Annotated in this window: 54 protein-coding genes and 2 tRNA genes (1 of these 56 only partly in view); 28 read left to right on the top strand and 28 right to left on the bottom strand. The window is 60.2% G+C overall.

What is annotated here, in order from left to right; translation table 11 throughout:
* Positions 1-13: 13 nt before the first annotated feature.
* Entirely contained in the window at positions 14-385 is a 372-nt protein-coding gene (locus WYH_RS02980) for a tRNA-binding protein (protein ID WP_046902651.1), read from the bottom strand.
* 161 nt (positions 386-546) lie between these two features.
* Between WYH_RS02980 and WYH_RS02975 the strand changes: the two genes are divergently transcribed.
* The gene (locus WYH_RS02975; RefSeq protein ID WP_169780690.1) at positions 547-894 is read left to right on the top strand and encodes a PilZ domain-containing protein; all 348 of its coding nucleotides are present in this window, start codon (positions 547-549) and stop codon (positions 892-894) included.
* Between the two features lie 17 nt (positions 895-911).
* Here WYH_RS02975 and trpC read toward each other — a convergent pair whose 3' ends face one another.
* The 5 genes from trpC to WYH_RS02950 all read right to left on the bottom strand — a co-directional run bounded on the left by trpC (position 912) and on the right by WYH_RS02950 (position 6,929).
* The gene (gene trpC, locus WYH_RS02970; RefSeq protein ID WP_046902649.1) at positions 912-1,700 is read right to left on the bottom strand and encodes an indole-3-glycerol phosphate synthase TrpC; all 789 of its coding nucleotides are present in this window, start codon (positions 1,698-1,700) and stop codon (positions 912-914) included.
* A complete protein-coding gene (trpD, locus tag WYH_RS02965; RefSeq protein ID WP_046902648.1) occupies positions 1,697-2,689 on the bottom strand; it encodes an anthranilate phosphoribosyltransferase in 993 nt (330 codons plus the stop codon). Before trpD ends, trpC begins: the two co-directional genes overlap by 4 nt.
* Positions 2,686-3,285, bottom strand: coding sequence for an anthranilate synthase component II (locus tag WYH_RS02960; RefSeq protein ID WP_046902647.1), 600 nt, complete (start codon positions 3,283-3,285; stop codon positions 2,686-2,688). Before WYH_RS02960 ends, trpD begins: the two co-directional genes overlap by 4 nt.
* Positions 3,286-3,468: 183 nt before the next feature.
* Positions 3,469-4,971, bottom strand: a complete 1,503-nt coding sequence (trpE, locus tag WYH_RS02955) for an anthranilate synthase component I (RefSeq protein WP_046902646.1) — start codon at positions 4,969-4,971, stop codon at positions 3,469-3,471.
* A gap of 20 nt (positions 4,972-4,991) precedes the next feature.
* On the bottom strand, positions 4,992-6,929 hold the full coding sequence (locus tag WYH_RS02950; protein WP_046902645.1) for a SurA N-terminal domain-containing protein: 1,938 nt from the start codon (positions 6,927-6,929) through the stop codon (positions 4,992-4,994).
* A gap of 219 nt (positions 6,930-7,148) precedes the next feature.
* Here WYH_RS02950 and tpiA point away from each other — a divergent pair, with 219 nt between their 5' ends.
* The 3 genes from tpiA to WYH_RS02935 all read left to right on the top strand — a co-directional run bounded on the left by tpiA (position 7,149) and on the right by WYH_RS02935 (position 10,187).
* Positions 7,149-7,907 (top strand): triose-phosphate isomerase, encoded by a 759-nt coding sequence (tpiA, locus tag WYH_RS02945; protein ID WP_046902644.1) that lies wholly within the window; start codon positions 7,149-7,151, stop codon positions 7,905-7,907.
* A gap of 93 nt (positions 7,908-8,000) precedes the next feature.
* Positions 8,001-8,390, top strand: coding sequence for a preprotein translocase subunit SecG (secG, locus tag WYH_RS02940; RefSeq protein WP_046902643.1), 390 nt, complete (start codon positions 8,001-8,003; stop codon positions 8,388-8,390).
* A gap of 162 nt (positions 8,391-8,552) precedes the next feature.
* Positions 8,553-10,187 (top strand): CTP synthase, encoded by a 1,635-nt coding sequence (locus WYH_RS02935; protein WP_046902642.1) that lies wholly within the window; start codon positions 8,553-8,555, stop codon positions 10,185-10,187.
* A 366-nt stretch (positions 10,188-10,553) separates the two neighbouring features.
* Here WYH_RS02935 and WYH_RS02930 read toward each other — a convergent pair whose 3' ends face one another.
* Positions 10,554-11,027, bottom strand: coding sequence for an Hsp20 family protein (locus WYH_RS02930; RefSeq protein ID WP_046902641.1), 474 nt, complete (start codon positions 11,025-11,027; stop codon positions 10,554-10,556).
* A 153-nt stretch (positions 11,028-11,180) separates the two neighbouring features.
* Here WYH_RS02930 and grxC point away from each other — a divergent pair, with 153 nt between their 5' ends.
* The 4 genes from grxC to WYH_RS02910 all read left to right on the top strand — a co-directional run bounded on the left by grxC (position 11,181) and on the right by WYH_RS02910 (position 12,879).
* Positions 11,181-11,444: a glutaredoxin 3 gene (gene grxC / locus WYH_RS02925; RefSeq protein WP_244877949.1), complete on the top strand. Its 264-nt coding sequence runs from the start codon at positions 11,181-11,183 to the stop codon at positions 11,442-11,444.
* 11 nt (positions 11,445-11,455) lie between these two features.
* On the top strand, positions 11,456-12,283 hold the full coding sequence (locus tag WYH_RS02920) for a carbon-nitrogen hydrolase family protein (RefSeq protein ID WP_046902639.1): 828 nt from the start codon (positions 11,456-11,458) through the stop codon (positions 12,281-12,283).
* Complete coding sequence (locus WYH_RS02915; RefSeq protein ID WP_046902638.1) at positions 12,280-12,762, top strand: DUF1178 family protein; 483 nt, start codon at positions 12,280-12,282, stop codon at positions 12,760-12,762. Before WYH_RS02920 ends, WYH_RS02915 begins: the two co-directional genes overlap by 4 nt.
* 40 nt (positions 12,763-12,802) lie before the next feature.
* Positions 12,803-12,879: transfer RNA gene (locus tag WYH_RS02910), tRNA-Arg, on the top strand.
* A 181-nt stretch (positions 12,880-13,060) separates the two neighbouring features.
* On the opposite strand, the gene WYH_RS02905 is transcribed toward WYH_RS02910, so the two are convergent.
* On the bottom strand, positions 13,061-13,354 hold the full coding sequence (locus WYH_RS02905; protein ID WP_046902637.1) for a hypothetical protein: 294 nt from the start codon (positions 13,352-13,354) through the stop codon (positions 13,061-13,063).
* A 221-nt stretch (positions 13,355-13,575) separates the two neighbouring features.
* Here WYH_RS02905 and WYH_RS02900 point away from each other — a divergent pair, with 221 nt between their 5' ends.
* The 6 genes from WYH_RS02900 to WYH_RS02880 all read left to right on the top strand — a co-directional run bounded on the left by WYH_RS02900 (position 13,576) and on the right by WYH_RS02880 (position 19,402).
* Positions 13,576-14,610 carry a hypothetical protein gene (locus WYH_RS02900; RefSeq protein WP_156320054.1) on the top strand — a complete coding sequence of 345 codons (1,035 nt, stop codon included), beginning with the start codon at positions 13,576-13,578 and terminating at the stop codon, positions 14,608-14,610.
* A 400-nt stretch (positions 14,611-15,010) separates the two neighbouring features.
* Entirely contained in the window at positions 15,011-16,303 is a 1,293-nt protein-coding gene (locus tag WYH_RS02895) for a tyrosine-type recombinase/integrase (protein WP_156320053.1), read from the top strand.
* 102 nt (positions 16,304-16,405) lie between these two features.
* Positions 16,406-17,011 (top strand): hypothetical protein, encoded by a 606-nt coding sequence (locus WYH_RS02890; RefSeq protein WP_046902634.1) that lies wholly within the window; start codon positions 16,406-16,408, stop codon positions 17,009-17,011.
* Between the two features lie 86 nt (positions 17,012-17,097).
* Positions 17,098-17,322 (top strand): helix-turn-helix transcriptional regulator, encoded by a 225-nt coding sequence (locus tag WYH_RS17370; RefSeq protein WP_218917153.1) that lies wholly within the window; start codon positions 17,098-17,100, stop codon positions 17,320-17,322.
* Between the two features lie 35 nt (positions 17,323-17,357).
* Positions 17,358-18,263 carry a DUF7146 domain-containing protein gene (locus WYH_RS02885; RefSeq protein WP_235979812.1) on the top strand — a complete coding sequence of 302 codons (906 nt, stop codon included), beginning with the start codon at positions 17,358-17,360 and terminating at the stop codon, positions 18,261-18,263.
* Entirely contained in the window at positions 18,263-19,402 is a 1,140-nt protein-coding gene (locus tag WYH_RS02880; protein ID WP_046902633.1) for a DUF3631 domain-containing protein, read from the top strand. Before WYH_RS02885 ends, WYH_RS02880 begins: the two co-directional genes overlap by 1 nt.
* A gap of 114 nt (positions 19,403-19,516) precedes the next feature.
* Here the strand turns inward: WYH_RS02880 and WYH_RS17090 are convergent, their stop codons facing one another.
* The 8 genes from WYH_RS17090 to WYH_RS16400 all read right to left on the bottom strand — a co-directional run bounded on the left by WYH_RS17090 (position 19,517) and on the right by WYH_RS16400 (position 31,687).
* A complete protein-coding gene (locus WYH_RS17090; RefSeq protein ID WP_235979793.1) occupies positions 19,517-21,685 on the bottom strand; it encodes a 3'-5' exonuclease in 2,169 nt (722 codons plus the stop codon).
* On the bottom strand, positions 21,606-22,514 hold the full coding sequence (locus WYH_RS02870; protein ID WP_046902632.1) for a hypothetical protein: 909 nt from the start codon (positions 22,512-22,514) through the stop codon (positions 21,606-21,608). Before WYH_RS02870 ends, WYH_RS17090 begins: the two co-directional genes overlap by 80 nt.
* Positions 22,514-25,459, bottom strand: a complete 2,946-nt coding sequence (locus WYH_RS02865) for a site-specific DNA-methyltransferase (RefSeq protein ID WP_046904749.1) — start codon at positions 25,457-25,459, stop codon at positions 22,514-22,516. The genes WYH_RS02870 and WYH_RS02865 overlap by 1 nt, the downstream gene beginning before the upstream one ends.
* A 4-nt stretch (positions 25,460-25,463) precedes the next feature.
* Complete coding sequence (locus tag WYH_RS02860) at positions 25,464-26,390, bottom strand: hypothetical protein (RefSeq protein ID WP_053833367.1); 927 nt, start codon at positions 26,388-26,390, stop codon at positions 25,464-25,466.
* The gene (locus WYH_RS02855) at positions 26,383-29,430 is read right to left on the bottom strand and encodes a BPTD_3080 family restriction endonuclease (protein ID WP_046902631.1); all 3,048 of its coding nucleotides are present in this window, start codon (positions 29,428-29,430) and stop codon (positions 26,383-26,385) included. Before WYH_RS02855 ends, WYH_RS02860 begins: the two co-directional genes overlap by 8 nt.
* A gap of 211 nt (positions 29,431-29,641) precedes the next feature.
* On the bottom strand, positions 29,642-30,313 hold the full coding sequence (locus WYH_RS02850) for a DUF6946 family protein (RefSeq protein ID WP_046902630.1): 672 nt from the start codon (positions 30,311-30,313) through the stop codon (positions 29,642-29,644).
* Between the two features lie 7 nt (positions 30,314-30,320).
* On the bottom strand, positions 30,321-31,016 hold the full coding sequence (locus tag WYH_RS16405) for a GIY-YIG domain-containing protein (RefSeq protein WP_218917152.1): 696 nt from the start codon (positions 31,014-31,016) through the stop codon (positions 30,321-30,323).
* On the bottom strand, positions 30,995-31,687 hold the full coding sequence (locus WYH_RS16400; RefSeq protein WP_156320052.1) for a DUF6884 domain-containing protein: 693 nt from the start codon (positions 31,685-31,687) through the stop codon (positions 30,995-30,997). Before WYH_RS16400 ends, WYH_RS16405 begins: the two co-directional genes overlap by 22 nt.
* Before the next feature lie 217 nt (positions 31,688-31,904).
* Here WYH_RS16400 and WYH_RS02840 point away from each other — a divergent pair, with 217 nt between their 5' ends.
* The 3 genes from WYH_RS02840 to WYH_RS16745 are packed head-to-tail and all read left to right on the top strand — an operon-like array spanning position 31,905 to position 33,137.
* The gene (locus WYH_RS02840; RefSeq protein WP_046904746.1) at positions 31,905-32,471 is read left to right on the top strand and encodes a recombinase family protein; all 567 of its coding nucleotides are present in this window, start codon (positions 31,905-31,907) and stop codon (positions 32,469-32,471) included.
* On the top strand, positions 32,468-32,668 hold the full coding sequence (locus WYH_RS02835) for a hypothetical protein (RefSeq protein WP_046902629.1): 201 nt from the start codon (positions 32,468-32,470) through the stop codon (positions 32,666-32,668). Before WYH_RS02840 ends, WYH_RS02835 begins: the two co-directional genes overlap by 4 nt.
* Positions 32,661-33,137 (top strand): hypothetical protein, encoded by a 477-nt coding sequence (locus WYH_RS16745; protein WP_156320051.1) that lies wholly within the window; start codon positions 32,661-32,663, stop codon positions 33,135-33,137. Before WYH_RS02835 ends, WYH_RS16745 begins: the two co-directional genes overlap by 8 nt.
* A 329-nt stretch (positions 33,138-33,466) precedes the next feature.
* On the opposite strand, the gene WYH_RS02820 is transcribed toward WYH_RS16745, so the two are convergent.
* From WYH_RS02820 to WYH_RS02795, 6 genes are all read right to left on the bottom strand, one after another.
* A tRNA-Lys gene (locus WYH_RS02820) sits at positions 33,467-33,542 on the bottom strand.
* 85 nt (positions 33,543-33,627) lie between these two features.
* Positions 33,628-34,746 carry a rod shape-determining protein RodA gene (rodA, locus tag WYH_RS02815; RefSeq protein WP_046902627.1) on the bottom strand — a complete coding sequence of 373 codons (1,119 nt, stop codon included), beginning with the start codon at positions 34,744-34,746 and terminating at the stop codon, positions 33,628-33,630.
* Positions 34,743-36,776, bottom strand: coding sequence for a penicillin-binding protein 2 (gene mrdA / locus WYH_RS02810; protein ID WP_046902626.1), 2,034 nt, complete (start codon positions 36,774-36,776; stop codon positions 34,743-34,745). Before mrdA ends, rodA begins: the two co-directional genes overlap by 4 nt.
* Before the next feature lie 3 nt (positions 36,777-36,779).
* Positions 36,780-37,334, bottom strand: coding sequence for a rod shape-determining protein MreD (gene mreD, locus WYH_RS02805; RefSeq protein WP_046902625.1), 555 nt, complete (start codon positions 37,332-37,334; stop codon positions 36,780-36,782).
* Positions 37,334-38,230: a rod shape-determining protein MreC gene (locus tag WYH_RS02800; protein WP_046902624.1), complete on the bottom strand. Its 897-nt coding sequence runs from the start codon at positions 38,228-38,230 to the stop codon at positions 37,334-37,336. The genes mreD and WYH_RS02800 overlap by 1 nt, the downstream gene beginning before the upstream one ends.
* A gap of 34 nt (positions 38,231-38,264) precedes the next feature.
* Positions 38,265-39,311 carry a rod shape-determining protein gene (locus tag WYH_RS02795; protein ID WP_046902623.1) on the bottom strand — a complete coding sequence of 349 codons (1,047 nt, stop codon included), beginning with the start codon at positions 39,309-39,311 and terminating at the stop codon, positions 38,265-38,267.
* A gap of 180 nt (positions 39,312-39,491) precedes the next feature.
* On the opposite strand from WYH_RS02795, the gene mutL reads away from it, so the two are divergent.
* Positions 39,492-41,294, top strand: coding sequence for a DNA mismatch repair endonuclease MutL (mutL, locus tag WYH_RS02790; protein WP_046902622.1), 1,803 nt, complete (start codon positions 39,492-39,494; stop codon positions 41,292-41,294).
* The gene (locus tag WYH_RS02785; protein WP_053833364.1) at positions 41,294-41,788 is read left to right on the top strand and encodes a hypothetical protein; all 495 of its coding nucleotides are present in this window, start codon (positions 41,294-41,296) and stop codon (positions 41,786-41,788) included. The genes mutL and WYH_RS02785 overlap by 1 nt, the downstream gene beginning before the upstream one ends.
* Before the next feature lie 3 nt (positions 41,789-41,791).
* Here the strand turns inward: WYH_RS02785 and WYH_RS02780 are convergent, their stop codons facing one another.
* The 4 genes from WYH_RS02780 to WYH_RS02765 form a co-directional block, all read right to left on the bottom strand.
* Entirely contained in the window at positions 41,792-42,574 is a 783-nt protein-coding gene (locus WYH_RS02780; protein ID WP_235979781.1) for a MauE/DoxX family redox-associated membrane protein, read from the bottom strand.
* A complete protein-coding gene (locus tag WYH_RS02775) occupies positions 42,571-43,365 on the bottom strand; it encodes a DUF1206 domain-containing protein (protein WP_046902621.1) in 795 nt (264 codons plus the stop codon). The genes WYH_RS02780 and WYH_RS02775 overlap by 4 nt, the downstream gene beginning before the upstream one ends.
* A gap of 63 nt (positions 43,366-43,428) precedes the next feature.
* The gene (locus WYH_RS02770; RefSeq protein ID WP_046902620.1) at positions 43,429-44,142 is read right to left on the bottom strand and encodes an NYN domain-containing protein; all 714 of its coding nucleotides are present in this window, start codon (positions 44,140-44,142) and stop codon (positions 43,429-43,431) included.
* Positions 44,143-44,407: 265 nt separating this feature from the next.
* Complete coding sequence (locus tag WYH_RS02765) at positions 44,408-45,055, bottom strand: carbonic anhydrase (protein WP_046902619.1); 648 nt, start codon at positions 45,053-45,055, stop codon at positions 44,408-44,410.
* A 61-nt stretch (positions 45,056-45,116) separates the two neighbouring features.
* Here WYH_RS02765 and lipA point away from each other — a divergent pair, with 61 nt between their 5' ends.
* Both lipA and WYH_RS02755 read left to right on the top strand, forming a co-directional pair.
* Positions 45,117-46,052, top strand: a complete 936-nt coding sequence (gene lipA / locus WYH_RS02760) for a lipoyl synthase (RefSeq protein ID WP_046902618.1) — start codon at positions 45,117-45,119, stop codon at positions 46,050-46,052.
* The gene (locus WYH_RS02755; RefSeq protein WP_046902617.1) at positions 46,052-46,513 is read left to right on the top strand and encodes a type II toxin-antitoxin system RatA family toxin; all 462 of its coding nucleotides are present in this window, start codon (positions 46,052-46,054) and stop codon (positions 46,511-46,513) included. Before lipA ends, WYH_RS02755 begins: the two co-directional genes overlap by 1 nt.
* On the opposite strand, the gene WYH_RS02750 is transcribed toward WYH_RS02755, so the two are convergent.
* On the bottom strand, positions 46,474-46,971 hold the full coding sequence (locus WYH_RS02750) for a CinA family protein (protein ID WP_179945425.1): 498 nt from the start codon (positions 46,969-46,971) through the stop codon (positions 46,474-46,476). The two genes, WYH_RS02755 and WYH_RS02750, sit on opposite strands and share 40 nt — an antisense overlap.
* A 73-nt stretch (positions 46,972-47,044) precedes the next feature.
* On the bottom strand, positions 47,045-48,211 hold the full coding sequence (locus tag WYH_RS02745) for a bifunctional 2-C-methyl-D-erythritol 4-phosphate cytidylyltransferase/2-C-methyl-D-erythritol 2,4-cyclodiphosphate synthase (protein ID WP_046902615.1): 1,167 nt from the start codon (positions 48,209-48,211) through the stop codon (positions 47,045-47,047).
* Between the two features lie 75 nt (positions 48,212-48,286).
* Here WYH_RS02745 and dusB point away from each other — a divergent pair, with 75 nt between their 5' ends.
* The 7 genes from dusB to hflX all read left to right on the top strand — a co-directional run.
* Entirely contained in the window at positions 48,287-49,309 is a 1,023-nt protein-coding gene (gene dusB / locus WYH_RS02740) for a tRNA dihydrouridine synthase DusB (protein WP_046902614.1), read from the top strand.
* The gene (locus tag WYH_RS02735) at positions 49,306-50,373 is read left to right on the top strand and encodes a two-component system sensor histidine kinase NtrB (RefSeq protein WP_046902613.1); all 1,068 of its coding nucleotides are present in this window, start codon (positions 49,306-49,308) and stop codon (positions 50,371-50,373) included. Before dusB ends, WYH_RS02735 begins: the two co-directional genes overlap by 4 nt.
* 23 nt (positions 50,374-50,396) lie before the next feature.
* Positions 50,397-51,812: a sigma-54-dependent transcriptional regulator gene (locus WYH_RS02730; RefSeq protein ID WP_046902612.1), complete on the top strand. Its 1,416-nt coding sequence runs from the start codon at positions 50,397-50,399 to the stop codon at positions 51,810-51,812.
* Between the two features lie 70 nt (positions 51,813-51,882).
* On the top strand, positions 51,883-54,102 hold the full coding sequence (locus WYH_RS02725) for a sensor histidine kinase (RefSeq protein ID WP_082347770.1): 2,220 nt from the start codon (positions 51,883-51,885) through the stop codon (positions 54,100-54,102).
* 19 nt (positions 54,103-54,121) lie between these two features.
* Entirely contained in the window at positions 54,122-55,507 is a 1,386-nt protein-coding gene (gene ntrX / locus WYH_RS02720) for a nitrogen assimilation response regulator NtrX (protein ID WP_046902611.1), read from the top strand.
* 164 nt (positions 55,508-55,671) lie between these two features.
* The gene (gene hfq / locus WYH_RS02715; protein WP_046902610.1) at positions 55,672-56,232 is read left to right on the top strand and encodes an RNA chaperone Hfq; all 561 of its coding nucleotides are present in this window, start codon (positions 55,672-55,674) and stop codon (positions 56,230-56,232) included.
* Positions 56,232-56,663, top strand: the 5' end (the start) of a protein-coding gene (hflX, locus tag WYH_RS02710; RefSeq protein WP_179945442.1) for a GTPase HflX. Its footprint extends 894 nt past the window's final position; the window shows 432 of its 1,326 coding nt (coding positions 1-432); the start codon lies at positions 56,232-56,234; its stop codon lies beyond the right edge, outside the window. The genes hfq and hflX overlap by 1 nt, the downstream gene beginning before the upstream one ends.

The following is a 56,663-nucleotide window of genomic DNA, read 5'->3' as shown; positions in this document are numbered from 1 at the left end:
AGTAACGCCAAAATCAGAACAATCGCCCGCCATCGGGGATCGGCATGGTCGGGTGGAACAGCATCACATGGCCATGTTCATCCGGAAAGCCCAGCGTCAGCACCTCGCTCATCATCGGGCCGATCTGTCTCGGCGGAAAGTTCACCACGGCGGCAACCTGCATGCCGACAAGATCCGAAATCCGGTAATTCTCCGTGATCTGGGCCGAGCTCTTCTTGCGCCCGATGGCCGGGCCGAAGTCGATCACCAGGCGAAAGGCCGGCTTGCGCGCCTCCGGGAAAGGTTCCGCCTCTACTATCGTGCCGACACGGATATCGGTCTTGAGGAAATCGTCGAAGGCTATTTCAGGCGCGGCAGGCGCTGATGGATCATGACGCATATGCATGGGAACGATCTAGCGTCGGCAAGCTTTCATAGCTAGATCGCTCTACATAGAACAAGGAAAACAACCGGGTAGCCCAGCTTTTCATCGCGGTTCAACCGCCGGCCATGCCTTTGCATGGTTCGGCGCACCTGCGTGATGGCTGCACTAAATCGCGAAATAAAATGTCAAAAAAAATGGATCGCAAGGAACGCAGGCTCACTGCGCTGAAGGCGCAAATGCGCATCGGAGAGAAACTCTTCGAGATTACGGTCTCGAACATTTCCGAAACGGGGCTGATGGCGAAGATGACGGAACCGCCGCCAGCGGGAACGGAGGTTGAGATCCTGCGCCGCAGTGCCCGCGTGCGAGGCAGCATCGTGTGGTCCGAAGGGCGCCGGTTCGGGATGAAGGCCAATGAACCGATCGATCTGAACAGCCTGCTCGCCGATTCCGGCCTCGGGTTGAAACAGTCTGATACCGGCGCGGCAGCGGTCAGGAAAAGCTGGTGGCATTGGAGCAAGCGCCGCTGAGACGCGTATGCCCGCTGTCAGGCCCCCAGCAATTCCCGGGTGGCCTTCGCCACGTCGTCCTGCCGCATCAGGCTTTCCCCGACCAGGAAGCACCGCACACCGGCAGCGGCGAGACGTGTGCAATCGGCATGGCCGTTAATGCCGCTTTCACCCACGAGCAGCGCCCCTTCGGGCGCCAGCGGGGCAAGCCTTTCGGTCGTGCCGAGATCGGTGACGAAGCTCTTGAGGTCACGGTTATTGATGCCGATCAGGCGAGAGCGAAGCCGCGATGCGCGCTCCATCTCTTCCTCGTTATGAACTTCGACCAGCACATCCATTTCGCGTTCAAGCGCGGCGGCTTCGATCTCAGCCATTTGCGCATCTTCCAGCGCCGCGACGATAATCAGGATCGCATCGGCACCGATGGAGCGCGCTTCCGCCACTTGCCAGGGATCGATCATGAAATCCTTGCGCAATACGGGAAGCGAACAGGCCGCCCGCGCATCCATCAGATAATCCTCGTGCCCCTGGAAATAGGGCGCATCGGTCAGCACTGAAAGGCAGGCAGCGCCACCCTGTTCATAGGCGACCGCATGTTCCGCCGGGCGGAAATCCGGGCGGATCAACCCCTTCGAGGGGGAAGCCTTCTTGATCTCGGCAATCAGGCCGAAACCGTTTTCGGCCTTCGCTTCAAGCGCCTTGCGGAACCCGCGCGGCGCGGTCTGGCCAGCGGCACGGGAATCGAGATCGTCGAAAGTGGCTTCGGCCTTGCGGGTGGCAACTTCCTCCCGCTTTGTGGCGCAGATTTCACTCAACTTGTCAGTCATTTCACCACCGAGATCCAGCAATCGAGCAACGCCTTGGCAAGCCCCTTGTCGAGCGCTTCGGCCGCTTCTTCCACGCCCTCGCTCCAGCTATCCACTTCGCCGGCAACCATCAGGGCACCTGCGGCATTGAACAGCACGGCATCGCGATAGGGGCCGTGCTCGCCCATCAGCAGGCGGCGCAAGGCATCCGCATTATGCTGCGGATCGCCGCCACGAATGGCCTCCACCGGCGCATGAGGCAGCCCGGCATCCTTCGGGTCGACGCGCTTCATCAGCACTTCGCTGCCCTTGATATCGGCCAGTTCGTTCCCCCCGGCGAGGCTGAGTTCGTCCAGCCCCTCGTCACCGGAAACCACGAAGCTGCGTTCAGTGCCGAGCCGCGCCAGCGCCTCGGCATAGATCGGGACATAGGCCGGGCGGGCGATGCCGACCAGCTGGCGACATACACCCGCCGGGTTGGCGAGCGGCCCCATCAGGTTGAAGATCGTCCGCCGGCCCAGCTTCTTCCGGATCGGCATGATCCGCCCCATCGACGGATGATGCCGTCCTGCGAAAAGGAAGCAGATTCCGATTTCGGAAAGCGTCTGTTCCGCGGTTTCCGCGGCACGATCGAGATCGAGACCCAGAGCCTCCAGCGTATCCGCCGCACCGGCCTTGGAAGAGGCGGCGCGATTGCCGTGCTTGGCGACTGGCACACCGCAGGCCGCAACCACCAGGCTGACGGCGGTCGAGACATTGAGCGTATGGTGCCCATCACCTCCGGTCCCGCATACATCAATGGCATTGGCCGGCGCATTTATCGGGATGAGCCGGGCCCGCATGGCACGGGCGGCGCCGGCAATTTCGCTGGCGACCTCACCGCGATCGGACAAGGCTACCAGAAAATCGGCGATCTCCTGCTCCGACGGCTTTCCGTCCAGCATGGCGCCGAATGCTTCCTCGGCCTCCGCTTCCTCGAGCGGATGCTCGACAGGAGGAAGGCTGGTCACGCGATTTCCTTCGTTTCGATTCCGCAGATCTGCAGGAAATTGGCCAGCAGCGCGTGGCCATGTTCGGTGGCGATGCTTTCGGGGTGGAACTGCACGCCGTGAATGGGCAGTTCGATATGGCGATAGCCCATCACGGCGGTGCCATCGATGCCCGGCGTTTCGCTTTCCGCATTCACCTGCAGGGAATCGGGAATATTTTCCACTATCAGCGAATGATAGCGCGTGGCGGTGAAGGGGGAGGGCAGTCCGGCAAACACGCCGCTGCTGTCATGAGTCACGGCACTGGTCTTGCCGTGCATCAGCCCGCCGCGCACGACCTTGCCGCCGAAATACTGGCCAATCGCCTGATGGCCAAGGCATACGCCAAGCAAGGGTTTCCGCGCCGCAGCGCAGGCCGCCACGAGATCGAGGCTGACACCCGCTTCGTTCGGTGTGCACGGGCCGGGAGAAATCAGGAAGCCTTTGGCGCCGCTGCTCAACGCTTCGCGGGCGCTCACGGCATCGTTGCGCACAACCTGCACCTCTGCCCCCAGTTCCATCAGATAATGGACGAGGTTGAAGGTGAAGCTGTCGTAATTGTCGACGACGAGGATCATGGCAGCAGCGCTTAGGGCGCGGACAGCGAATTGGCAATTGGCGACTCGCGCCCTGCCGCTCGTCAGCCAACAATCACCAGCGGGCGGGGCGCTGCACCCGGGCGCCATTGTCGGGCCAGGGCTTCCCGGACCCGCCTCTGGCGCATGACAGCAGTGAAGTTGATGCCGCGATTGCGGCACCTGTCACTGGCCGAAACCCGGTTCTTCCGCCACCCGTACGGCTTCGCGCGCGGCGGCAACCAGCGCGCTTGCCTTGTGCCGGCATTCGGCAGCTTCATAAGCGGGATCGCTATCGGCAACGATACCGGCACCTGCCTGCACATGCATGGTCCCGTCCTTCACGACGGCAGTACGCAATACGATGCAGCTATCCACCGAACCATCCGGTGCGAAATAGCCGACACCGCCGGCATAGGGGCCCCGGGTTTCCGGCTCCAGCTCCGCAATGATCTGGCAGGCGCGCACTTTTGGCGCACCCGAAACCGTGCCCGCAGGGAAACCGGCGAACATGGCATCCAGCGCATCCTTGTCCGGAGCCAGCTTGCCCACGACATTGCTGACAATATGCATGACATGGCTGTAGCGTTCGATGGTGAAGCTGTCGGTCACTTCCACGCTGTTCGCGGCGGCCACGCGGCCCACATCATTGCGGCCCAGATCCAGCAGCATCAGATGCTCCGCGCATTCCTTGGGATCGGCCAGCAGGCTTTCCTCATTCGCGCGGTCTTCGGCCGCATCCTTGCCGCGCGGGCGTGTGCCGGCGATCGGGCGGATCGTGACTTCGCCCCGGCGAACACGCACCAATATTTCAGGGCTGGACCCGACAACGGCAAAGCCCGGCAGGTCGAGGAAATAGAGGAAGGGCGAGGGGTTTACCCGCCGCAGGGCGCGGTAAAGCGCAATCGGCGGCAGGGGGAAGGGGCAGGTGAAACGCTGCGCCAGCACGACCTGAAAGATATCCCCGGCCGTGATATATTCCTTCGCCCGCAGAACCATGTCTGCATAATCGCTCTCCTCCATTACGGGATTGAGCGCCATTTCGGGCAAATCAGTCGCGGGGGCAGGTGCGGGCACGCGCTGGTCGATCCGGCGCAATGCCTCATCGATGCGTTCCCCGGCCCGTTCCAGCGCATGTTCGGTGTGCAGATCCCCGGGCCAGAGGGGGGCGATGCAGAAAAGTTCATCCGACAGGCTGTCAAAGATGAAGATCAGCGTCGGGCGCACGAACAGCATGTCCGGCAGTGCCAGCTCGTTCTGCGGCGCACGCGGCAGCTTTTCCACCAGACCGATGGTTTCATAGCCGAAATAGCCGACGAGGCAGGCCAGCGCTTCCGGCAAGGCGTCAGGCACGTCGATCCGGCAGGAATCGACCAGGGCCCGCAATTCGGACAGGCTATCCCCGCGAAGTGGCTGGAAATCGTCCCGGTCCCGGCGCCAGTTGCGGTTCACTTCGCAGCTGGATCCGGTCGCGCGGAAAACAAGATCGGGATCGATCCCGAGCAGCGAATAGCGCCCGCGGACTTCGCCACCCTCCACCGATTCCAGCAGAAAGTCGCCGCGGCCCGGTTCGATGAGTTTCAGCGCGGCACCGATGGGAGTTTCGGTGTCGGCAACGACTTTGCGCCATACAAGCGCTGGCCTGCCCGATTCGAGCAGTTCGCGCGCCTTGGGGACGTTCTCTAACATTTTATCGGACAGCTTCAGTCTCAGTCCGCCTGGGGGGCGAGCGATGCCACGACGGCGTCGATTGCGACCTGGTTGCGTTCAATCTTCACCTGGCGCTCGATCGCGCCGACGAATTGCTGCGCATATTCATCGCCGGCCACCTGGCTCAGCTGACGCACGGTCGCCGCGATGATCGGATCGCCATCGGCAACGGTGCCAGCTTCTACATCGTCCAGTTGCACGACATACCAGCCAGCTTCTTCCGGGCCTTCAAGCTTTTTCACAGTGCCTTCCGCCATGCTGAACATCAGGGCCAGGGGCGGGGGCACCTGTCCTTGGCGGGCCAGTTCGCGACGGTCAAGATCGACCGGGGCAGGCGGCGGCAGGTCCAGTTTCTCTTCGGAAATTGCCTGGGCCAGCGTCTTGCCTTCCCCGATGCGTTTCAGGACGCGGTCGGCGGCGGCGCGCGCCTTCTGCTGGCCCTGATCGCGGCGCCAGTCGGCAATCGCGCGGTCGCGGATATCTTTCAGCGGAGCGGTGGCAGAAGGCGTGATGTCGGACACTTCATAGATCACGAAAGTCTCACCCGGGACGACTTCAGCCAGTTGCGGTTCGCCTTCTTCCATGTCGAACGCCACCTGCAACACGCGGGTCAGAACCTCCGGAATCGTCTCGCCAGTCGGCGATTGATAGACGCGGCCATCGGCGGTCACCGGCTTGGTGGTCTTCAGTTCGGCGCCGATTTCGCTGGCGACTTCCGTCATGTTGCCGCCGCCATCGAACTCGTCCTCGATAGAGACGGAAAGATCGGCGATGGCCTGCCGGCGCTGTTCCGCCGCAAGCCTTTCAGCAATTTCTCCGCGCACCTGGCCCAGCGTCCGTGCAGGCTGGCGGTCGATATTGTCCACGCGCAGCACGTACCAGCCAAGACCACCACGCTTCGGTTCGGCAATCTCGCCCTTATCGGCGGCAAAGCCGGCCTGGGCCACGGCGGAAGAGGAAGCAGTTGCCAGCGCATTCCTCGTCATCGGGCCGATATCGGCGGTCGCAAGGCCCTTGTTCCGCGCAACGGCGGCCAGTGCGGTTCCGCTTTTAACAGCGTCCACGATTTCGCGGGCGGCGGCTTCTGTCGCGGTTACGACCTGTGTGAAACTGCGCCGTTCGACCGCCGCATATTGCGCCTTTTCGCTTTCGAAACGGGCCTTGATCTGGGCTTCCGTCGGTTCAGGCAGATTACCGAGAGCCTCCGCCCCGAAAGAGGCGAAGCGGATCACGCGCCGTTCGGGGCGAATATATTTGTCGCTATTGTCGCGGTAATAGGCCTGCAATTGCTCATCCGTGGGATCGCCTTCAGGAGCGAAAACCTCGCTCGGCAGCAGACCGATCGAACCCTTGCGCGATTCCTGAAGCAGCGAGGCATAGCGACGGGCAACGCTTTGCGGCACCTGCGGCGCCAGCGTGACAGGAGTGACGACCTGTCGCGCGATCAGCCCCTGGGCCAGATCGTCCCGCACGGTGGATTCAGTCAGCCCGCGCTGGCTCAGCACTGCAAGGAATGCGTTCCTGTCGAACTTGCCGTCCGCGCCGCGAAAGCTGGGGATCTGGAGAATTTCGCTATCCACAAGCCTGTCGCCCGCCCGAATACCGCTTTCTCTCCCGAATTCGGCAATGGCGGTGCGGCTCAGCATCTGCGCCAGCACTTCTTCCACACCGCCCTGCGAAATGAATGCCTGCATGGTCATGCGGGGATCTTCCTGCCGCACCTGATCCATCGCATTGGTGACATTCATGGCAAGTTCGGCCGTGCCGATCTTGGTGTCACCCACGACAGCTACCCGATCCCCGCCGGATACACCCCCGAATGTGCCTGTATTGGCAATATCGGAACTGGCGAAGGCGAGTGCGATCAGCGCGAGAAAAGCCAGCGTCACGACGATGCCGACCTTCGACTTGAAGAAGTTGCGGAAGAACTGGAGCATTGAGGTGTGTTTCTGTAACCTGCAGGAGCTGCGCGCCGGACGGCCGCATATTTGGTCAGGGGCTTTATCTCCCATGCGTCCTTGCCGCAACAGTGCACTAGGAGGTTGCCTTCTGTGTGGAAAAGCGCTTTTGACAACGCCCGCTCGCCAGATTAGCGGGCTCCCACTTTCTGCCCTTGCGGGCGTTTGAACTATCACGAAATCAAGGACACCATATAGATGGCCCAGCGCCCCTATATCGTAGGCAACTGGAAAATGCATGGAACGCGTGCCATGCTTTCCGAAGCGCGCGCGATCGACCGCGCGGCAGAGCGTCTGCTTAAAGCGGAAGTCGCGCTCGCGCCGCCTTTCACACTGATCCATGCAACCCGGAAGGAAGCATCGCTGATCGGCGTGGGTGCTCAGGATTGCCATCCGGCGGAAGGCGGCGCGCATACGGGCGATATTTCCGCCCCGATGCTCAAGGATGCCGGCGCCGGTTTCGTGATCGTCGGCCATAGCGAACGCCGCGCCGACCATGGCGAGACGGATGCTGTGGTCAAGGCGAAGGCGGATGCCGCGCTCGCTGCCAGCCTCGGCGTGATCGTCTGCGTGGGCGAGACTGAGGAACAGCGCGACGCCGGAAAGGCGGAGGAAGTTGTCGGCAATCAGCTCAAGGGCTCGTTGCCGGAAGCTGCGGGCATGATCGAAAAGGTCACAGTGGCTTACGAACCTGTCTGGGCCATCGGCACGGGCCGGACGCCCACCGTGGAAGATGTCGGCGCCATGCACCGTTCGATCCGGGAACAGCTGAACGCGATTTATGGCGATGACGGTGCCGAAATCCGCATTCTCTATGGCGGGTCGGTCAAGCCCTCGAACGCGGCTGAACTGCTTGCCGCGGACGAAGTGGGCGGCGCGCTGGTCGGCGGGGCAAGCCTGACTGCCGAACAATTCCTCGGCATCATCGTTGCGGCCGCCGAACGCGAAGACAATTGAGCCGGGCCGCGGCCTCCAACCGGGGGCCGCGCCTTGCCGATCGGGCCGGACATGCCTACATGCCCGACCATTAGCTGATACAGAGCATCTTTTATGTCGCTTTTCATATTCCTGACCGTCGTCCAGGCGATCGTCGCCGCCGCACTTGTCGGTGTCGTGCTCATGCAGCGCTCGGAAGGGGGAGGTCTTGGAATGGGCGGGGGCGGTAGTCCCGGCGGCCTGATGTCGGCGCGCAGTGCGGGCGATTTCCTCACCCGCACGACGAAATGGCTGGCGATTCTGTTTGTCGGCCTGTCGATCCTGATGGCCGCAGTGGCCGTGGATACCACGACCGGTCGCGAACTGGATGATTCGCTCCAGCGTTCTGTGGGCCCTGCAGTGCCCGATCAGCTTATCCCGGATGAGGGTGCCGCTCCTGCTGCCCCCGCAGGGCAGGCTGCTCCGGCGGAAAATGATGATCCGCTGGCGGACGTCGCCCAGTAATCCCCGGAGTTTTCTGAATTACCCGGTTGTGTCCCGGTCGGCTTCGCGCCGGCCACCCCTTCCTGCGTGCGTTTTTGGGCGCAGGATCTCGCCCAGGCTGTGAAAAATAGATTGTTTCGCAGCTTGCCTCGAATCCGATTCCAAGCCTAAGGCCCGACTCCCATGGCGCGGTACATATTTATCACCGGCGGCGTGGTCTCATCGCTCGGTAAGGGACTCATGGCTGCAAGCCTCGGGGCGTTGCTCCAGGCGCGCGGCTACAAGGTCCGCATTCGCAAATTCGATCCCTATCTGAATGTCGATCCGGGCACGATGAGCCCGTATCAGCATGGCGAAGTCTATGTGACCGATGACGGGGCCGAAACCGACCTCGATCTCGGCCATTATGAACGCTTCACCGGCGTTTCCGCCCGGCAGAGCGACAATGTGACTTCCGGCCGGATCTACCAGCAGATCATCGCAAGAGAGAGGCGCGGGGACTATCTCGGCGCCACGGTGCAGGTGATCCCGCACGTGACCGATGCGATCAAGGAATTCGCGCTGGCCGATGCTGACGATCTCGATTTCGTATTGTGCGAAATCGGCGGGACGGTGGGCGATATCGAAAGCCTGCCTTTCATCGAAGCGATCCGGCAGCTCCGCAATGAACTGGGGCCGGACAATACCGCCGTGGTTCATGTCACGCTGGTCCCCTATATTTCCGCCGCTGGCGAATTGAAGACCAAGCCGACCCAGCATTCGGTACGGGAACTTACCAGCCTGGGCGTGCAGCCCGACCTCCTCCTCTGCCGCTGCGAACATGAACTGCCGGCAAGCGAGCGTGCCAAGATCGCCCTGTTCTGCAATGTGCGGCCGGAAGCGGTTATTCAGGCGCTGGATGCCAGCAGCATCTATGCCGTACCTCTGCAGTATCATGGCGAAGGGCTGGACGAACAGGTTCTGCGCCATTTCCACCTGGAAGGACCGAGCCCGGACCTGACCCGCTGGGACGATATTCTCGACCGGCATCAGAATCCCGAAGGCGAAGTGACAATCGGCGTGGTTGGCAAATATGTCGGCCTGCCGGACGCCTACAAATCGCTGAACGAAGCGCTGGTTCATGGCGGCATGGCAAATCGGGTGAAGGTCAATATCCGTTGGCTGGACGCCGAATTGTTCGAACAGGACGATGCCGAAATCGCCGCCCAGCTGGAACCGATGCACGGCATTCTGGTGCCCGGCGGCTTCGGCGAACGCGGTTCCGAGGGCAAGATCGCCAGCGTACGATTCGCGCGTGAACGCAAGGTTCCCTTCTTCGGCATTTGCCTTGGAATGCAGATGGCGTGCATCGAAGGCGCCCGGAACACCGCAGGAATTGCCGCTGCTTCTTCGACCGAATTCGGTGAAACAACGGAACCCGTCGTCGGGATCATCACCGAATGGATGAGCAAGGAAGGCTTGCAGCAACGATCGGCCGAGGGTGATCTTGGCGGTACGATGCGTGTTGGCGCCTATGAGGCGAAGCTTTCCGGCAACAGCCACATCTCCCGTATCTATGGCGGGGCGACGGAAATCTCCGAACGCCACCGGCACCGTTACGAGGTGAATTCCGCCTATCGCGATGCGCTGGAAAATGGCGGGCTGGTTTTTTCCGGCATGTCGCCCGATGGCCTTCTGCCCGAAATCGTGGAACGTCCGGACCATCCCTGGTTCATCGGTGTGCAATTCCATCCGGAATTGAAGAGCAAGCCGTTCGATCCGCACCCCTTGTTCAGGGATTTCATTGCTGCTGCATTGCAGCAAGCACGGCTCGTTTGACCGTCAGCGCAAAACTGTCGGATTTTGGGAACCATTCCCAGAAAGCTCTTGCACTGCAAGCCTCGCAGGCCCTAGCCGTGTGTCGGAAATTGCGCGGGAGGAGAGGCGTACGCAGTGTTTGCAAAGCGCAGCACATGCGACACTTATTTAGTATTTCGCGCTGAAGGGGCTGAGTTCACGGCTTGCCCGTGTGAAGACCAACGGCCCAGTTGACCAGGTAGTGGCCTTGTCAAAGCAATTGGCCGTCTTTTGCGACCCGGACGGCCATAATGCGGAAGACAAGTCGGCGCCTTGCGCGCCGAGGGGGCGGAGCCTTGCGGCTTCGCCCCCAAAATCAATCAAATTCTTGAATTTACGACGGGATCGTCAGGCAGCATTCGCCTGATCGTCATCCTCGTCCTTCACGACTTCCAGCCTTTGCTGGCCGCCAATGGCAACCTTCTTCGGCTTCATCGCTTCCGGCACTTCACGCACCAGATCGATCAGCAACAGGCCATCGGCCAGATCGGCTTTTTCGACCCGCACGAAATCGGCCAGTTCGAAGCGGCGTTCGAAGCCGCGATTGGCAATGCCGACATGCAGCAATTCACCATCGGGTTCTTCCTCGTGCTTGCGGCCCTGGATCACGAGCAGGTTCTGCTGGGCGGTGATATCCAGATCTTCGGAACGGAACCCCGCCACGGCCAGCGTGATGCGGTAGCTGTCTTCGCTCCGTCGTTCGATATTGAAAGGGGGGTAATTATCGCCAGAATTGTTGCGCACCTGGTTTTCCAGAAGATCGAACAGGCGATCGAAACCTACGGTGGAACGGCGATAGGGGGTAAAATCCAGACGGTTCATCGAAACAAATCCTCCATTGAGCAATTTGATGTTCCGGAGCCCGATTAGCCGGCGCTCCTGCCACTCTGCCCTTTTGGCGCAGAGAGACAATCCCTAGATATGTCCCGGATGGTGCCGTTCAAGTGCCCGGATAATTGCTGGAAAGGAAATCGCGTGTCCGATCCCAAGGTCGAAATCTATACCAAGTTCCATTGCGGATATTGCCACAGCGCCAAGCGTCTGTTGCAGTCGAAGGGGGTGGACTTCACCGAATATGACATCACCATGGGCGGGCCGAAACGCGCCGAAATGCTGGAACGCAAGCCCGATGCCCGCACCGTGCCCCAGATCTTCATAGATGGGGAAGCAATCGGCGGATCGGACGATCTGGCCGCGCTCGACCGTGAGGGCAAGCTTGACGGCATGCTGGGGCTCTGACGCGCCACGCCATGACCCGTATCGCACTGCTGCAAATGACCTCCGGAATCGATCCGGAAGATAATGAAGGCGCAATAATCGCCGGCATTGCCGAGGCGGCGGAGGGCGGGGCGGCGATGATCTTCACGCCCGAGATGTGCGCCATGCTGGACCGGAACCGGAAACGGGCCACACCGCATGTCGTCCCCGAAGGAGAGAATCGCGTCCTGGCCGCCGCGCGGGATGCCTCGGCTAAACACGGCATATGGACCGCGCTTGGATCGCTGGCAGTCCGGCGGGAGGATGGCCGCTGGGCCAATCGTTCACTCATTATCGATGAACGGGGCGAAATCGCAGCCCGATACGACAAGATCCATATGTTCGATGTGCAGCTTTCCGATGGCGAAAGCTGGCGTGAATCGGCGACCTATGCGCCCGGCGAAGAGGTGGTGATCGTGGACACGCCGATCGGCCGTCTGGGACTTGCTGTTTGTTATGACATTCGATTCCCCGCCCTGTTCGATGCGCTGGGCCGCAGGAAATGCGATGCCATAGCCATTCCGGCGGCTTTCACGGTCCCCACCGGCAAGGCCCACTGGCATTTGCTGCAACGCGCCCGCGCAGTTGAAGCCAGCGCCTATGTGATCGCAGCCGCGCAGGTGGGCGAACATGCGGATGGCCGCCGGACATTTGGCCACTCTCTTGTGGTCGATCCCTGGGGCGATATGGCGCTGGATATGGGCGAAGCCGGGCCCGGCCTCGGATACGCCGAAATCGATCCGGCGCGTATCGCCGATATTCGCGCGCAATTACCCAGCCTTGCCAATCGGCGCGAGATTCTTACAGCGCAGGGACAATGATCGTTTACGACCTCAATTGCGATTCCGGCCACCGCTTCGAAGGGTGGTTCGGTTCATCCGAAGATTATGACCGGCAATACCAGGCGGGATTGCTGACCTGTCCGCATTGCGGCTCTGCCGTGGTGAACAAGGCGCCAATGGCCGCCGCCGTTCCGCGCAAGGGAAATCAGCAGGGCGCAATTCGCCAGTCGGCCGAATCCGCCGGGGCGGAGCAGCGGGACGTATCCAATGTGCCGCTGACCCCCGAAGTGGCGCAGGCGCTGGAGAAACTGGCCCAGGCACAGGCCAAGGCCCTCGAAAAGTCGACCTGGGTCGGCAATGCCTTTGCCGAACAATCCCGGGCGATGCATTATGGCGAACAGGACGCGAAGGCCATTCATGGTCAGGCCAGCCTGGAAGAAGCCAAGGCGCTGATTGATGAAGGCATCGAAATCGCCCCGCTGCCATTCCCGATTGCCCCGCCGGACGAACTCAATTGATTGCCACAACGAAAAGCCTTCCCTAAACGCATCCCCGCGTGCGCCCGTAGCTCAGCAGGATAGAGCACCAGATTCCTAATCTGGGGGCCACAGGTTCGAATCCTGTCGGGCGCACCACTTCCTTTTCATTCCCGCAAATCTCGCTGCCCCAAGCGCCTGTGATCAGGAGGCATTGCGCAATGGACGCAGGGCAGGCGTGGGCGTGGCGGCAGCCGGTGGATCTGCCTGAGCAGGATTAGCAACCGACGGACGTGACGCCACGGTTTGGTATTCCGATGAGGCTCTGACCGGCTTTCAATTAGCCGTAGGGCAGCAGTCTCGATCCTTCTACGTCATCAAATCCATCAACGGCCGCAACGTGCGCATCCGCCGCGAGGCTCTTTGCGGTCTGCGATCGTCGCAGGTCGATCTTGACGAAGGCACGGTCCACTTCGAGAAGATGAAGAACGGGTTGAAGCAGACACTGCCGCTGTCCAAGCAGTCCATCGCGCTGCAGCGCGAGATGGAGGGACCGAATAGGGAGTTCGTCTTTCCACGCCGCGACGGGCAAGGGGTTTTTCAGAGCCGCGCGACGAGGGGGTGGGGTGGCCATTCCACAACACCCGCAAGGTCTGTTCTCTTGCCTCCTACCCGAACCTGTCGTGGGTTTCCTGTGCGGCGACAAGCTAACCAAGACTGTCGCGTAGGGCTACGTGTTGCGTCTCGACATGGACGTACTGCGGGAGACCGCGAACAAGGTTGATGACTTCATCGAATCTCGGATGCTCCGAAGCGGCGCTGGCTAACGCGGAATGGCGGCGCTAATCTGGTACGATGAACAACTCAGACGAAAGTCGACGGGGCACCCGACCAATTGATCGCGCTCGTGACAGTGCGGGTAGCGCAACAATACCACCGGAAAGCGGCAATATTGTAACTGTGAAGGTCATCGCGGACAGAATGTATTTTCTTGCTGAGAATGGTCTGACATCAGCCGTGATGGCGGATCAGATCGACCCAAAACGGACAAATCCAAATATTCCGCATGTCGTCCACCATATTGAGCTCGGTTACGGGGCTAAACAGCGTTTTATGCGAAAGACCGTGGGGGTTGCCTTCGAGCTGGCAGATGAGACCTATTTGCCCGAACATGTCGATGCCGAGGCATTGCTTGTGTTGGCCATCGAGATAGCAGCCTCTCTAGCATCCGTGATGGAAGTCGTTGATGAACTAAGCAGTCATCAAGCCGAGACCCGAGTCAAGGGTGAAGCAGGGCAGCTTTCCGCGGCTTATGTGCCTCGGACACCCAACCTTAAAGGTAAGGTTCGGCAGAGTCTTGCTGCACTTCGTGATGTAGAGGTCGCAATCAAGAAGACGACAGCTCAGTTTTATCCAAAAGATGCAGCGAAAGATCCTTGGGACAAGAAGCTAAAGCCTGCGATGTTGGAGAAGTATGGGAACGACGAAGGCTTTGAAGAATTCGTCGGATGCGCGTGGAGCGTAATGGAATGCATCGCAGATCACCGCCACGCGATGATTCACCAAGACGGCGAAAAGTCGGTCACGATCTATGACTACGAACTAGATGCATCAGGAGCGTTCGTAGCGCCGACCATCGAAATCGCGCACCCTCGTAATCCGTTTCCCAGGCACGATATCGGTCAATTTCTCAAAACACAGTTGGAGCACATAGCAGAGGTTTATGAGGCACTGCTGGGCTACATGTGTGACCTCAATGTCCGAAGTCTCAATGAAGCTTTCGAGTCGTTTGTTACTGCGCTTCCAGACGGAGAACAACGCAGTGGATCACATTTGGTCTGGTCGACGAAAATCGTTGGAGCTTTTCCGGACAAGCCTGCCAATGCATGACTGATCGTCGGTTCCAAAGCGCTCTCAAATCCAACCCTCCAGCTGGCCGACGCCAATCACGCCCGGCCTAAGGTATTCTGACGCGAACGCTGCGCCTACGAGCGCAATGGCAATGTCGCCATGGTAAGCGCGTCTGACTTGCCTTGCTCGATCACCTGATTGCCTGCCGCAGTCGTCTCAAGTTGGAAGGTTTCGAGTTCGGCAACGATGTCCTAGCGCACGCCTGATGGTGCTGACGCAGTTATGGTGGCCAACAAGTCCACCCCGCTGCCTCACAAATGACGCATAAAAATAAAAGCCGCCCTTGCGGACGGCTTTGCTAACTTACTTGAAAGTATGGTGGACGCACTAGGGCTCGAACCTAGGACCCGCTGATTAAGAGTGCGGGCGGGCAAGGTATTTGAAAAGCTCGGTATTCTGCCATTTCTGGCGAAAAATGACGCAAATCCGCCAGTTATCGTCATGTGATCGCGGGACACACCACGTCATTCAAGCACGGCTTTTGACACTCAATCCGTCATTCGGACGGACATGGGACGGACATGAGATGCCGCGCATAACTGACAAACTGATCCGGGAAATGCTTACGCCTAAGGAGGGGCAGAAGATCGAGCGTGATAATCTGGTCACTGGCTTTGGTGTGAGAAAGACCGCAACGGGGCACACGGCTTTCATCTTCAGCTACACCTCACGTGGCCGGGATCGACGAATGACCATTGGGCAATATCCGGCGTGGTCGGTTGTCGCAGCACGCCAAATGGCAGCTAAATTACGGTTGCGTGTCGATGCAGGGGATGATCCGCTGGATGAGCAACAGGTTGCTCGCGCCGAGTATACCTTGGAGCAGCTTTGGGAGCGGTATGAGAAGCTAGTCTTGCCGCGAAAGGCCGAGAGCACGCAGAAGGACGAGCGATCCTTGTGGAGGCGTCTCATACTGCCGAAACTCGGGCGGCGACGGCTTTCGCACATTAGGCCGGGAGATGTGGATGCTTTCCACCTCGGTATCAGCGCGACTACACCTGTGCAGGCCAATCGCTGCATTGCCAGCATCCGTCACGCTTTCAATATGGCCATCAGGTGGGAACTCGTCTCATCTAACCCGGTCACCGGTATCAAGAAAAACTCCGAGCGCCCCCGTCAGCGTTACTTAGACGATCTTGAGCGTGCGCGGTTCGTCGCCGCACTGGATGCCCGTGAGGACACGCCGTCAGTTCTCGCCCTCCACTTCCTGTTGTTAACCGGAGCCCGTCGGGGTGAAGTGTTGAAGGCGCGCTGGGAGCAGATCGACTTCGTTCAAGAAGCGTGGATCAAGCCGAGCGCACACACCAAGCAGCGAAGGCTTCATCGCGTTCCCCTTTCAAATGCTGCGATGGCCGTTCTCCGGCGTGCGCGTGCGCTTTCTGACTGCGAGTATATTTTCCCCGGAAAAAACGGCGAGGCGCTGACCGAGATCAGGAAGACGTTCAGTGCCGTTTGCCGTGAGGCAAACATCAGTGGTCTTCGCATCCATGATCTTCGCCATTCCTATGCATCGGCACTCGTATCTAGAGGGGCCTCGCTGCCAATAATCGGCGGATTGCTAGGTCACACACAGGTATCGACTACTGCGAGATATAGCCACCTAGCTGATGAAGCCATGCGTCGAGCAACAAACCTGCTTGGCGAGGAAGCTGATGGCAGCGAGGACGACTGACCCATAGTAATCGCCCACGTTAACTCGATGTTTTCCAGTGTCATCTTAGCTTGAACGCACTCTCTTGGCTCACTTGAGCGAAGGCCAGTGGAGACACCGAGCATGGGCCGGAAGAAGCAATATGGACCCGGATATGACATCCATCATGCCGAGGAGTTGTTTGAGCAATCCGTCGAAAGGAAGAAGCCAGACTACAGATATGTCGCGCTTGCCATTGGCAAATCGCCCGCCGCTCCGCCGGATTGGGCGATACTAGCTTGCATACAAGCACGGCAAGAAGAGGAGCGAAAGGCAGCCAGCTTGACCCCGGATTTGGTGTCTCCTGTTTTGGACGATCTGGCGAAGTTCTTCGCCCAAGAGCAATGGGCTTTCGAAGATCGTTTGAAAGGAAGCAAGGGGCCTCTCCCAGCATTTTCTCCTACTCCATTTCGTAAGGCACTTCGACTTGTCCTGTCGGGCAAGGAGAGATGGAAAGATCATATCAATGGTGCGAACGATGACTGGCAAGCGCCATTTCGAGAGGCTTGGCGGCGAGAACAGGAAGGCGATGTTCTCCAATCGCATTTCTTCCAGTTAGATGGCTTCAAGACAACATCGCGGATTGAACGGGTTCTTTGCCAGCTATTGGGCCAAGAATATGATGGCCCCGAAGATTTGGAACATACCGCATGGATCGCCAAAAGGCTTATCGAGATAAATAGAGTTTGATCTTTATCGTCGTATTACAATCATAGGATCAGTTCACTGCGGCCTCCAAAACGTCACCGTGAGTCATTCGATACACGGAGGCGACATTGACGAAAGCTATTGATCTCGAAAATGAATACCTGACCAGCGACGAGGTGTCGGATTGGTTGAAGGTGTCCCGGCGCACGTTGCATCGGTGGGCGCGGCTTCGGAAAGGCCCACCGAGCGTCAAGGTTGGACGTTCGGTTTATTATCGCCGAACATCGGTTGAACAGTGGCTACTCGCGTTAGAGCAGTCTCACACCGGCGCTTGTTCCGACGGAGGGCAATAATGGCTCTCATTCATCGACGCGGGCAAGCTCGGCGCTTGATCGACATTGAGGCGATCCGAAAGAGCAATCCGTTGCCGGAAGTCGCCGCTGCGGTCGTGTCATTGAGGCAAGTGGGCAAGGAGTGGTTGGGATGCTGCCCATTCCACGCAGACCGTTCGCCGTCATTCACGATCTACGATGACGGACGACGCTTCCAATGCTTCGGATGCGGTGCGCATGGGGATGTCCTCGACTTTGTGCAGCGCCTCAATCAAGTCAGCCTCCCTGAAGCCGCCAAAATGCTCCGGGCTGGTGGCGAACTCGCCCCCAAGACAGCAATCGCAAAGCCAACGGCTGAAAAGCTCGACCGATCAGCCAACGCTCGGGCAATCTGGGAGCGAACTGTCGCTGCGACAGGAACTCTTGTCGAAGACTACCTCCGCCACCGTGGTCTATATTTGCCGATCCCGCCCGATATTCGCTTCGCCTGTCTTCCTTGCGAAGCCCTCGGTTCCCTGCCTTGTCTGGTGGCGGCAATCCGCGATTTTTCCGGGGAGATTTCAGGCATCCAACGGATATGGCTGGCAAATGACGGTCGAGGCAAGGCCGATGTTTCCAAGCCTAAGCGCAGCTTAGGCCGGGTGAAGGGAGGAGCCATACGGCTCGGGGGGTTAGACCGGTCCGGCACCATCATTGTCTGCGAAGGCCCTGAAGATGGTCTTTCTCTACTACAGATGTTCGACACCCCAGTCTGGGTTGCCGCTGGCGCGACATTTCTTTCGGCCATGCAATTTCCGCGTGACATTCGCAGCATAGTAATCGCCGCCGACAATGATGCCACTGGTAAGGAGGAGACGCAGAAAGCTGCACGCGCTTTTGCCTCACGCGGACTGAATGTCAGCATCATCATGCCGCAGGAAGGCTTCAAGGATTTCAACGATGAATTGAGGGGGCTCTGCTGATGTCCGTAAATCCCCGAGCGCGCTGGCGCATTGTCGAAGCCCCTGTCATTCGGTCTGTTGGCGCTGAACTGCTTGATGAAGTCGAAGCATTTCTACGTCGCTTCATAGTGTTTCCTACCGATGAGGCTGCGACTGCAACGGCTCTTTGGGCAGCGCATACGCATTTCATGGAAAAGTGGGACACTACTCCCCGCATTGCTTTCTTGTCGCCAGAACCTGCCAGCGGCAAATCTCGTGCTTTGGAGATACTGGAATTGATAGTTCCTCGGCCAGCACTGGCGGTCAACATGAGTGCAGCGGCCCTGTTTCGACTGGTAGGCTGCGACACGGGCCTGCCAACGATCCTCTTTGACGAGATCGACACAATCTTCGGTCCAAAGGCCAAGGAGCATGAAGACATTCGTGGTCTACTGAATGCCGGATACCGACGCGGTGCCTACACCTATCGCGCGAAAAGCGGTGGAAACGGTATCGTTACGGAGAAGATCGAAGCATACAGCGCAGTTGCACTGGCTGGGTTGGGTGAACTTCCGGATACGATCCTAAGCCGATGTATCCCTATCCGCATGAAGCGCCGTGCGCCGGGTGAAACGGTGGAGCCTTATCGCCGACGTTTGCACGCTTGCGATGGCAACGCGCTGTTTGACCGACTTGCGCAGTGGGCGGAAGAGGTTGGCGATCAAGTTGCTTGGCCGGACGAACTTCCGCCGAGCATACAAGACCGCGATGCCGACATTTGGGAGCCGTTGATTGCCATTGGCGATTTGGCCGGGGGAACTTGGCCTGCAAAGTCGCGTCAGGCTGCTGTGGCGCTTGTGGCGGCGGCACGGGAGGACGGGAGCGCCAGCCTTGCGGTGCGCCTACTGGGTGACATTAGGACCGTATTTGGAGACGTTGATCAAATCCCTACGGTCGCGTTGTTGGCAGCCCTTTGTAATCTCGAAGAAGCCCCTTGGGGTGACATGCGTGGTAAGCCCCTCGATAGTCGTAGATTAGCCAGTATGCTTACCTCCTATGGCGTAAGGCCGGTCACGATCCGCACTACATCTGGCACAACGCCGAAGGGCTACAAGCGCGAGGCATTTCATGACGCTTGGCAGCGTTACCTGCCTCCTCCTACATGCCCTGCACCCGAATAGTCCGCCACATCCGCAACGATGTGGTGGGCGTGAGAACTGATGACATGTGGCGGATGTGGCGGAGTTCGAGCGCAAGAACCGTTGCTGCAACCCGTTGCAGTTCGGTTGGCTGGCCTACATCGTCAACATATCGGCCACGAAGTCGGAGACCGGCTGCACACCAGTCACGTGCAGCCGGTCTCGCGCTCGCGTGCAGGCGACGTAGAATAGGTGCCGCTCGGTATCAAAGACCTCACGCAGTTCGTCTTCGTCGGTGGCAGCGTCCACCCGCGATTGCAGGGGTAGCGCCTCGTCATCGCAGGCCATGACAACGACCGCCTTGAACTCTAAGCCTTTCGCAAGGTGCATGGTGCCCAGCGAAACGCTGTCGCCGAAGTCTTCGGCCCGTTCGGTTAGCTGCCGTCCCTCTAGGCCAGCCGCAGTGACAGCATCTCGCGCGCGGGGCAGATATTCAGCAGAGCGAACGAAGACGCCGATCTCTGCCGCGCTGATACCTTCCTCGATTGCTGCACGCAGATAGGCAGCCACGTTGGCGGTTTCGTCGGCCTGATTGGCAAATTGTGCGATTACCGGAGCCGGTCCTTCAAACACAGATTGCGCACCAGTTCGGTCGTCCTCGATCCCGTCCACGTCGCGGACTTTCTGTGGCAGGAGTTGGTCCGCCGCTTCTCTGATCTGGCGTGAGGTTCGATAATTGATCCGCAAACTCGAAGCACGGCCCCGGACATCGACACCCAGTGTCAGCCATGAGAATGGTAACTGGAAAATCCGCTGGCCAATATCGCCAGCATAGAATTGTGAGTTCTGCCCGGACGAGATCGCACCCATCATGCGAAGTTCCGAAACGCCCAAATCTTGCGCTTCGTCCACGATCACGTGCGTGAAGGGCTTATCCTCCTTATCCTTGAAGGCGGCTTCGACGGTGGCGAACAGTTGCGAGGATGTCAGGAGGCCTCTTGCAGACAGCATTGCGCGGGCCGTCTCAAAGACCGGCCACAACGCTTCGCGCTGCTTAGAGCCCAGACGGTTGCGCCGCCCGATGCGCGGGACTGCCGAATAGCTTTCCAGATCGGGCAGGTTCCAAGCGTCCACGATCTGCCGCCACTCGGCGGTAACGAAACGCAGGGGCAGGTCGGTGTAGCCCAAATCGGCCATAGCGCGCTCTAGGGCGGCGTTCTGGGCATCAATTGGGGCGAGGGTGGGCCTCAGCCCCGTGGCAAGCTGAAATAGCTCCGTTGCGGCATCCTCGAACGACACAATCGACACGCGGTCCAGCTTCCCCTGATCGTCGGCCAGCAAGATGGCCAGCTTCGCCTTCAGCGCGTTGGCCAGCGGGCGGGAGAAGCTGGTCAGAAGGATGCGCGCCCGGTCATCCTCGCGAACAGCACGCGCCGCGCGATGCAGGGCGACAATGGTCTTGCCGGTGCCAGCCGTGCCCATAACACGCGCTGGGCCGGAAAAGTCCCGCTCGACGACATCTCGCTGCGAAGGGTGAAGAAAGACGCTCCACTTATCCCACGGGAAGTCGAGCGCCAGCCGCAATTCCGCTTCGCTGGTGATGGTCTGGACGCGACGGAGCGTATCTGGATGGGCGAACGGATCGGCAGTTCCAGGTTCCGGCGTTGGCAGTCGGCCAGTTGCAGCGTAGTCCAGCAACGCCTCCGCAACCTCGGCGGGAAGCCGGTCGCTCATGTGAAAAAAGCGATCCTCGGTCCACGTCATGATGTCGGCAACCCAGTCGGAGGGCGTGCCAATGTCCAACAAAGCGTCTTCGGTAAGGTCCGCGAAGATCGCGGGTGCAACGGGTTGCAAGGGCTCTGGCGCGGGCTCGATCTTCGGCGCTGCGAAGAGAGGCCCGGCATCCTCTTCCACCGTCTCGTGGACCTCGACGATCTGGATCGCACCAGTTCGGGGGTGTTCCTCGATCCGGCGACGGGATGCCCAAGTATAGGCATCGTCGTGGTGATCGACATAGGCCAGCATGAAGCTCGCTTCGGTCTTATGAATGATGATGCGGATGTCCTGATTGACCCGCACGGACCAGAAGTTGGGATCGCGGCCATTGGTCAGTCGGTGCATCTTAAGGCCCGGATGGGCAGGGTTTAGTTGCAGGTCGAACGCCGAAGTCTTGGCCTGTTTTTGCTCCTGTCCGGTGAGACGAGACAGGGCGGTAGTGAAGCTGTCGGCGATATGGAAATTCATGTCAGCCATGCTCCATGAGCCACTGGAAGCGTGGCCGTAGTTGAGCAACGAGCCGAGTAAGGCCGTCAGCCGTGTTTTCATAGACCGCCGCTCGATGGTGGCGGAGGTCAAACGGCAAATCGGCGACGTTTCGGGCAATTGGAATTACCGGCTTGCCCAGCGTGTGGGCGATCCCTGCCTCGTAGAAGACATTGGCGTTCTGGCCCGTGAAGTCGCAAAGCACGATCCGGGCACGATAAATAAGCGAGAAGATGTCCTGAATGATCTCTTCATTTTCCCACACCTGCCCAGCCGTCAGACAGGTCAGGCCGAGTTCTTGGCAAGCCGCAGTGACTTGCGCGAGCATTGCGTCGAACTCCGGCGTGAACGGCATCATCACCGCGACTAGGTTCGGATCAATTGGTGTCTGTGGGATGCGAAATACTGCGGGACTGATTGGAATTGGTTCAGCGACTGGCAGCCGCTCGAAAGGCTCATTCGCTGCCTCAATCTCTTGGGCGTTAAGACCAACTATTCCATGGCGATCCAAGAAAGGAGCGAGGTTCACATCCTTAACCGCCCAGTGTGTGCGGTTCATTTCCCAGTCGCCTATGTCGAGTTCATTGGCTTCCTGACTTAGCAGGGCGAAGGGGATTGGTGGCGCTTCGTCGGCTAATTCATATTCGATCCGAATATCCCCATGCAGGATGCGAACAGCCCGCACACGACCCAGCCGGGCATCCTGATCTATTCCGTTCTCATACGCGAACACGGCAGGAAGAGAGCAGAGGTGTTGAATTTGCTCTTCGGTAAAATCCTTGAAACGTGCGGCAATCGCATCTTCAGTATACTCGAAGACGCGCCCACGAGAGAGGACGTAGGGTCGCCCCTGCCAAGCCTCATCGTTTGCTGAAACAAGCAAGCTATACATTACACCCCGAACACCTTCATCACCTCATCACCGAAGTGATTGATAACCTTCACTGCAATGCGGCCACTTTCCGGGCGGTTAAAAGGGCGGGAGGTGGCGCGGTTGAGCGTGGCCCATGCCTCTTCGTCGATCTCGGCTTTCAGAGTGGTCTTCAACTGCTTGTAGGGGTCGTTTGCGCCGAGGAAGTAGGCGTGACGGACGAAGAAGCTCTCTTCGTTGTAAGCCGTGTCGATGAACCACGCGGCGATGCCCTTCACATCATTGGAGCGGACTTCGCCTGTATTGGGATCGTAGATGTCCACGCCGTTGACGCGCACCGCGATGCGGCCATCGGGTTCTTCCAGAATGTCGATGTCCGGCTCGCCGAACACGGTGAAGAGGTTGCCCTTGCCGGTGTTCTTGAGTTCTTCCGACATGTGCAGGTCGGGGTTCATCTTGGCTTTGAGGATCGGCAGCGGGCCAAGCCGGGTCAGTTCGCTGGCATGGGCATCGAAGGCGAAGCTCACCGCGATCAGCACGTCAAACCGGCTTTCGGACGCTTCGCGCGCAGCGGCAGTGAGATCGACGCGGGAGAGCGTGCCGAACTCCGGGCCGATGAAGATGGCGGCGCGGCGCTCGGCCTCGCCTTCCATGAAGCGGCCTTCGGCGGCGATGTAGCCGCGCCCGGCGAACGGCGTGAGACTGGTAAACGCGATCCGGTCGGCCTTGTCGGTCTGGTGGACGCCCGCCGTTTTCAGATGCTCGATCACCATGGCGGCGAAGTCAGTTTCGGACGAGGACAGCGGCCCGGGCTTCCTCGGCTTGCTGCCTTCCATACCGTATGCTTCAGCGTCGATCTGATCGACCAGTTCCTCGGCATCGGCGGGAACTATACGATGCGGGGAAAGGCTTTCCACGGTGAACGGACCGGCAACCCGGATACGGCTGTTGTCGGTGTAGGGCTTGTCATAGAGGTATTCGACATCGGCGGCGCGAGCGATGGAGGCGTCAATCTCTTGTTGGCGAGCCTTGCGGGCGTCCCACCAACCCTGATGGATGCCGACCACGTTGGAAGACCAGCCAGCTTCGGGTTCGCGTGGAATTTCCCATTCCTGCCAGTCATTGCTGGTGGCCTGATTGAGCTCGGCGCGTAGGGGCTCCAACCGTTCCTGCCACTTGTCCCAGATCACATCAATCTCGGAGTTGTTAGCGATCGCCTTCAAAGTGACGTGGGGCACACGCTCAAGAACGAAACCCTGTCGCACGTCTCCGAAAGACGGACGGTCGCTTGGCAGCTTACCCGTGATCTCGGCTTCTTTGCGCTTTCCTTCTTCGCTGTCCGCCAACAAATACCAAGGGTAGCGGGCAGCCATGATCCGAGTGCGAGCAAGAGCCAGCGCTACGCGACTTGTGTCTATGGTTATCCAGCGTCGTCCCCACTGCTCTGCGACGTAGGCAGTCGTTCCAGAGCCGCAGGTGGGGTCAAGAACAAGATCGCCGGGATCGGTGGTCATCAAAAGGCACCGTTGGACGACCTTCGCGGCGGTTTGCACCACGTAGGTGCGCTCGTCAGAATACTGACCAGTGATTGTATCTGCCCAGTTCGAAGTTATCAGCTGGACAGGATAATCGTCGAGAAGCCTAACATAACGGATGGAGTTCTTACTCTGGTGTATGCGTTGCGCTGCGGCGAGACGTCTCATGCCATCCGGTGACGTTGTCCAAAATCTCCGAGCAGGAGAGTATGTTTGTCCCCGAAACGGAAACGCCTCCTTGCCCAACGAATAATCGTGGCTACTCGTTAAGTCGCTGACGCTATAAAGCTGCTTAGACCCATCAGATGGAATTTCGTTTGTCGATTTTATCGCATTTTCGAGTGCGCCGCTCTCCTTATCTCGAAGATACTTGTAAAAACCTAAGTCGCTCTCCCAACCCTTCTCGGTTAGAAGAGACCTGAATTTCAGCGACTTATAGCTCTTCCCATACCAGACGATATGATCAAAGTTCGATGCAATATAGCCCGATGTAAGACCCGTCGTTTTCTTGAAAGCAATCTGCGAGACGAAGTTCTCCTCGCCAAAGACCTCATCTAGCAACGCACGCATGCGATGGACATTTTCATCGCTTATTTGAACGAATATCGAGCCGCTTTCGGTTAGTAATTCTCTCATGACCAGAAGTCGGTCGCGGAGATACGTAAGGTATGAATGGATACCGTCCTTCCATGTATCCCGGAACGCTTTGACCTGTTCCGGCTCACGGCTCAAATCCTCTCTTTTCCCGTCCTTCACATCCCGGCTCTGGGTCGAGACCTGCCAATTCGAGTTGAATTTGATGCCATAGGGCGGGTCGAAATAGATCGCCTGCACCTTGCCTTTCAGCGCCTCGCGCTCGGCGAGGCTGGCCATCACCTGCAAGCTGTCGCCTAGGATCATCCGGTTCGACCAATGTTGATCGTGCTGGTAAAACTCGGTGCGCGCCATCGGATCGGACAGGCCGTTGAAGTCGGCGAACAGGTCCGGCGCGTCGCTAGCCTCTTCCTTCGCCTCTTCGGTCTGGCGGACCAGATCGTCAATGATCGCCTTGGGGTGGACCTTTTCTTGAATATACAACGGCGGCGCGGTGACGATCAGGTCGGACCAGTCCTGCCGGTCCTTCCCGCGCCACACGAGTTGCGCATCGCCAATCTCGATGGTGCCGGTTTCGGCAAGCTGCGCCACCTGATCCTTGGTCAGCGTAATCTTCAGGCCCTTCCACACGATCTGCGGATCAAGGTCTTCATTCCGCTCCCGCACCTCGCCTTCGGCCAAGGGCCGGGCACGCGGATATGCAACGGGTTGCAGCGGAGCCATTTCCTCCTGCATCGCGGCCAGATCGGCCATCTCGGCAGTCGGGATGTTCCGGCGAACATCCTTCTCATAATTCAGCGTGCCAACCTGCTTCTGGGCCTTGGGCTTGCGGGCCATCAACTCAATTCCTGTTTTGCGGAGCAACGAAGTGCTTGATCTTGTGTAGACGAAGGAGGCTTGCGATCTCGCCAGAAACTGCGGTTTCCGTCACCAGAAAGGCTTCAACGAGAGGATCGTCCCGAACGTCCATCGCAGCTTTCACGGCACGGTATTTGATACACTGATAGACGCCACGCCGTAGGTCGATCTCATTCGAGATGAGCGATTTGACTTCGACAACGATGGTCCGATCCTGGCAGTAGAAGACCGCATCAACGCGATCCCCTGAAAAGAGATCGACTTCCGTTTCAGTGCGGGCAGAGGCGAAGCCCTTCCGAATGGCTCCGGGGTTGGCCGTCACCCATTCGCGCAATGCTTTATGTTCCGGGCCTTCACCGCCCTTTCCATAACTGCGGTGATTGTAATCGAGACCGTCATTTTCGGTCCCTTCCTTTCGGGCTTCCCGTTCTTCCTCGATCTTGCCGAGGGTCAAGTCGTTCGCAAACGCCTTCTTGAACAGTTTCGTCCAGTCCTTCGCCTCATAGGCATAAACCTCGGCAGCGGCTCGCTGGTAGGTATCTTCCCACAGCTTGGGATGCTTCTCCTTGGCACCGTCTTTCGCCAACTGCGGGATGCCGAACCGTGCAGCCATGAAACTGCCTGCACCCTTGCTAGGTTGCCGGTCGATTTGATTGACGACGAGGACATTGATTAGCGGCGCAGCGGGATCGACCTTTTGCAGGCGCTCCATGAGCGTGCCCGCGACAAACCCGATCCGCGTAGCGAAGATGGTTGAAAAGCCTTCCTCGGTTTCTAGCATGTGCTTAATGTCGCCATAGGTAATTGTGTCTCCATCGAGAGCGACAGCGATGAGGCGACGCATTGTTGGTTCAAGCGCGTGATCGGCAAGGTCTTCGTTCGTGCCAGCGTATTTCTTGCGATCAGACATTGGCATTGCCTTCCGCCAGAATGATCTCGACCAACGTATCGAAGTCGTTCTCGATCAGAGGCATGTCGCAGAACTCGGCAAAGACCCAGCGACCGAACGTGCCGAGATTGTTCACACCCGGCACCCACAGGGTCTTCATGGTCTCCGCCTTCAATTGGGCATCGCCCTTGCGATAGCCCTTGGTCTCTAGGACGAGGTTGATCAGATCGTCCGGGCCCTTGCCGTCATCCAGCCGCACGACCATGTCCGGGATGTAGCGGCGCGGCTTCGCTCCATCGCGGTATGGGACTTCCAGACCGAGGCCTTGGTTCTTCACGTAGGCCACGACACGAGGATGGGTTTCGAGCACGCGGGCGAGTTCGGCTTCCCACGTGCTGTCACAGACCACATGGCTGACGTGACTGCGGCGGTGGTTGGTCGAGTAAGTGTCCTTGCTGGTCGTGAAGTTCACGTGCCGGGTGGTGGACTTGGGATTGTAGGGATCGAGGATCGCTTTGATCGACTTCGGGCCATGCTCATACCGCTGGCAGGCAAGAAAGATGCGCTCTGCCGCCTGATCCTTGATCTCAAGGTAATCGAGCACGCCCATGGGCACGCCCTTGAGCACCAGATAGCCGCCGTCGAGCCATTCGCGCACGATACGCCGGACCTGCCCGAAGAGGTGCACCGGCAAGTCGCCGCTTTCGTCACCGAACCGCTTGAGCAGATGAGCGGCGAGGGCATAGGCAACGGCGCTGGGCCGGTCATCGCCAACACCCTTCGCTGCCAATTCATCGGTTGCGCCGACGATGCCCGACATGGTGACGCGGGAAGGGCCGATCATTTCGGGATCGACAATCAGCCGGCTGTCATCGGTGAAGTTAGCGCTGATCCTCTCTTCCGGGAGATCGACGCGGTAGCCTTCGACGCGGGGGAAGATGATCTCCAACTCCGGGCGTTCGGCTACCCGCTCCTTTACAGCGTGGACGCGAGTGACGAGCTTGGGGGGTGTGGGCTTGACCACGACAGGCTTGGCAGTGAAGTCGAAGGGGATACCGAGCACATCGGCATATTCGACATCGAACAAGCCCTGTTCGTTGAGTTCGTAGGATTGGCGGCGCAGGCCGCGCCCGACGACCTGCTCGCACAACAACTGCGTTCCGAAAGCCCGAACGCCGAGAATGTGCGTAACAGTGTTCGCGTCCCAACCTTCGGTGAGCATTGAGACCGAGACGACGCAGCGGATATTCTCGCCAAGACGCCCGACTTGACCAACGGTGTTCATCACCTCCCGAAGCAATTCGGCATCGTCGATGTCATCGGCATTTTCGACACGCCCGGTGCGCTCCTGCCGTTCGCGCCGGAACTGCTCGATCTCGGCTTCGGCAATCTTGCGAAAGTTCTTATCCAACGCCTCGCCGCTCTCAAGCTGTGCGCTGTCGATCAGCAGGGTAGGGGCGCGGGCGATCCGGTTGCCGTGCTCATCGTAGTTGCGGAATAGTTCGAGATGACCGCGATGGACATTGACCAGTTCGCCGTCCGCATTGGGGCGATCCCAGCCCGAGATGTATTCGTAGATCAGCTTCGAGGTGGCAGTGTTGTTGCAGACCACGATGAAGACGGGCGGCACGGGGATGCCCGCGCGCTTCCATTCCTCATGGACCAGAACATAATGATTATAGAGCGCATCCAGCGCCGTCAGCAGCTTAGTCGGGAGCTTCAGGGGGTTGAGGTCTTCGGACTTCTTCGCGCCCTTTTTCGGCATCTCCTTGCCGATGTGATCCCACAACTTGCGGTAGATTGGCATGTCGGCAATCGGCAGGTTGTCGGCCACCGGCACACGCGGGAGCTTCACGATGCCGCACTCAATGGCGTCCATCAGCGAGAAATCGCTCACAACCCACGGAAACAAGGTGCCTTCGACGTAGCCTGATCCGGCGAGGAAGAACGGGGTGGCGGAAAGGTCATAGACGGCCCGCACGCCGACCTTCTTCTTCAGCGCCTTGATGCCGTTGATCCAGAGCCGCGCAGCTTCCTTGTTTTCCTTGGCTTCGGCCTTGCTGTCAGCATCGGTCAGTTCTTCGATACTGCCCTGCGGACGCTCTTCATAGCAGTGGTGCGCCTCGTCATTGATGACGACAACATTCTTCATCGTCATCAACTCGCCGCAGGCGCGCTGAAGCATCTGCCCTTCGCTCTCGATGGTTGTCGGAGCCTCGCCACGACCTTGCAGCAGGGCCTTCCCGACCTTTGAGACATCCATCGTCTCGCGGCGTTTGAAGGAATGGTAGTTCGTGATGACGACCTTGGCCTTGCCGATCTCCGGGAGCATATCGGAGGGCACCAAGTCGCGGTTGCGATAATAACTGTCGGGATCGTCGGGCAGCAGGACGCGCAACCGATCCTTGATGGTGATGCCCGGCGCGACGATAAGGAACCCTCGACTGAAATAGCTGCTATTCGGGGAGCGGACGGCGTTGACGGTCTGCCACGCGATCAGCATCGCCATGACAGTGGTCTTGCCCGCGCCGGTCGCCATTTTCATTGCGATACGCATCAGTTCCGGGCTCGATGCCCGGTTGGCACCTTCGATATGCTTCCACAGGTGAGCATACCGTTTCTGCGTCCGTGCAACTTCGGTCAGCCAGATTACCGTTTCGACGGCTTCGACCTGACAGAAGAATGGCCGGAGACCTTCCACCTCGGTGCGCCGCCAATGATGCAGTAGGCGAGCCGTCGCCGGGGTAACGCCCCAGTCCCGGTCGTTGGGCAGATTGCGCCACGTGGTGACGTGCGCACGTATCTCATTGATGATCGGCTTCGGATTGTATTCCTGATCGTCATCGGAAAGGCCGGTCGCATCGTCGAACAACATTGAGGCTTGTGCAGCCTTGCTCGACCGGCGCTTTGGCTTAGGAACCGGCGTGATGAAGTCGCAGGGTCGCCGACCTTCGATTGGAGGCTGTTCAAGCGGCTGACCGTCTTCGTCCAGCGCATGATGCCGGGTTGGCGGTTCATACGGCGAATTAAGAATAGGATGATCGAAAAACGATTGTGACACGCAAAGCCCCCTCAACCTGACCTGTATTGATTAAGAGAGCACCAATCACAAGGCCGTGAGCCGCTGAATTGACAACAAAAGTCTGCCACATGGGTTTGCCCATGTGGGAAAGACCGATCTGTCGCGATGGCCCTGCAATGGCGTCGCACAGAAGTGGTTTTCGACTTTTGAGACGCCGGTTCCGCAGGGCCATAGAGCCATGTGGGACTGGCTAGGCGGTGAGGAACCGTTCCTGTCCGCAAGCCCAACCCAACAAGAGCGGGCGGCCAGACGGAGTGTCGATAACAACGGATTGGCCGGGCGCAATGTCTCCGCCACCAAGAAGCGCGACGAAACTCTGAAAATCATCGAGCCAGCGCCGCGCTGGCGAGAAGGAGTGCACGATCATTCCGGCCATTGAAGCATTGAACCGTTCGGCCTCGATCAGTGCAGATGCGGTGCGGTGGAGTAACTGATAGCGAACACCGGGTGGGCAGTCCCCGATGCCCAGCGTTGCGCAAAGGTAGGACAGCCGCTCAATCTTGCCATCGGAAGGCTTGCGGCTCCAATCAGCTACCGTATCGCCAAACGCCTCCTCGACCTTTCCCTCAATGGTGTAAGTGGCCAGCCCGGCTTCATGTCGCACCAGCGCCAGAATATCGGACTGGCTCTCGCGTGTGCCGCCCGGAAGGGAGGTCTTGTGCTCCGGCACGGCGAAGAGAAGTTCCGGCTCGCCGAACCCACCGGCCATAATCTCGGCGACTTCGTGCGGGATGCCGTTCGTAGCTTCCCAACAGTGGGCAAGGGCTCGCGCTGAATAGCCGCACTTCCACTGAAGATCAGGCTTGGCGAGGAAGCGTTGCCAGTCGTCGGCTCCGGCTGATGGGATGAGTATCTTGGTCATAACCATCCTATCGGTGATCGCCGATCAGCAGTTCAAGATCATCAAGAAACGCCGGATCATACCGCTCTTCGACATGGCGCTGGTTCCATAGGCCGGACGATCTGACAAGCGGGCGACTTGAGTGTTGGCCGAGCCAATCCGCTGACGGTGGATCAAGTTGTGTCTTCCCGTGATTGCTTAGGAGGGCGATTGAGTTGCGTTCGATCCAACCACGTTGACTGCCGGGTCCGGGCGGGTCGTCAATGCGAAGCCAGACCACGCGGGTGAGCGCAAGGCGAAGGCTCACCGCCAGTTCGAGCGGAGCTTCAAGGAGCTTGTTCGCAGGTTTTCCTTCCCACGTGGAACAGACTGCTTCACTCCCGCACCTCATCAGGGCGTCACCCGTAAGAAGGCGAAAGATCGAGCCCCGGTGATTACCGCTACCTGCCCTTGTCCCGCCATGTTGTCGCAGGCGACCGCGAAGCGTCGAGCTTGCTCCCGGCTTGAGCGCATGAGTTCCAACCCTGACGACACGCAGAGCGGTCCCGCTGTCTGACCGCACTTCTTCAGGCTCGAAGAAGAAATAGACGCCGCTCTCATTTCCTAGTGCCGCAACCGCATCGGCGAGTGGGCGAGGTCCGCGCTGCCGATCCGCAAGATCATCCAGCAGGTCGTAGAAGCGCCGGAGATGGTCCAGCCTGTTCATTGATGCTGCGTCAGCCATGCAAGCTGTTCTCCCTGTCGCAAGCCCTTCAGCGGCTGCGATACACTCACCCCGGCTTCCGTCATGGGCTGGACCAGAAACTCGATGTAGCGTTGACCAGCAAGGCAGACGACATGACCGGCTTCACGAGCAAGCGGGATTAGCGTTGGCAACACATTGCGCGCCCATGCCTTCCGAGCCGTGACACCCATTGTGGTCAATGTCTCGTCATAGGGTTCCACCACGTCATCCGGTTGCAGGAGGCCATGCTTGGCGGACAGCACGACCCAAGAAGCCCCCGCACGTTCTGCCAACTGGCGCTTCATCTGGAACGCTGGGGATGAATAGAGGTCACGCGCAGGGGCGGACTTCGAGAGCTTTGCTTTGGTGCAGGAGATCAACGCGAGAGCGCCGGACCAATCGGAAACATCCCGGATTGGTGACGAGGGCTTGACCGGGGAGGTCGGGATGCGACGCGCCGCAGGCGCTTCAATAGGGTCGCCTGTCAGATCGAAATGGAACCAGACGTTCATGCCGTCTGCCGGACCTTCTTGCCCCTTGAAGATCACGCCGCCGTCTTGATGTAGTTTCGATCCACGAAGGACACTGCATACGGCGCGTGGCATGTTCACCAGACCCATCGCCTGATGCACGTCACCCGCTCGAACGGTCAAAGAAGAATGACCTGCCATTCTCGCAGGTTGAACCAACCTCTGAACTACAAACGCCCGGATACGATCTGCCTGTGACATGACGACTTGGTAATGGATGCTAATCACACTTGGCTAGGCAGTTTTTTCGCAATCATTTCGTCGAGATTTTTCGTCAATCGGCTCCCCTTTCTCGTGACTTTCGTGTCGCTGCGTGGCAGCATTATCCTGTAATATGTGTGTAATTACAGGAGATTACATGAAGATCGGGTATGCCCGTGTGAGCACTGCCGATCAGGTTGCCGGGATCGAAGCGCAAGAGCGCGACCTGCGTGCAACGGGTTGCAGCAAGCTCTTCACTGAACGGGTCAGTTCCGTAGCTCAACGGGAGCAACTCGCTTCGGCCTTGGACTTCGTTCGGGAGGGCGACGCCTTGTGTGTGACCCGGCTTGACCGGCTCGCTCGTTCGACGGCGGACCTTCTTGCGATCATCGCCACGCTTGAAGCCAAGGGGGTGGGGCTGCGCATACTCGACTTCGGTGGGCAGGCTGTGGACACACAATCACCGTCCGGGAAGCTAATTGTCACTATGTTCGGAGCGTTCGCACAATTCGAGCGCGAGCTTCTTCTTCAGCGGCAGCGGGAAGGCATCCAGAAGGCGCGTGCTGACGGCAAATACAGAGGGCGAGCCCCTACAGCCCGGCGCAAGGCGTCGCAGGTGCACGAACTGCGGGGCAGTGGGCTCGCCGCTTGCGAGATCGCAGCCAAGTTGGGGGTGAGCCGCAGTTCGGTCTACCGCATCCTCTCGGAGCCTGTGGCCGCATGAGAGATGCGATCCCCCGGTTATTCGCCGATGTCACGGCGAAGCTCGAAGACATGCACATGATCGCTGTGGAAGGGCAGAGGCGCGATAACGCACCGGACATGCAGCGAGTGCTTGCCTCTCAACTCCGCATGGGAGTTGCATCGCTCGATACCTCCCTTGCCACCATCAAGCGCAGGCTTGGGGACGACCATGATTGATCGCCGCCCCAGACCTTGGGAGATAGCCTACAACGGATTTTCATGGACGCAGCGATGTGCCGTCACGCCCCTTCAGAACGCTGCCATCCGCGACGGTCGTCTGACGCGGCCAACAATCTGCACCGTCTGCCTAGATGGCCGAAGTGAGCGCCCGCAGGCCCGCGACTATCGGTTTCTTCATCTGGAAGACTATCGCGAGCCGCTGAAGGTCTACGGTTGCTGTAAGCGTTGCCATGCTGCCGTTCACGCGAGGTTCCGCGATCCAGATCGTTGGCATGACCTGATGATGCGGCATAGCAGGGCAGGGGAGTGGTTTACGCTCCTCTCGCTCGATCCGGCATCACAGTGGCAGCCATACGATGTCACCTATCCCTCCGGTCTGCCTTGGAAACCGTCAGCCCCGGACATGAATTTTGACTTCCTGATCGCGCCAACCGACCCGGTTGAGCAGGAGGCTAGGAAGGGATAACTTGCGAAACGAACTGAACAGGATGTGCATCATGGGCACCAAGTCGGCGTGGACGCCAGAACGCAGAGCACGGCAGGCGGAGATTATCCGAGCCACACAGCCGTGGAAGTCATCGACCGGCCCGAAGACGCCCGAAGGCAAGGCCAAGAGTTCCCGCAACGCCTACGCCGGGGACTGGTATCACGAGGCTATGAAGAAGCTCGCCGACAATCGGGAGACCATGCTCGGGCTGTTCGGACGCCAACGGTTCCCAAGGGGCACTCTGCCGGACATGGGACGGACACGGGCCTCTGGCCCAAAGAAGGATTTTCGCTAAGTGCTTGAAAATGTGGTGGACGCACTAGGGCTCGAACCTAGGACCCGCTGATTAAGAGTCAGCTGCTCTACCAACTGAGCTATGCGTCCATTCCGGCGTTTTCCGCGGAACCCCGAATCGTCGGGAGGCGTTCATATAGCGCGAGAATCGCGCGTGAAAAGCCCTGCTTTCAAATTAACCGAAATTCCTTGTTCCGGGCTGCCTGCTCCAGCGTTCCACCATCATCAGACTGCCGATGCAGATCATGTTCGTCATCATGGATGATCCGCCATGGCTCATGAAGGGAAGGGGGATGCCGACGACCGGTGCCAGGCCCATCACCATCATGAGATTGATGGCGACATAGAAGAAAATCGTGGCGGTGATTCCGCCCGCCAAAAGGCGTGAGAAGCGGTCTGGCGCGTTGCGCGCAACGGTCAGGCCCCAGCGCAGCACGATGCCGAAAACCAGCAACACCAGCAGGCCGCCGAGCAGGCCCCATTCTTCAGCCATGGTTGCGAAGACGAAGTCCGTATGCGGTTCGGGCAGATAGTTCAGGTGGCTTTGCGATCCTTCTCCGAATCCCTTGCCGAACAGGCCCCCGGATCCGATCGCGATCTTCGACTGGGTGATGTGATAACCATCGCCCAGCGGGTCGCTCTCCGGATCGAGGAAGGTCGTTACGCGGCGCTGCTGGTAAGGCTCCAGCGCGAAGAAGAAAGCGAGCGGGACGGCAACTATCGCCGCCACGCCGCCGCCCACGAACCATTTGGTGGGCAATCCGGCCAGGAACATCACCACCGCCCCGCCAAATGCGATGGCGAGCGCAGTACCGAGATCCGGCTGAATGAGAACCAGGCCCATCGGCACGCCGATCAGCACGGCTGCCGGCAACAGGGCGCGCCAGCTTCCGGTCATCCCGGCCGGAAGCGAATGATAGAAACTGGCCAGCACCAGCACGATGCCGGGCTTCATGAGTTCCGATGGCTGGATCCTGATGAAGCCAAGTTCCAGCCAGCGCTGACTGCCGCCCCCCACTGCGCCCAATATTTCCACCAGCACGAGCAGGATCACGATGGCCGCATAGGCCGGATAGGCGGCCAGCTGCACCAGGCTTTGCGGTATGCGCGACATGATCAGCGCCATCGCCAGGAAGATGGCATAGCGTAGCAGATGGGACGAAGCGAAGGGCTGGAACGAGCCCCCGGCCGCAGAATAGAGCACCGCTGCGCCAAAGGTCACCAGCAGCGTCAGTGGCAAGAGGACGCGCCAGGGCAGCTCGGCCAGAGTTGCCGGAAGGGCAATTCCCTTCATTCGCCCGTCCTCGCTGCCGTGTTCGCCTCAGGTTCGGGCCGAGGCGTCACGGCCTCGGTCGCGGCGGTGGCCGGCTGCGCGGCAGCACGCGCTTCGGCATCCACTTCCCGCGCCACGGCGACCGGATCGGCCGGGGCGGGGGGAAGATCGACACCGGCGGCAGTGGCATATTGCGCATATTGCGCGGCCAGACGTTCCTGCGCCGTACCGCCCCATTGTTCTTCCAGCTTGTGCAACGCGTCCAATCCCTTTGCGGGGTCGAACAGGAATGTCATCACGTCGCGGGCGATAGGGTAGGCAGCGCTGGATCCGCCGCCATGTTCGATCACCACGGCGCAAGCATAGCGGGGATTGTCGAAAGGCGCGAAACTGATGAACAGACCGTGGTCGCGATATTTCCACGGCCCGCTCTTCCCGCTGGCGACACTGAGGCTGACAACCTGCGCGGTACCCGTCTTGCCGGCCAGCAGCACGTCATCGATTGGCAGGCGAGCGCGCCCGGCCGTGCCGGGGCCGTTCACCACGTCGCTCATCGCGTTCTGGATCACCTGCACGTGGTCACCGTGGAAATTCATCGTGTCGAATTTGGGGCGCGTCCCGTCTATCAGCAGGCGCGGCATCACCTTGTTGCCCGTGGCGAGGCGGGCCGACATCACTGCCAGTTGCAACGGGTTGGCCAGCATGTATCCTTGGCCGATCGTGGCATTCACCGTGTCAAAAGCTTGCCATTTCTGGCCGTATTTCTGCAGCTTCCACGCCGGATCGGGCACTGTGCCGTAAAACTGGCTGGTGACGGGCAGGGGGAATTCCTGCCCCATGCCGCACCGCCGGGCCATGGGGGCGATCACATCCATGCCAAGCTGCTGGGCAAAGTGATAGAAATACACGTCGCAGGACTGGTAAATGCCCTTGGCCATATCCACCCGGCCATGGCCGCCGCGCTGCCAGCAATGGAATACACGATTGCCGACGCGCAGCCCGCCTGTGCAGGTCGTCGCCGCATGAGGGTCAAGCCCGGCTTCGAGGAAGGACATGGCCACCATGGGCTTCACCGTCGAACCCGGCGGATACAGGCCCTTCAGCACCTTGTTGCGCAGCGGAACCCGTTCGTCATCCCGCAACATCTGGTATTCCACGCGGCCGATACCGTCGGAAAAGCTGTTGGGATCGAAGCTGGGCATGGACGCCATGCAGAGCAAATCGCCGGTCAGGCAATCTATCACCACGACGGAACCGGATTCCAGCCCGATGCGCCGGGCTGCATAATCCTGTAACGGGCCGTCGATCGTCAGCCGGATCGCGTTCCCCTGGACATCTTCTCTCGTTTCGAGATCGCGGACAATCCGGCCCGAGGCGGTGACTTCCACCCGCCTTGCGCCCGGTTCGCCGCGCAATGTCTGTTCGAACTGCTTTTCCAGCCCGTCCTTGCCGACCTTGAAACCGGGCGTGACAAGCAGGGGGCTGGGATCGGCCTCATACTCCTCGCGCGAGGCGGGGCCGACATAGCCGATCAGATGGCCCACGCTCGCCCCGGTCGGGTAATAGCGGGAAAAACCGCGCTGCGGCACGACACCGTGCATGTCCGGCAAGCGCACGCTGACCGCGGCGAATGTTTCGTACTCCAGCCCGCTGGCCACAGGAACGGGCTGAAATCCTGCCGACTTGTCCAGCCTGTCGCGCAGATCCTCTTTTTCCGCCGGCGAGAAGTTCAGCAGATCGCTGAGCTGTTCCACCGTTGCATCGGCATCGGTGAGCCTGTCGGGAAAAATATCGATCCGGAAATCGGCCCTGTTCGATGCCAGCGGTGCGCCATTGCGGTCGAGGATCCAGCCACGGCGGGGCGGGATGAGCGACAGGTTTACCCGGTTGCTTTCCGCCTCCATCTCGTATTTTTCGTTCTCGGCCACGGCGATATAGCCCATGCGCGCCGCCAGCAGCACGCCAATGCCGCCCTGGATACCGCCCACTATGAAGCTGCGGCGGTCGAAACTTTGCCGAAGCGAACTGGAGGTGAACTTGTTCAGGGCCATGGGTCAGCGCAGGCGCCGGATACGCATCAGGCGGAATCTGTCGAGCAGGGAAATCACGCGGGCAAGAATGGGGATGAGCACGATCGACAGCAATAGCTGCGGAAGAATGACCCGAAGCTGTACAGGGTTGAAGGCCAGCCCGGAAATTACCGCGCAGGCAAACAGATAGATGGCGACGATTGCCGTGGCGGTCAGCCAGTCCAGCCAGAAGCTGCGCCAGGGAAAACGGATTTCGATCAGGTCGACTGCAATCAGGGCGAGTGAGAACAGCAAGATACCGCTGCCCAACGGTTGCCCGGAAAAGAGATCGTCAAACAGCCCGATCGGCAGGCCGGCCCACAGGGGCAGCACCCCCGGACGCAGCAGCCGCCAGCCAAGCATCATCAGCAACGCCATGGGCGGCATGACTGGCGCCGGCGAGATAATCGGCAACCACGGGGTCAGCGAACCCAGCAATATCGTCAGCCACGGCACACCGTAAACGAGGAGGGGCAAATGGTCGCGATTGATCTTGCTGCCGAACGCGTCCCGCCGCGCCTGCGGATTGAGCCGCTCCATCAGTCGCCTTCGGCCTGATCGGATGCGTCCGGCATGGTGACGGCCCTTACGGCTTCGGGTTGCCAGACGGGTTCAACCACCACGATATCGGTGGCGGCCGGATTGCTCAGCAGGCGTGCAATGGCGCCGTCTTTCGTGATCTCCGTCGCCAGTGCCACGGCCGTACCGGGCCGGAACAATCCGCCCGCACCGGAAGTGACGAACACATCGCCCTCCCTGATCGGATTGATGCCCAGATTGACCAGCCGCAGCCGCAGCGAACCATCGGCGCGCCCTTCGGCAAAGGCCACCACGTCATCGGTCGCCCGGCGCACCGGGATCATGCTTTCCGGATCGGTCAGCAGCAACACGCGTGAACTGCGCGCCCCCGCTTCCAGCACACGGCCGACCAGCCCCATGGGAGAACTGACCGGCATTCCCGGCTTCACCCCGTCATCGCGGCCAGCTGAAAGATAGGCGAACCTGCGGGCGCTGGAGGAAGTGCCGCCGATCAGCCGGGCATAGGCCACAGGCTCAGTCTGCCCGGCCGACAGGGCGAGCACGGCCTTCAGCCGCTCATTCTCCTGCTCGACAGCTTCGGCTTCTGCCAGTTTCACGCGGGCGATGCGGATTTCCCGTTCCAGTTCCGCATTGCGGCTGCCTGCACGGTAATATCCGGCGATGGCGGCAAAAATGCCGCGCCCTTCGGTGCGCGCTTCTGCCCCGATCTCCCCCGCCGGGGAGGCCACGTCGCTGGCCGCGGTCCGGATTCCAGAAAAGGTTTCGGGTCGCCAGATGGAGATAATCAGCAAGGTGGCACCGATCAGCGCGCCGATCCCGGCGACGACATAACCAGTGAAGACGCCCATCTGCGCCTTCTTGTTGCTTCCCGTACGGCGGCTTGCCGGCGGCGCCATGCCCGCCCTTTCCCTTGTTGCTTGCGAACCGGCCTTACGCGGTCATCAAAACGCCGCGATAGATCGGATCTTCCATTGCCCGTCCGGTACCCACGGCAACGCAGGACAGCGGATCCTCCGCAATGCTGACGGGCAGGCCGGTTTCTTCCTTCAAATGATCGTCCAGGCCGCGAATCAACGCACCGCCGCCAGTCAGCACGATCCCCTGGTCCACGATATCCGCCGCCAGTTCCGGCGCGGTATTTTCGAGGGCGATACGCACGCCTTCCACGATGGCGCCGATCGGTTCGGAAAGAGCCTCCGCGATATGCGACTGGTTGATCGTGATCTCCTTGGGCACGCCATTCACCAGGTCGCGGCCCTTGATCGTGATAATTTCCCCGGTGCCGTCTTCCGGCACGGTGGCGCAGCCATAATCCTTCTTGATGCGTTCCGCCGTGGCATCGCCGATCAGAAGATTGTGGTGTCGGCGGACATAGGAAACGATGGCTTCGTCCATCTTGTCGCCGCCGGTGCGGACACTGGTGGTATAGGCCAGGCCGCGCAGTGACAGCACGGCCACTTCGGTCGTGCCGCCGCCGATATCGACAACCATGGAACCGACAGGTTCGGTAACCGGCATGTCCGCCCCGATGGCCGCAGCCATGGGTTCCAGGATCAGGAAAACTTCGGAGGCGCCGGCATTGCTCGCCGCATCGCGGATCGCGCGGCGTTCCACGGAGGTCGAGCCCGAGGGAACGCAGATCACGATTTCGGGATAGCGGAACAGGCTCTTCTTGCCGTGCACCTTGCGGATGAAATACTTGATCATTTCTTCCGCGATTTCGATATCGGCAATCACGCCGTCGCGCAGCGGGCGGATCGCTTCGATATTGTCCGGCGTCTTGCCCATCATCAGCTTGGCATCGTCGCCCACGGCCTTCACGCGCTTGACGCCGTTGATGGTTTCGATGGCGACAACGGAAGGTTCGTTCAGAACGATGCCCCGGTCCTGCACATAGACCAGCGTATTGGCCGTACCGAGGTCGATGGCCATGTTCTGCGAACCGAACTTGAACAGCTGAGAAAAGAAGGAACTCATCGACCGATCCGTATCTCACCGCAAAATTTCTGGCAGGCCGGGATGCGAGCGGCTTGCGCAAACCGGAAGAGCCGGCTCCTTAGCTTGCTGTGCCGTGAAAGGCCAAAAATTTTGTCGATTTTCGGGGAGTTTTACACGGCTCGTCTCGAAATCGAACTGGGCGGGCGTTACTAGGGCCCAATGTCCGCAATTCGCCGCCTTCCAGAGACGCTGATCAACCGCATCGCGGCTGGCGAAGTGGTGGAACGGCCCGCCTCCGCCCTCAAGGAACTGGTAGAGAACGCAATCGATTCCGGCGCAACCCGGATTGCCGTTACCATTGCCGAAGGCGGGCTGGCACGGATCGAAGTTACCGATGATGGCTGCGGCATGACCGCGGATGAAATGGCGCTGGCACTGGAACGCCACGCGACGTCCAAATTGCCGGACGATGCGATCGAACAGGTGGCTACGCTCGGCTTTCGCGGGGAAGCCTTGCCTTCCATCGCCAGCGTCGCCCGCCTTTCTCTGGAAAGCCGGGTGCGCGGCGCGGAACAGGGCTGGAAGCGCGTTGTCGATCACGGCCAATTGATGGAGGAAGGGCCGGCCGCCCTCCCGCCGGGCACGCGCGTCCGGGTGGAAAACCTGTTCGGCCGTATTCCGGCGCGGCGCAAATTCCTGCGCACGCCGCGCAGCGAATATGCCGCCTGTCTCGACGTGGTCCGCCGGCTTGCAATGGCGCGACCGGATATCGGCTTCACCTTCCAGCACGGGGACCGCCGGATCCTCGGCCTTCAGGGCGGGGAAGGGACAGAAGCGCGCGTGGCGCAGATCATCGCCCGCGAACTGGCGGATAACGGCGTTTCGATCGATCTTGAACGCGGGGAGATGCGGCTGACCGGGCTGGCCGGATTGCCGACCTACAATCGCGGCGTGGCCGATCATCAATATCTGTTCGTCAATGGCCGCCCGGTGAAGGACCGCGTGCTGACGGGGGCAGTGCGCGGCGCCTATGCCGATATGCTCGCGCGGGATCGGCACGCAGTGCTGGCCCTGTTCCTGCAATTGCCGCCCGAGGATGTGGATGTGAACGTCCATCCGGCCAAGACGGAGGTCCGCTTTCGCGATGCCCCGGCGGTGCGCGGTTTCATCGTTTCCGGATTGCGGCAGGCGCTTTCCACCGGCGATCGCCGCAGTGCGCAGGCCCCCGATGCGGCCGCCATGGGCCGCTGGCAGGCGGAGCCGGCAAGGGATGAGCCATCGCCCGCCCTTCGTTCGATCTTCTCCGGACGGGACTGGAGCGCGCCTTCGCCATCGCTCGCCGAACCGCGCCCCGTCTGGCGCGGCAGTGAATCCGAAGTGCTGGCCGCGCCGCAGGGCCGCGCCGAAATGGCCGAGGAACTGCCGGAGGAAGCAGGCCAATACCCGCTGGGCATTGCCAGGGGGCAAGTGGCCAACACTTATATCGTCGCCGAAGCAAGCGACGGGCTGGTCCTGGTGGATCAACACGCAGCGCATGAAAGGCTGGTGCTGGAACGGCTCCGCGCAGCCGGGATGAGCGAAAAGATCGCCGCCAGCCAGGCCCTGCTGATGCCGGAAGTAGTGGAACTGGACGAACCGGCCTGCGACAGGCTGGAAGACCAGGCGGAAAAGCTGCTGGAATTCGGGCTGGTCATGGAACGCTTCGGCCCTGGCGCAATGCTGGTTCGGGCCTTGCCAGCCGCGCTGAAAAATGCCGATCCGGAAAAGCTTCTGATTGACCTCGCCGATGACATTGCCCGGCATGGCGACAGCCTTCTGTTGGGGGAGAAGATCGAATATGTGCTGGCCACGATGGCCTGCCACGGGTCGGTCCGCGCAGGGCGCACAATGTCAGTGGCAGAGATGAATGCACTTCTGCGTGAGATGGAACGCACGCCGCGTTCAGGACAATGCAACCATGGGCGGCCAACTTGGGTTAAATTGTCCATGGAGGACGTCGAAAAACTTTTCGGGAGACATTGATGCGGCGCATGGTCTTGGCGGTTCTGGTTCTGGCCGGCTGCTCCGAGGAAATCTCGCCAGAGGAACGTGCGGCACAGGCGGAACGCGATATCGCCATGGTGGAAGAGGCGAACAAGATGGGCGCGCCCCTGCGCGAGATCACGCCGGAACCGATCCTCTATCCGGATATCGAACGGTATGATCTGCTCGGCAAAGCCTGCAATTTCGCCCCGGGCACCAGCCTGGGCACACGCGTGATTGCCCGGCCGGTCGATGCATTCGTCAAGGTGGAGGGCGAAATGATGCGCTTTGCCGCCGATCCGGGTGCGCGTGAACTGCTGAACGGCACGCGCTCGGTCTATAATGGCCGGGAATATTCGCTGCAGCTCCGGCTCGATGGGGAGGGGGAGCCGTCAGAGGGGGAAAGTGTCGATTACGAAGGCACTGTCACCCTCCGCGATCCCCAGGGCCGCGTGGTCTATGAAGGGACGGGGCTGGCCCAGTGCCGCACCTGATCATCAGGCCAGCGCGCGCAGCAGCATCCACAGCCCCATGCCCATCATGGCGAGGTTCTCTGTCAGCGAGACAAAGCCCAGCGGCACATTCCCGCTGCCGCCCACGCAGGCGCATTTGATCTCCCGCTTCTGCACATAGACCGCATAGAATACCGATACGGCGCCAACCGTGCCAATGAACAGGGCAATTGGGATCGAAAGCCAGGGCAGCAGCCTTCCGGCCATGAGAATAGCCGCTGCCCCCTCAAGAAATGGATAGGCATAGGCATAAGGCACAAATCGCCGCGCCAGCAGGTCATAGCCGACAAACATGGTCGAAAAGGTTTCGACATCCTGCAGCTTGGTCATGGCCAGCATCGCCATGGAAAAGGCTACGAACCATTCGGCCCCGCGAATGGTGAGAGCCGTGCCGAAAGCCCACAGGCTCAGCGCGACTGCCAGCCCCAGCGCGACGCCGAATATCGCCAGCACCGGCTTGTAGCTCGTCTCGCCTTCTGCGGGCAGGCTTTGCCCGAAATATTCGCGCAGGGAATCATATCCGCCGATCCGTTCCCCGCCGATAAAGGTCTGCGGCGTGGTTGCCACGCCGTGCCGTTCCTTGAACGCATCGGTCTGTTCACGCGTGGTGAGATGGTGGTCTTCCACCGTGTAGCCATTGCGTTCCAGCAACCATCTGGACTTCACGCCATATGGACAGACATGCTTTTCCATGACCATCCGGTAGAGGGAGGCATTCTTGCCGCTGGTCCCTGCCTTGTTTTTTGCCGCGGAAGACATGTCGTTCATAGCCGGAAACTCGGTACTCTTCCGTCCGGACCAAGATCCGGCACGATCCGGTAACGGGCGAGGAACAGGCTGAAGATTCCAAACAGCACGAGGCCGACTGCCACCAGATCGAACCAGATCCCGTCATCGCTTAGCGAGGCAATTGCCCCGCCAAGCGAAACCACTTCGGAACTGGTCGAAAACCAGGCCGATTGAATCAGCGACCAGCCGATTACCGCGAAGACCACAGCCCGCGCAGCATAGCCCAGGCCTCCGATCCAGCGGGTGGCTGATGGGGCAGCAGAGCTGACCCGGTTCATGAATTCGCCGGAAACGCCCTTTTTCGCCTGGAATATGGCTGTCAGCAAAAAGGCAGCGCCCAACAGGCCCAGGACGAAGGAACCGAGCTGGAAGGAAAGGACGCCGGCCGCGGCTTCCTGCGCAGCATTGCCGCCAGAGCCGCTGCCCGTTGCAAGCTGGAAAGCGGTATAGGCAAGGACAAGGTGGCCAATGGCGCTGCCGGCATGGCCGATCCTGATCGCAATCCCCTTCTTGTCGCTGCCCTCATGTTCGATGTCGAATAGCGGGGAAGCGAAACGGAACAGCGCATAACCGACCATCCCGATTGTAACGATCCACAACAAGGCCGTGCCGGCCGGGAAATCCTCTATCGCCCGGAACACGCCTTTCGCGCCATCCCGCACCTGATCGGAACTGTTCAGGGCAAGCACCCCGATCATGCCGTAAAGCACCGCTCTCGAAAGATAGCCGAGCCTTACAAGCCAGCGAATTTTATCAGATGCCTGAAGCATTACTTCCCCTGTCAGTTCGGGAAGTTAACGGACATCTCGGCAATTCGTGCCCAAAGGCCTGCGTCAGCGCACTCGCTTGACGTAAAGCTGGTTGTCCGCGCGCCGTTCCAGCTTGAAATTGTCGCTGGCGGCCTGGATCAGGTCGGACAGACGCTTGTAGCCATGGTTGCGCACGTCAAAGCTGGAACGATTGCCGGCGATCTGGCCGACTTCGTGCAGGCGGGCAAAACCTTCGTCATCGCGGCTGGCCGCCTTCCACGCACCGCCCAGCAGTTCGATCAGGTCCTTGTCGATCGGGCTGGTGGACGCGGGTTTCCCGTCTTCGGATTCGGATGTGCGGATCAACTGGTCCACATCGATGAAGCGGGTGCAGGCCGTCTTGAACGGTTCAGGCGCCTTGGCATTGCCGAAACCATATACGGTCAGCCCATCCTGCCGCAGCCGCGTGACCAGCGGAGTGAAATCGCTGTCCGAACTCATGATGCCGAACCCGTCGACCTTGCCGCGATAGAGCAGATCCACGGCGTCGATCGTCATCGCCATGTCAGTGGCGTTCTTGCCCTTGGTCAGATCGAATTGCTGCATCGGCTGCAGGCCGTAGCGATGGGTGATCTTGCTCCAGTTGCTGAGCGCCGGCTTGGCCCAATTGCCATATGCCCGGCGGATATTGACCTGCCCTAGCTCCGCCAGAACGGTCAGCACCGGGTCGATCCCGGCGTGGCTGGCATTGTCTGCGTCGATCAGCAGCGCGATGTTCTTGAGTGCTTCCTCTTCCATGACCCGCTTGATGGCGGGGAGGGGCGCCCAAGGCAAGCGAAGGCGCCATAGCCAGGCTCATACAATTGTGGACGGGTGTGCCCGGCGCAGCATCCGGCAAAGAACAAGCTTTCCTACAACCATTCCCGTACTGTTTCCGGGCAAAATGCCTATGCCAAGCCGCAAAAGCCTGAGAAATCGCAAAAATCCGCGTGCGGTTGGGCCGGGTATTTTCGCGCTGGAACAGTGTTCCAAGTGTTCCAGCGCGCCCGGCCGCACTCGCTTGTCAGGCCGGAGCGAAAGCGCCGGTTTGCTCGTCCAGCAGATGCAGCACGCCATCGGAAATGGCGAAGAAGGCCCCGCTCAGGCGCAATGTGCCGCGGCTTTCCTTTGCCTGCACGCAAGGGAAGGTCCGCAGATTGGCAAGGCTGACCTTCACCGCGGCCTGTTCCATGGCCAGTTCTGCCTCGCGGCCGCTCGTCCCCAGCTTGCTGGCGATCGGGGCGCGGGCTTCGTCCAGCATTTCGATCCAGTCGGCGATAAAGCCGCCATTGCCCGGTTCACTGCCATGCATGGATTGCGTCAGCGCCGCCTGGCAACCGCCGCACATGCCATGGCCCATCACCATGATTTCCTTCACCTTGAGTACCTGCACCGCGAATTCCAGCGCGGCAGAAACGCCGTGATGGCCGGGATTGGTTTCAAAAGGCGGCACCAGAGCGGCGACATTGCGGACCACGAAGATCTCGCCCGGGCTGACATTGAAGATCTGTGAAGGATCGACTCGGCTATCGGAACAGGCGATGACCATCACGCTCGGTTGCTGGCCTTCGCTCAGCGCTGTCCATCGCTCCCGCTCGGGCTTCCAGCCATGTTCCCGGAAATGGTGATAGCCTTCAATAAGCTCGGAAAGTTCGGAAGAAATATGTGCCATGAAGGGAGCAGATGCCCCTCGGCATTGCCACTGGCAAGAGCCTTCCCTAAGTGAGCGGTTGATGAATGATCTTTCGCAAGCTCCACGCCAGCCGCGCCAACGCAAGCCGGACTGGATCCGCGTCAAGGCCCCGATCAGCAAGGGCTATCACGAAACGCGCAAACTCATGCGGGACCTCGGCCTGAATACGGTGTGCGAGGAAGCGGCCTGCCCGAATATCGGCGAGTGCTGGACGAAAAAGCACGCGACGGTGATGATTCTGGGCGATGTCTGCACGCGCGCCTGCGCGTTCTGCAATGTGAAGACGGGGATGCCGCGCAAGGTCGATCCGCTGGAGCCGGAACATGTGGCCGTGGCCGCCGCGAAAATGGGCCTGGAACATATCGTCATCACCTCGGTCGATCGCGACGATCTTCCCGATGGCGGGGCCGGCCAGTTCGTGAAAGTTATTGAGGCGCTGCGCCGCACGACCCCGAACACGACTATCGAGATCCTGACACCCGATTTCCGCGGCAAGATGCGCGCGGCGGTGGAAGCGATCTGTGCGGCCGGGCCCGATGTCTATAACCACAATCTCGAAACCGTCCCGCGCCTTTATCCGACGATCCGGCCCGGTGCGCGCTATTACGCGTCGCTCCGCCTTCTGGAAGAAGTGAAGAGCCACAACCCGCTGATATTCACCAAGTCCGGCATCATGCTGGGACTGGGTGAGCAGCGCCTGGAAGTGCACCAGGTCATGGACGACATGCGCAGCGCCGATGTCGATTTCATCACCATGGGCCAGTATCTCCAGCCGACCCCGAAACATGCCAAGGTGGAAGATTTCGTTTCGCCACAAGTGTTCGAAGCGTTCGGTTCGGTCGCGCGGGCCAAGGGATTCCTGCAGGTCGCGTCCACTCCGCTGACGCGTTCCAGCTATCACGCGGGCGAAGATTTCGCCCAGATGCAGGCCGCACGCGAAGAAAAGCTGGCAAAACAGGCGAAGCGCACCGCCTGATGCCTGGAATTCACGAAACACGTCGCCTGCCATATAGCGCGGAGCAGATGTTCGATCTTGTTGCCGATGTCGGCAACTATCCCGAATTCCTGCCCTGGGTCGTCGCCACGCGTGTGCGCTCCGACAATGGCGAGGAAATGGTCGCGGACATGCTGGTCGGCTTCAAGGCTCTGCGCGAAAAGTTCACCTCGCGGGTGGAAAAGCAGCGGCCGGAACGGCTCGAAGTGCATTATATCGACGGGCCGATGCGGGATCTGGATAATGTCTGGCTGTTCCGCCCGCTGGAAGGCGGGGGCTGCGAGATCGAATTCCAGGTAGATTTCACCTTCAAGAACAAGATGTTCGAAATGCTGGCGGGCCAGTATTTCGACCGCGCCTTCCGCAAGATGGTGAACGCCTTCGAAACGCGCGCGGACGAACTTTACGGCAATAGCAGTTCGAGCGCGCAAAGCGTCGCCTGACGCCTCACGCCGGAGCGGTCATGCTCCTCGAACAGGCGGGATTCGGCATCAGGCTCTTCCTCGTCGCGCTTTGCGCGGGCGAACACCACTGTGCCGACCGGCTTCTTGTCGGTCCCGCCATCGGGCCCGGCAATCCCGCTGATCGCCACGGCGATATCAGCGTGGCTGTTTTCCAGTGCACCCCGGGCCATTGCATAGACACAGGCGACGGAAACCGCGCCAAAAGCGTCGATAATGTCCTCCGCCACACCCAGGCATTCCTGTTTCGCCTCGTTGGAATAGGTCACGAAACTGCGGTCCAGAACAGCGGACGAACCGGGAATCTCGGTCAGTGCAGCCGCCACCAGGCCGCCAGTGCAGCTTTCGGCCAGCGCGATCTTGCGACCGATCGCGGCATTCTCCTCGACCACGCGGCGGGCGAGGGAAACGATGTCTTGAGGAAGAAGTGAATCGGTCATTCGTTTTCCAATTGCTGGGACCGGAAAGGGCGCAGCCTGTCTTTTCCGGCGATGTGCTGCGCTTCCCTGCCCGTCACAGCGGGATCAAGCTTGCCACCGCCTGCGCCGCGATTCCCTCTCCGCGGCCGGTGAAGCCCAGTTTCTCTGTCGTCGTGGCCTTCACGCTCACCGCATCTACTCCCGTGCCCAGCAGCTCCGCAAGCCGGTGTCGCATCGCATCGCGATGTGGCCCGATTTTGGGCGCTTCGCAGATTAATGTGAGGTCGACATTGCCGATCCTGTAACCCGCTTCCTTCGCCAGTCCGACAGCATGTTCCAGAAAGCGGCTGGACGGAGCGCCTTTCCACCGGGAATCGCTGGGCGGAAAATGCTGGCCGATATCTCCGGCAGCGACCGCGCCCAATATTGCATCCACCAAAGCGTGAATGCCGACATCGGCATCGCTGTGGCCGGCCAGCCCTTGCACATGATCGATCCGCACGCCGCACAGCCAGAGGTCTTCACCATCGGCAAGGCGATGCACGTCGAAGCCGGTCCCGATCCTCGGAAAGGATGGAAGGGGTGGGGCGCTATCCGTGAAATCCTCCGCGAATGTCAGCTTCCGCAGCCTCTCGTCGCCTTCAACCAGCGCTATCTCGAGACCGGCCGCGCGTGCCACCTGCGCATCATCGCCCGCGTTGGGTTCCCCATGCCAGTTCCGGTGCGCTGAGAGTATATCGGCGAAGCGAAAGGCCTGGGGCGTCTGAACGCGCCGCAGCGCCTCGCGCCGGGCGCTGCCGGCCATCACGCCATCCGCCGCCAGGGCGATACTGTCGACAACGGGCAGAACAGGGATGGCACTGGACCACTCGTCCAGCGCGCGGAGCAGGTCGTGAACGACGCGCTCGGGGCAATCCGGGCGGGCCGCGTCATGGATCAGCACCATTTCGGGCATGATGCCCTCCAGCGCCTGCAACCCGAGATGTACCGATTCCTGTCGCGATGCCCCGCCGGTAACCAGCACGACATCTCCGAGCCCGTCGAGCGCCTGGGCGGCAAGCTGATCGGCATTCTCGGGAATAACCGCCACAATATGGCTCGCACCGGCATTCCGCATCGCCTCTGCCGCATGGCGGAGAACGGTCTTTCCGCGCCAGGGCGCAAATTGCTTGGGCAAGGGCTGACCGGCGCGTAGCCCCTTTCCGGCGGCGACGATCACCGCGGCGAAAGGGATCCGGTTCTGGTCAGGAGATGAGGGCATGGCGCTGGCTGGGCGCTAGCGCCTTGCGAGGGCAGTCGCAATCCACTATGCGCCTGCCTATTATTTAGGCACTGCATGACTGAAACTTCTCTTCCCACCCCACCGGCGCTGAAGCCGATCGATGTCGGCTCCATCAGGATCGACTGTCCCGTCGTGCTTGCGCCGATGACGGGCGTTACCGATTTGCCGTTCCGCAAACTGGTGCGCCGCTATGGTTCCGGCCTCAACGTAACCGAAATGATTGCCAGCCAGGCGATGATAAGGGAGACGCGCCAGTCGCTGCAGAAGGCCGCCTGGGACGAGATCGAAGAACCCGTTTCCATGCAGCTTGTCGGCTGCGATCCCGAAAGCATGGCCGAAGCGGCCAAGCTCAATGCGGATCGCGGGGCTGCCGTTATCGACATCAATTTCGGCTGTCCGGTTCGCAAGGTCGTTAACGGCTTTGCCGGTTCCGCATTGATGCGGGAAGTGCCGCTGGCGACGAAGCTGATGGAAGCAACGGTGAGGGCCGTGTCCGTACCGGTCACCGTTAAGATGCGCATGGGCTGGGATCATGCCAGCCTGAATGCGCCGGAACTGGCCAGGATTGCCGAAGATCTGGGCATCAGGATGGTTACCGTCCATGGCCGCACCCGCAACCAGATGTACAAGGGCAATGCCGACTGGTCCTTTATCCGCAAGGTGAAGGATGCGGTTTCGATCCCGGTCATCGTCAATGGTGATATTTGCGGCGTGCAGGATGCGGCGGATGCGCTGGAACAATCCGGCGCCGATGGTGTGATGATCGGTCGCGGGGCCTATGGCAAACCATGGCTTCTGGGCCAGGTCATGCATTGGTGGCGCACGGGCGAAATGCTGCCGAGCCCGAGTTTCGACGAGCAATATGATGTGCTGGTCGAACATTATCGCGCCATGCTGGATCATTACGGCGCCGATGTGGGCGTGAAGATCGCCCGCAAGCATCTGGGCTGGTATACCAAGGGGATGCATGGCTCCGCCGAGTTCCGGAACAGGGCCAATTTCATCGACGATCCCGAACAGGTTCTGGGCGAGCTGGAACGATTTTACGAACCGTTCCTCAGGCGGCGCGCGGCGTGAGTGATATCCTCGCCGGTCCGCCGGAACCGCGCGAGCAGATCGCTGGATTGACCTTCGCCTTGCTGCTGGTCGATCCGGACCTCGTCATCCGCGAGGTTAACCCCGCGGCGGAGAATTTGCTGGGCCGCAGTTCCCGCCGCCTGATCGGCAAGAAGTTGCTGGATATCCTTGTTTTCGCGGAACAACGTATTGTCGAGCGGCTGGTTGCACAGGAAGAATCCCAGCTAGTCGCGCGGGGGCTTGCCCTACAGGTGGACGACCGGGCAATGACCATCAATCTTACCGTTTCGGCCGTATCCTCCCGCCCAGGCTGGCGTGTAGTCACGCTGTCCGATGCCGGGCAGGGCGATCGGCTTGGCGATGAAGATCGCGCCAGCGGCTTGCGCGGCCCCGCCATTCTCGCGCACGAGATCAAGAACCCGCTTTCCGCCATTCGCGGTGCGGCTCAGCTTGTTTCACGCAAGCTCGAAGAAAAAGACCGTGCACTGACCGGCCTCATTGCCGACGAGGTGGACCGGATCGCGCAGTTGATCGACCGGATGCAGCGCCTGGGAAGAGAGCAGCCGGAGCCGGTTTCCCCCTTCAATCTTCATGCCGCGATTCACCGGGCCTGCGATACCGTGGTGGCGGCAAGTTCCAGCCCCGTCCCGATCCGGGAAGAATTCGATCCTTCGCTGCCGCCCGTGCTGGCCAATGAAGGGGCGCTGGTACAGGTTCTCATCAACCTGCTCAGCAATGCGCGGGACGCGTGCGAGGGGCAGGACCAACCGGAAATCGTGGTGCGCACCCGGTTCGTCAGCGGTCTGGTGATGAATGTGATCCGCCTGGGCAGACCTGTTAAGCTGCCGATCGAGGTGCAAGTGAGCGATAATGGACCGGGGATCGATCCGGCCCTGCGCGATCACATTTTCGAACCCTTCGTATCGAGCAAGAAGAACGGGCAGGGCCTTGGCCTCGCCCTGGTTCACAAGCTGGTGCGCGACATGGACGGACGGATCAGCCATGAGCGGGACGAAGACGGGGGATGGACGCATTTCCGCGTGCATCTGCCCATGGCGAAATAGGGACAGGCGGGGGAAAAGAGGCAATGGGCAGGCGCGCGCTGCTGGTTGAAGACGACGCTTCGATTGCGATGGTGATCATGGCGGCTCTGGAGGAGGAGGCCTTTACCGTCGATCGGTGCGACAGCATTGCCTGCCGCGACCGGAAACTGTCCGAAAACGAATATGACGTAATGCTCACCGATGTCCTTCTGACGGATGGGGACGGCATCGCGACACTCGGCGATGTGCAGGATATTTGCCCGGATATGCCGGTCATCATCCTGTCGGCGCAGAACACGCTGGATACCGCGGTACGCGCGACTGATAATGGCGCATTCGAATATTTCCCCAAGCCCTTCGACCTGGACGATCTGGTGCGCGCGGCCTGCCAGGCGGCTGACGCCACTGTCGGCGGCGCCACCACCGAACCGGCGGCGCCCGACGGACTGCCGCTGATCGGCCGCAGTCAGGCCATGCAGAATGTGTATCGGATGATCACACGCGTCCTGCGAAATGACCTGACCGTGCTTATCCTTGGTGAATCCGGCACCGGCAAGGAATTGGTGGCGGAAGCGATCCATCAATTGGGATCGCGCAAGGATGGCCCTTTCGTGGCGGTCAATACGGCGGCCATTCCGCGCGAACTGATCGAAGCCGAATTGTTCGGCCATGAAAAGGGCGCTTTTACCGGCGCCGTCAGCCGCAATATCGGCAAGTTCGAACAGGCGCAGGGCGGTACGCTGTTCCTGGACGAAATCGGCGATATGCCGCCGGAGGCGCAAACCCGCCTGCTGCGTGCGCTGCAATCAGGACGAATCCGCCGCGTGGGCGGGCGGGACGAAACCGCGATTGATGTGCGCATCATTGCGGCGACAAATCGCGACCTTGCCCCGATGATCGCGGATGGAAGCTTTCGCGAAGATCTCTATTACCGGCTCAACGTCGTGCCCATCCACTTGCCGCCTCTGCGCGAGAGGGAAGGCGATGTGACGCCGCTGGCCGTCCACTTCCTGCAGTGCGCCTCCGCCGAAGGGTTGCCCGCGCACAGCTTGTCCAAGGAGGCCGCGAACCTGCTGGCCACGCAGCCGTGGCGGGGCAATGTCCGCGAATTGCGCAATTTCATCTATCGCATCGCCTTGCTGGCGCGCGAGGAAGAAATCGATGCGGAGACGGTCCGGCAATTGCTTTCAAACCGGCCAAACGCCGAAACCGCTGCACCGGGCAACCAGGATTTCAGCCACGTTGTAAAATCATGGCTTTCGCGCTGCGATTTCACGCCGGGCACCCTGTATCACACTGCGCTGGCGGAATTCGAAAAACCGCTCTTCGAACATGCCTTGCGGGAGACGGCGGGCAATCAATTGCGCGCGGCGCAATTGCTGGGCATCAATCGCAACACCCTGCGCAAGCGACTGGATGATCTGAATATCGATCCGGAACGTTTCACCCAGCGCAACTGACGGCGCGTCCGCAAACTATTACATAATTGCCCTTGCAAAACTGCAACAGCTTCGTTGTAGGATTGCAACGATGGATTCACATGCCGAGCCCAATCGCCTGAGGCGACTTCCGCGCTGGTGGCGCCGATCCATGGTGATCGCTCGCCGGGCGAACCTGTATTTCTGGCTGGAAGTCTCCTCGGCGATTGCGCTGCTGGTCATGCTGGCGGCATCCTGGCTGACACTTGCAAGCTTCTCCGATCCGGGGGAGCCGGTTCCTTCAACCCAGGCGGCAGCCATGCTGGTGGGGACGCTTATCCCCGCATTGGCCCTGATCGTGCTGTTCGGGCGGCGCATGGCAATCAGGCGGGCCGGCGGAACCACGGCGCGTCTGCACGTCAATCTGGTGTTCTTCTTCTCGCTGGTCGCTGCCATCCCGACGCTGCTGGTGGCTGTCTTTGCCAGCATCCTGTTCCAGTCGGGTGTGGAGTTCTGGTTTTCCGACCAGCAACGCGGAATATTGGAGGACGCGAACGAGCTTGCACGCGGTTATTACGACGAAAATCAACGTTCCATGAGCGCGCAGGCCATGGCGATGGCGGGCGACCTGCGTTTCGTGCTGCAAGGCTCGGACCTGACCAGTCAGGAGTTTCAGGAACAATACGGCCTGCAGGTCTATTCCCGCGATCTGAATGAAAGCGCCATCCTCCAGGAAGGAGAGAATGGCGCTCTCAACGTCGTGGCGATCGTTGATCCGAGCGAGGATTTCAGCCGCCAGCGTGTTTCGCCGGAAGTGCTCCAGCAGGTCCGCAATAGTGAAGAGGCCGTGGTCACGGCCACGCGCGACCAGATCGAAGTGGTCACTGTGCTCGATCAGCCTTCAGGGCTCTATCTGTATGTCATGCGTGACGCGAACCCCCTGGCGTTCAGCCAGTGGGAACTCGCGGAGAACGTTACGCGCGGTTATGATCTGCTTACCCAGCGGGTTCGCGTGTTGCAGGTCCGTTTCAATCTGGCCCTGTTCTTCGTATCGCTGGCCCTGGTCGGCCTGGCAGTGTGGTTCGCCCTGCGTTTCGCCGATCGTCAGGTAAAGCCGTTGACGGAACTGGTGAGTGCCGCGCGCGAAGTCGGCAGCGGCAATTATGCGCTCCGCATCGAAGGGCGCACCGGCCCCGATGAAATCGGCCTTCTCAACCGCGCCTTCAACCGCATGACCGCGCAGATCGAACGGCAGACGGATGCCCTGATCGGCGCCAATCGGCAGCTTGCGGATCGACGGGCATTTATCGAGGCGGTGCTGCAATCGATCACAGCCGGCATCATCTCGGTCGACAGGGAAGGGCAGGTCCTGTTGATGAACAGTTCCGCACAGAACCTGTTGCTCGACACTGCGGGGCCAACGCCTGTCGGGTTGGAACTGTCGGTCGTCGCCCCGCAGATCGATGCGCTTCTGAAAAGCGAAACCGGCAGCGGTATCGTGCAATATAACCGATCCGGCGAATTGCTGACGCTTGCGGTGAAGGTCGCGCCTTCGGCAGAAGGCCATGTGATCACTTTCGAAGACATCACCCGCCAGCTGATCGACCAGCGCCAGGCGGCATGGTCCGACGTTGCCCGGCGTATTGCGCATGAAATCAAGAACCCGCTCACGCCGATCCAGCTTGCCGCGGAACGGCTCAAGCGCCGGTATCGCAAGCAGATCCATGAAGACGGCCAGCTGTTCGAGGAATTGACCGGCACGATCATTCGCCAGGTCGGCGGCCTGCGAAAGATGGTCGATGAATTCTCGTCCTTCGCCCGCCTGCCAAAGCCGGTCTTCCGGCATGAAGATGCGGTCGATCTCGTCCGCCAGGCGCTGTTCCTGCAGGAAGTGGCCCATCAGGAAGTGGATTATCGTTTCGAGGCGGAGCCTGACCTTCCGCATATCGATTGCGACCGGCATCAGTTCGGCCAGGCCATGACCAATGTGCTGAAGAACGCGGCGGAGGCGGTGGATGCCCGCGCACGGGGCGAAGATCAGGCATTTCGCGGCCGCATCAATGTCAGCGTATTTGCTGACAACAGCTATTTCTGCGTTCGCGTGGTCGATAATGGCGTTGGACTGCCGCAATCGGCCGAACGGATCATGGAACCCTATGTCACGACGCGGGAGAAGGGCACCGGGCTCGGCCTCGCGATCGTGAAGAAGATTGTCGAAGAACATGGCGGCGAACTGACTTTCACGCCCGCCGATGGCGGCGGCACCTGCGTCACGCTCCGTTTCGCCCGCGATCCCGCCGCTGCCGCGACGAATAGCGAGGCGGCAGAATGATTTCCAAGGAGAAGCTCTGATGGCGCTCGACATCCTGGTGGTGGACGATGAGCAGGATATTCGCGAACTCGTCGCCGGCGTTCTCAGCGATGAAGGCTATGAATGCCGCACCGCTGGAGATTCCACTTCCGCCCTGAAGATGGTGGATGAAAGGCGGCCCAGCCTCGTGCTGCTCGACGTGTGGCTGCACGGCAGCCCGATGGACGGGCTCGAAGTGCTCGACGCGATCAAGGCGCGGGAACCGGAATTGCCCGTCATCATCTTTTCGGGCCATGGCAGCATCGATACGGCCGTTTCCGCTGTCAGCCGCGGTGCGATGGATTTCATCGAAAAGCCGTTCGAGGCGGAACGGCTGCTTCTACTGGTGGAGCGGGCGACCGAAACCGAACGCCTCCGCCGGGAGAATGCCCGCCTGCGCGAAGGCATCGCGCTGGACGAGGAATTCACCGGCAATTCCAGCGCCATCAACCAGGTGCGGGCGACTTTGAAGCGCGTGGCCAGCACTGGCAGCCGTGTGCTCATCACCGGTCCGGCGGGGGCAGGGAAGGAAGTGGCCGCGCGCCTGCTTCATTCATGGAGCCCGCGCGCCGAAAAGGCATTTGTTACGGTCAATTCCGCACGGATAACGCCCGAAAGGTTCGAACAGGAATTGTTCGGCGAGGAAGCTGACGGGAAGCTGGTGCGCCCCGGATTGCTCGAAATGGCCGACGGGGGAACGCTCTATTTCGACGAAGTGGCGGATATGCCGCTCAATACGCAGGCGCGGATCCTGCGCGTATTGACCGAACAGAGCTTCGTCCGTGCGGGCGGCAATCGCCAGATCGGTGTCGATGTACGCGTGGTTTCATCCACGGCGCGCGATCTGGAGAAGGAGATCGCCGAAAAGCGGTTCCGCGAAGACCTGTTCTATCGCCTGAATGTCGTGCCGGTGACGATTCCTTCGCTGGCGGAACGGCGGGACGATATCCCGGCGCTGGCCGACCATTTCTTTACCCGTTATGCGCGGGAGCAAGGCGTGCAACCGCCAGAGATAACGCCGGAAGCACTGGCATCCCTGCAAGCCTATGACTGGCCGGGAAATGTGCGCCAGCTGCGCAATGTGGTTGAACGGACGGTGATTCTCGCCCCGCGTGACCGGATTGCACGAATCGAACCGGATATGCTGCCGCCGGAAATCACCGGTGGTTCGGGGGAAGGCGGATCGGGCATCACCACATTGATGGGCGTCCCCTTGCGAGAGGCGAGGGAGAGCTTCGAACGTGAATATCTGCGCATCCAGATTCGGCGCTTTTCGGGCAATATTTCCAAGACCGCCGGCTTTATCGGCATGGAACGTTCGGCATTGCACCGTAAGCTCAAGCTGCTCGGCATGAACGATCGGAACGATTTGCCCGAGAAGGAATGAACAAAAATTCCCGATCCGGAAACGCGGATGGCGATCGGGAATTGCGCAAATGCTCCAAGCTTTATAGGCTTATGTCGCGTTAATCGGTTGCCGGCCATTGGACCAGGCAGGCGCCAGAATGCGGTGCGCAGTTGCGGCCGCCAACAAGAAGTGGAGTCATTCGAATGACCAAGGGTACCCTGTCCGCCCGCGCCAGACCTCCGAAAGTGGAGGAAACCCCGCCCGCGCCCAATGGTGGCAAGACAGGCAATCTGCAGGATCTGTTCCTCAATCACCTTCGGCGCGAAAAGATGCCGGTCACGATGTTCCTGGTCAAAGGCGTGAAGCTGCAGGGCATCGTCACGTGGTTCGATAATTTCTCGATCCTGCTTCGGCGCGATGGACAGTCGCAGCTGGTTTACAAACATGCGATTTCCACCATCATGCCCAGCGCACCGGTCGATGCCGAACAATTCGGCATGGGTGGCGACGGCGGCAAGAAACAGCGTCTGCTGCAGGAAATCTTCCTGTCACGCGTCCGTGATGCCGGCGTTCAGGTCACCATGTTCCTGGTGAATGGCGTGATGCTGCAGGGCCGGATCGCCGCCTATGACCTGTTCTGCATGTTGCTGGAACGCGAAGGATTCGTGCAGCTTGCCTACAAGCATGCGGTTTCCACGATTCAGCCTGCGGCCCCGGTCGATCTGTCGACTGATCTGGGCGACGACGGGGGCGATTCAGTCTGATTGTTGATGACGATATCGCCGGCGAGGTAACTCGCGGCGCGCGGGCCCTGGTGGTCTGCCCGGACATACGCGGCCAGCGTCAATCGCAGGATCCCGAATCTCGCCTGGAAGAGGCCAAAGGTCTCGCCCAAGCGATCGGAATCGTGGTTGCCGAAGCCTTCATCCTGCCTGTTCGCGATGTGCGCCCCGGCACCTTGTTCGGCGAAGGCCAGATCGAACGGATCGACAGCGCCTGCAACCTGAACGAGGCGGAACTGGTCATCGTGGACGGCGCGCTGTCCGCTATTCAGCAGCGAAACCTGGAAGAGAAGCTGAAGCGCAAGGTCATTGACCGGACCGGGCTGATTCTGGAAATTTTCGGGGAGCGTGCGGCAACCGCGGAAGGGCGGCTGCAGGTCGAACTCGCTCATCTGGATTATCAACAGAGTCGC

The organism is Croceibacterium atlanticum (genome assembly GCF_001008165.2).
GTDB classification, from domain to species: domain Bacteria; phylum Pseudomonadota; class Alphaproteobacteria; order Sphingomonadales; family Sphingomonadaceae; genus Croceibacterium_C; species Croceibacterium_C atlanticum.
This window is presented reverse-complemented; position numbering and strand designations above follow the sequence as displayed.

Coding starts and splice junctions, on each gene's coding strand:
- WYH_RS02950 (WP_046902645.1), bottom strand. CDS start 6,929: ATGCTCCAGTTCTTCCGCAACTTCTTCAAGTCGAAGGTCGGCATCGTC.
- WYH_RS02765 (WP_046902619.1), bottom strand. CDS start 45,055: ATGGCACATATTTCTTCCGAACTTTCCGAGCTTATTGAAGGCTATCAC.
- WYH_RS02750 (WP_179945425.1), bottom strand. CDS start 46,971: ATGACCGATTCACTTCTTCCTCAAGACATCGTTTCCCTCGCCCGCCGC.
- WYH_RS16405 (WP_218917152.1), bottom strand. CDS start 31,016: ATGGCTGACGCAGCATCAATGAACAGGCTGGACCATCTCCGGCGCTTC.
- WYH_RS02890 (WP_046902634.1), top strand. CDS start 16,406: ATGGGCCGGAAGAAGCAATATGGACCCGGATATGACATCCATCATGCC.
- WYH_RS02725 (WP_082347770.1), top strand. CDS start 51,883: ATGGATTCACATGCCGAGCCCAATCGCCTGAGGCGACTTCCGCGCTGG.
- WYH_RS02785 (WP_053833364.1), top strand. CDS start 41,294: ATGCGGCGCATGGTCTTGGCGGTTCTGGTTCTGGCCGGCTGCTCCGAG.
- WYH_RS02870 (WP_046902632.1), bottom strand. CDS start 22,514: ATGTATAGCTTGCTTGTTTCAGCAAACGATGAGGCTTGGCAGGGGCGA.
- WYH_RS02915 (WP_046902638.1), top strand. CDS start 12,280: ATGATCGTTTACGACCTCAATTGCGATTCCGGCCACCGCTTCGAAGGG.
- WYH_RS02860 (WP_053833367.1), bottom strand. CDS start 26,390: ATGTCTGATCGCAAGAAATACGCTGGCACGAACGAAGACCTTGCCGAT.
- hfq (WP_046902610.1), top strand. CDS start 55,672: ATGACCAAGGGTACCCTGTCCGCCCGCGCCAGACCTCCGAAAGTGGAG.
- trpE (WP_046902646.1), bottom strand. CDS start 4,971: ATGTTAGAGAACGTCCCCAAGGCGCGCGAACTGCTCGAATCGGGCAGG.
- WYH_RS02980 (WP_046902651.1), bottom strand. CDS start 385: ATGCATATGCGTCATGATCCATCAGCGCCTGCCGCGCCTGAAATAGCC.
- WYH_RS02840 (WP_046904746.1), top strand. CDS start 31,905: ATGAAGATCGGGTATGCCCGTGTGAGCACTGCCGATCAGGTTGCCGGG.
- WYH_RS02880 (WP_046902633.1), top strand. CDS start 18,263: ATGTCCGTAAATCCCCGAGCGCGCTGGCGCATTGTCGAAGCCCCTGTC.
- WYH_RS02900 (WP_156320054.1), top strand. CDS start 13,576: ATGAACAACTCAGACGAAAGTCGACGGGGCACCCGACCAATTGATCGC.
- WYH_RS02850 (WP_046902630.1), bottom strand. CDS start 30,313: ATGACCAAGATACTCATCCCATCAGCCGGAGCCGACGACTGGCAACGC.
- WYH_RS16400 (WP_156320052.1), bottom strand. CDS start 31,687: ATGGCAGGTCATTCTTCTTTGACCGTTCGAGCGGGTGACGTGCATCAG.
- WYH_RS02780 (WP_235979781.1), bottom strand. CDS start 42,574: ATGAACGACATGTCTTCCGCGGCAAAAAACAAGGCAGGGACCAGCGGC.
- WYH_RS02800 (WP_046902624.1), bottom strand. CDS start 38,230: ATGGCGCCGCCGGCAAGCCGCCGTACGGGAAGCAACAAGAAGGCGCAG.
- WYH_RS17090 (WP_235979793.1), bottom strand. CDS start 21,685: ATGAAAACACGGCTGACGGCCTTACTCGGCTCGTTGCTCAACTACGGC.
- mutL (WP_046902622.1), top strand. CDS start 39,492: ATGTCCGCAATTCGCCGCCTTCCAGAGACGCTGATCAACCGCATCGCG.
- dusB (WP_046902614.1), top strand. CDS start 48,287: ATGACTGAAACTTCTCTTCCCACCCCACCGGCGCTGAAGCCGATCGAT.
- mreD (WP_046902625.1), bottom strand. CDS start 37,334: ATGGAGCGGCTCAATCCGCAGGCGCGGCGGGACGCGTTCGGCAGCAAG.
- WYH_RS02865 (WP_046904749.1), bottom strand. CDS start 25,459: ATGGCCCGCAAGCCCAAGGCCCAGAAGCAGGTTGGCACGCTGAATTAT.
- trpC (WP_046902649.1), bottom strand. CDS start 1,700: ATGACTGACAAGTTGAGTGAAATCTGCGCCACAAAGCGGGAGGAAGTT.
- WYH_RS02835 (WP_046902629.1), top strand. CDS start 32,468: ATGAGAGATGCGATCCCCCGGTTATTCGCCGATGTCACGGCGAAGCTC.
- rodA (WP_046902627.1), bottom strand. CDS start 34,746: ATGAAGGGAATTGCCCTTCCGGCAACTCTGGCCGAGCTGCCCTGGCGC.
- WYH_RS02935 (WP_046902642.1), top strand. CDS start 8,553: ATGGCGCGGTACATATTTATCACCGGCGGCGTGGTCTCATCGCTCGGT.
- WYH_RS02930 (WP_046902641.1), bottom strand. CDS start 11,027: ATGAACCGTCTGGATTTTACCCCCTATCGCCGTTCCACCGTAGGTTTC.
- WYH_RS02905 (WP_046902637.1), bottom strand. CDS start 13,354: ATGGCCACCCCACCCCCTCGTCGCGCGGCTCTGAAAAACCCCTTGCCC.
- WYH_RS02770 (WP_046902620.1), bottom strand. CDS start 44,142: ATGGAAGAGGAAGCACTCAAGAACATCGCGCTGCTGATCGACGCAGAC.
- lipA (WP_046902618.1), top strand. CDS start 45,117: ATGAATGATCTTTCGCAAGCTCCACGCCAGCCGCGCCAACGCAAGCCG.
- WYH_RS02745 (WP_046902615.1), bottom strand. CDS start 48,211: ATGCCCTCATCTCCTGACCAGAACCGGATCCCTTTCGCCGCGGTGATC.
- WYH_RS16745 (WP_156320051.1), top strand. CDS start 32,661: ATGATTGATCGCCGCCCCAGACCTTGGGAGATAGCCTACAACGGATTT.
- secG (WP_046902643.1), top strand. CDS start 8,001: ATGTCGCTTTTCATATTCCTGACCGTCGTCCAGGCGATCGTCGCCGCC.
- WYH_RS02960 (WP_046902647.1), bottom strand. CDS start 3,285: ATGATCCTCGTCGTCGACAATTACGACAGCTTCACCTTCAACCTCGTC.
- WYH_RS02755 (WP_046902617.1), top strand. CDS start 46,052: ATGCCTGGAATTCACGAAACACGTCGCCTGCCATATAGCGCGGAGCAG.
- WYH_RS02775 (WP_046902621.1), bottom strand. CDS start 43,365: ATGCTTCAGGCATCTGATAAAATTCGCTGGCTTGTAAGGCTCGGCTAT.
- WYH_RS02920 (WP_046902639.1), top strand. CDS start 11,456: ATGACCCGTATCGCACTGCTGCAAATGACCTCCGGAATCGATCCGGAA.
- ntrX (WP_046902611.1), top strand. CDS start 54,122: ATGGCGCTCGACATCCTGGTGGTGGACGATGAGCAGGATATTCGCGAA.
- WYH_RS02795 (WP_046902623.1), bottom strand. CDS start 39,311: ATGAGTTCCTTCTTTTCTCAGCTGTTCAAGTTCGGTTCGCAGAACATG.
- mrdA (WP_046902626.1), bottom strand. CDS start 36,776: ATGGCCCTGAACAAGTTCACCTCCAGTTCGCTTCGGCAAAGTTTCGAC.
- WYH_RS02975 (WP_169780690.1), top strand. CDS start 547: ATGTCAAAAAAAATGGATCGCAAGGAACGCAGGCTCACTGCGCTGAAG.
- WYH_RS02730 (WP_046902612.1), top strand. CDS start 50,397: ATGGGCAGGCGCGCGCTGCTGGTTGAAGACGACGCTTCGATTGCGATG.
- tpiA (WP_046902644.1), top strand. CDS start 7,149: ATGGCCCAGCGCCCCTATATCGTAGGCAACTGGAAAATGCATGGAACG.